This window comes from Mucilaginibacter sp. P5_A6 (assembly GCF_056400585.1).
Window position 1 is genome coordinate 1 of the sequence record NZ_JBFUKZ010000034.1, and the last position, 44798, is coordinate 44798.

Below are 44798 nucleotides of genomic sequence, written 5' to 3' on the forward strand. Positions count from 1 at the left end.
ATATTAATGCGTTAAATATCAAACTGAGAAATTACAGGATATTAAAATCCGAAAGAGAGGTGAAAAATATTTTGCCCGCCAAATTTAAATTTATCTTGGGTATAGGCGATCCTGTCAAAAGAAGATTCGCTTTTAACAAGTTTATTAATTTGGGTGGAGAGTATCTCCCTTTACGCTCCTTAATGTCAACATTTAGTTTGTTTGCAAATGGTTTACATTACGATGTGATGAAAAATTGTTTTATTGGCTCAGGAACTGTTATTGGAAAAGGCTGTTTGATTAATACCGGATCACAAATTCATCATGGGGTTCACATTGGAGAGTTCTCTGAAGTTTCTCCTCGCGCCACGATATTGGGAGATGTAAAAATTGGTTCCAATTGCAGTATTGGTTCTAATGTAACTATTTTACCCAAACTAATTATTGAATCAAACGTAACTATAGGAGCCGGTGCCGTAGTAACTAAAAATATTGCCTGCGACTGCTTAGTTTATGGAAACCCCGCAAGACTAATTACTCATTCTTAGCGCTTTTAAATTTGATTTATTTTAACCCGTATTCTTCGCTGTAATGCGGTATTGCTCGGGCGAGGAGCCGATGTATTTTTTAAATATGCGCGAGAAGTAGTAGGGGTCTTCATAACCCAGACCGGCAGCTACGGTCTTTATTTTATCGCCGCTGGCATATAACAGCTGGCAGGCCTTCTGCATTTTAAGATGGATAAAATAATCAATTGGCGGCATCCCGGTAGCCTTGCGGAAAAGGTTTGAGAAATGCGATATCGATAAATTATGCTTACCTGCCATATCTTCCACACTCAGTTTCTTATTCAGGTTATTACGCATGTTGCGGATGGTTTTGGTGATGATATCGCCATCCTCGTCCTTATCATTAATGATATGCCGCTCGGGCATTAAAAAGGTTGCTATAATATGGTACAGGCAAAAGCAGGCGCTGTTGATGTTCTCCAGGCTGTAGCCCATCTCCAGGGTTTGGTAAATGTTATGCCATATGCTTATGGCATTTTCGTTAAACGGGATCTGTACCGGGCCGCGGGTAATACTTAAATTAAGCGACCTGTTAAAGTCATGAATCTTATCGCCGGTAAAGTGCACCCAGTAAATGGTCCATGGATCATCGTTATCTGCCCAGTAGCGCATGTATTTATCGGTAGCAGGTATCAGGATGAATTGATTGCTGCGCACCTCGTAGCGCTTGTTATCCACAATATAATGGCCTTTGCCCTGCAGGCAATAAATGAGGATATTGTCTTCGCAGCCTTTGCGGCGTTCGCGGTAATGAAATGCAGCTTTAGGGAAATAGCCTATATGTGTAATATAGATGTGGAAAAGTTCGGGATCGCGTTCCCTGGCATCGCGCAATACTTTTTGAGGAATGCTGATAAATTTTTCACCCTCAAAACCCTGCCGTCTTTTAAAGCTGTTACTCATCTAAAATAATATTAGGCGTAATTGGTGTTATAGCAGGATACTACATTAGCGTTAATTTAATATCCGTTTACAGCCTGCTATTATAGATAAAACAATCGGCAAATACAATCATTTATACCCAATTACAAACCCTGCATAGCATTTTGCCAATAAACTATATTTTCTGTCTGTGTTTAATGGAATAATCCATTAAAAAAAATGTTTTGGCTATTATAAACAACAAAGCAGGGGTTTACTTTTGACTTGTTCGTAATAACCAATATAACCAGGTTTGCAGATCTTGCTTTTAAAGTTTTGCCAAAGCCATTAACAGCAGCAAACTTTTTAACAATGAAAAATATACCGTTGGTTTAAACAAAATGTTTAGGCGTTATGCCCTAAATAAATAATAACATCATATGCTACTAAAAAACAAAGTGATTTTTTTAACCGGCGGCACCGAAGGGATAGGTTTTGAGTGCGCTAAAATATATCATACGGCCGGGGCAAAGCTCGGTATAATTTCAAATTCGGAAGCAAGTATCAACCAAGCCCGTTTAAAACTGCAGGCCGAAGATATATTATATATAAAAGCAGATGTAGCCATAGCTGCCGACATGCGGCAGGCCATTATGGAAACGGTAAGCTATTTTGGTAAAATAGATGTTATTCATAATAACGCCGGGATCTCCAATCCATCAAAAGCGCTGCATGAAACTACCGCAGAGGAGTGGGACACACTGTTTAATGTAAATGTAAAAGGGGTTTTTAATACTACCCGTTTTGGTATTGATGAGCTGAAAAAAACACGCGGAAATATCCTGAACACAGGCAGCCTGGTGGGCGAAATTGGCCAGGAGATCCACGCGGCTTACAGTGCCACCAAAGGAGCTATAAGCGCCTTAACCAAGTCAATGGCGCTTGATTACGCGCCTTACGGCATCCGTGTTAACGCGGTAGCACCGGCAGGAGTGTGGACGCCTATGCTGAGGACCTGGAGCCGGCAGCAACCTGATGCAAGTTCTGTTGAGAATTACCTTGATGATATACACGCCCTGGGCTATTGCCCCGAAGGTGATGTGGTTGCCGATGCCTGTTTATTCCTGGTGTCAGAGCAGGCGCGTTTTATAACAGGCTGTATTTTACCGGTATCCGGCGGGGCCGAACTGGGTTACCGCAGGGTTATCCGCCAAACTGTTTAATCAACCCCAAAAAAGGACTCCATATAATATGATTAAAAATATACAAGTTGATGATATAAGGTACGCCCTTGATGGCAGCGCGGGCAGTGATGCCATCCATACCGATCCGGTATATTCCTATGCCGTAACCCGTTTATTTGATGATAACGGCCACACCGGTGTTGGCTTTGCCTTTACTTTGGGCGAGGGCAACGACCTGGTTTGCAAAGCCGCCAAATATTATGCTGATAAAATAAAGGGCAGGGATATTGAAGACACCATGGCCAATTTTGGCGAGCTGTTCAAAAATCTGTCGAACGATCAGCAGTTTCGCTGGCTGGGGCCGCATAAGGGAGTGGTGCACCTGGCGCTGGCTTCGGTTACTAATGCCTGTTATGATCTGTGGGCCAAAAAAAGGGGACTACCACTATGGAAATTGCTTACTGATCTTTCCCCGGAGCAGGTTGTGGCAACGCTTGATCTATCATATCTTGAGGATGAATTAACCTATGAACAGGCGCTGCAAATGTTGCGTTCGCAACAAGCCAGCCGGGCCGCCCGCGAAAGCATTTTGCAACAAGGGTATCCGGGTTATGATACTTCCATCGGCTGGTTCAATTATTCGGACGAGAAAGTGCGCGAAAATTGTAAAATAGCATTGGCCGAAGGTTTTACTGCCATGAAACTGAAAGTAGGCTCAGCAGATCCTGAAAGGGACATCCGCCGTGCACATATTGTAAGGGAAGTTGCGGGCGATAACGTGAAAGTAATGCTTGATGCCAACCAGCAATGGAACCTGCCGCAGGCCATAGCTATTTGCAATAAGCTAAAAAACATGAACCCGTATTGGATTGAAGAACCTACCCACCCGGACGATGTACTGGCCCATAAAACTTTAGCTGATGCCGTATCACCATTAAAGCTGGCCCTTGGCGAGCATGTGCCAAATAAGATCGTCTTTAAAAATTACCTGCAAACTGGTTCGGTATCATTTATTCAGGTTGATGCTGTAAGAGTAGGGGGCGTAAGCGAATTTATTACCGTTAGCCTGCTCTGCAAAAAATATGGCGTACCTGTTGTACCTCATGTGGGCGATATGGGCCAGCTGCATCAGCATTTGGTTTTATTTAACCATATAGCAGTAGGGCATGAAGCTTTGTTTTTGGAGCATATCCCGCATCTGCAAAAGCATTTTGTTAACCCGGTACAGATAAGCAACGGGGTTTACCAAACACCGCAGGTGCCGGGCAGTAGCTGCGATTTGAAGGTTTTGGTTTAGACATCGGGTAACAATACAGAGCGGACTTGCAAGTTCGACCTTTAAATAGGGGATTGCTTCGTACCTCGCAATGACGAAAGAGAGATTATTAAAAAAAACATGATACATACCCCCGATCTGATCATTAGCGCTTTATACATTATTATAATTTTTGTTATCGGCTTATGGACAGGTATCCGCCATCAGCAAAAAACAAAAAATAATAATAACGAGGCCGGCGAATATTTCCTGGCAGGCAAAAAGCTGCACTGGCCCATGATAGGGCTGGCTTTGTTTGCAACCAATATATCATGTGTGCATTTGGTGAGTCTTGCTCAAAGCGGCTTTGATACCGGTTTGCTCAATGGCGATTTTGAATGGATGGCAGCATTTACGCTCATCCTGCTGGCCCTTTTCTTCGCGCCATTCTATATAAAATCGGGGGTATCCACACTGCCCGACTTCCTGGAAAAACGGTACGACCGTGCCAGCCGCGATTGGCTGGCCATCGTATCGGTAGTGTCTGCAGTGTTGATCCATATCGCCTTCTCGTTATTGGCGGGTGGTATTGTATTGCATACTTTGTTTGGTGTGGATATGTATACCAGCGTTATCGTTATCTCTGTTATTACTACAATTTATACCATAGTTGGCGGTTTAACGGCAGTAGTGGTAACCGAATCAATTCAAACAGTGGTGCTGTTGGGTGGCGCTATTATCATGAGCATTGCAGCCTATACCAAAATGGGTGGCTGGGAGCCTATGGTTGAAGTGTTGAAGCATAACAGTCAGCTTAATAAACTCTCGATGCTGCGCCCGCATGGCGATGCAAGTGGGATGCCCTGGTACGCGGTGTTTTTAGGTTACCCTGTGCTGGGTATCTGGTACTGGTGTGCCGATCAAACCATAGTTCAGCGGGTATTAGGTGCTAAGGACGAGAATCATGCCAGGGTTGGTCCGCTGTTTTGCGGATTTATCAAGATCTTGCCTGTTTTTATTTTTGTGATGCCTGGTCTGTTTGCCTATACGCTGGCACAAAGCGGTCATTTGGATCTTTCGGCATTAAAAAGTGTAGTTGATGGTAAGGAGGTGGTGAACAGTAAAGGAATTTATACACTGATGATTACCCAATTGATTCCGCCGGGGCTGATTGGCGTATTGGTTGCAGCTTTATTATCGGGCTTGATGAGCCAGATCTCTGGAGCCCTTAATTCCATATCAACCATAGTAAGTTATGATATTTATAAAAGATATAAGCCCGAAGCAACAGATAGCAAACTTGTAAATGTTGGTAAGGTTGCTGCAGGAGTATCGCTAATTGTATCGTTGCTGCTGCTACCGCTATTGAATAATTACGAAAGTATTTTTAACGGCTTGAATGATATTATTGCACACATAGCACCGCCTATAACCTGTGTGTTTTTATTAGGGGTATTTTGGGCTAAAGCATCGGCTATGTCTGCAAAGTATACCTTATGGATAGGATCGGCAGTTGGGGTATTGGTATTTGTAACAGGAAAACTATATCCATTAAGCGCCATCGGGCAAATACCGTTTATGATGATGGCCTTTTACCTGTTCCTGGTTTGTTTATTTATGCAAATCACGTTATCTTATATATACCCTGTTCAACATACCAAAGAAAGTGCTATATTGTATTGGAAATCTCCCTGGGAGCCATTACGTGGTGCAGCCTGGGGCGGTTTGGGCAATTATAAGGTGCTTTCAGTTTTGTTGACCTGTATAATGGCCGTGCTTTTCTACCTGTTCAGATAATATATAATACATGAATTCATTCAAGATACYTGTCGTCATCTTAATAATGTCAAGCTGGATTGGTTTTGGACTTTATATAAGGAGCCAGCGCAGTAAACCCCAAAATGATAACGATATGCCAAAAGTGGCCACTATAAACGTGCAGCGCTTTGGCATGGTAACGGGCTTAAAGCCCGAGAAAATGGCTTATTATAAAAAGCTGCACGCCCATGCCTGGCCCGGGGTATTAAAAAAGATTGCGGAATGTAATATTCATAATTATTCCATCTATATTCAAAAAATTGAAAGCAAGTACTTTTTGTTTAGCTATTTTGAGTATACCGGCGTCGATTTAAAAGGGGACATGGCTAAAATGGCCGCCGATACCACTACCCAACGCTGGTGGAAAGAAACAGACCCAACACAAAATCCGCTCCCCGAAGCTGTTGCACAGAAAAAGCAATGGCAAAGTATGGAGGAAGTGTTCCATACTGATTAAAATGTCACTTAGTAGTTATTTAAAATACCCGCACATCAAATATTCACATCATTGCTTCGTGCGTCTCAATGGCGGTCTGTTTATTTTAAATATAAATTAAGAAGCATTTTAGAGCTAATATTCCATCCATAGCAAAAGGAAGCGATATTTATCTTAATAGATTTTTGTTTATTTTTAATTGTTTATTTACCATTGCAACAATTACGTTATAAACCTAACGCAGTTTATATTCAGCTTTAATTTTTATTTTATATCATTCTGATTAAAAGGAATGCTTCCGGCATATTTAATATGTTTTTTTAGCTTAAATTATTAAATTGCTGTTAATACGAGTTGAATATGTTGATTGATAGCCTGTTAAATTTAAAATATGAATAAAACTTTACCTTCTAAAATGTCCGTTAATTTTCCTGAATTATCTCCGTTTAATATATCGGTGATAAATATTATGTGCCCAGCCTGCCTTGCAAATCAAACCCTTTAAATGAAAAGGGCGGGCGCTTATGAATAACTACGGCACATACACAGATGAGCAGCTTACAGCCCTGTTGAAAGAGGGCGATCATGCCGCTTATACTGAAATTTACAGAAGGTACTGGAAAAAACTGCTTTTAATAGCGTGGAACCACAGTAAAGATAACCTCGCTGCAAAGGATATTGTGCACGATGTGTTTATATCCCTGTGGGAAAGGTATGCCGAGGTAGATATTAATAACCTGCCAGCTTTTTTAGCAACATCGGTAAAGTTTACCATCTACAAATACTATCAAAAGGAGCAACGCAGGACAGACCTGGCTGCGCAGAATTATCAGTTTGAAACCGTTGCAAACGATGAGGACAAACTGGATGCCCTTTTTCTGCAGGAGTATGTGAACGGTATTGTAGAAAAAATGCCCGAGAAATGCCGCCTGGTATTTGGCTATAGCCGTAATATGGGGATGAAAAATTCGGAAATTGCAACCAAAATACAAATCACCGAAAAGGGGGTAGAGGCAAACCTTACCCGTGCGCTCCGGATAATTCGGGGCGAGCTTAAAAATCACGGCTGGATAGTAATAGCGGCTATCCAGGTTTATAGGATTTTTCGATAAAAAGCTGTAACTATCAGGTTGCTCCAATAAATCAAATTTTTTTTAATAACCATGTAGGGTAACGTTGTTTTCGCGGTACATACCTATACTAAAGCGCAACACCAATTGAACCGCCAAACCATTTATAAGCTAATACGAAAGTATAAAGACAATACTGCAACGGAATCGGAAAAGGAAACTTTAACTGAATGGTACCGCAATGTGGCAAACCAGGATGCTGAATTTCCGGATGCTGAAGATAGCGTGGAAGAAGAAATACTTTTACGCCTCAATAAGGAAACTAAGCCCATCAAAGGAAAGCCATTTACTTTAAAAAGCTGGGCAATTGCTGCATCCATACTTTTTATGCTGGGGTTTGGCGCCGTTTTTTTTATCAAAAAAGCAGGAGATACACAAAAGTTCGGCTTAGCTCATAACCATATCATTGAACCCGGCGGTAACAAAGCTATTTTGACACTGGCCAATGGTAAAAAGATATCATTGACCGACGCCCGTAACGGACAAATTATTCATCAAAAAGGAATCAAAATATCAAAAGCGGCCGATGGCCAGCTGGTTTATGCTGTTGCTGATGTTAGTAAACAAAGCTCAACTACTGCTGCCGAACTGCAATACAATACCATGGAAACGCCAAGAGGCGGACAATTCCAGTTGCTTTTGCCCGATGGCACAAAGGTTTGGCTCAACGCGGCATCGCGTTTAAAATACCCGGTAGATTTTACCGCATTAAACGAGCGCAGGGTTGAACTAAGCGGCGAAGCCTATTTTGAAGTAGCACATAACAAGGCCCATCCATTTAGGGTGGTTACCAACAGGCAGGTGGTTGAGGTTTTAGGCACCCATTTTAATGTGAATGCTTATGCGGATGAACCAAATACCAAAACTACGCTGCTGGAAGGCTCGGTGAAAGTTACCGGCGGAGTTAATAGCGCCATGCTTAAGCCGGGACAGGAAGCAAACCTTACCGATAATTTTAAAGTAGCTGATGTAGATACAGAGGAGGCCATAGCATGGAAAAATGGCTATTTCAGGTTTGATGATGAAAAGTTAGAAACTATTATGCGAAAGGTTTCCCGCTGGTATAATGTAGAAGTTATTTACCGGGATAATGATGTGAAGGATGATTTGTTTGCCGCCGTTACAACCCGTTTTGCCAATATATCAACACTGCTTAAAATAATGGAGCAAACCGGCGATGCAAGTTTCCGCATTGAAGGATCAAAGATTATTATAACTAAAAAGGAAAGAAAATAAACCGCCAACACCAGTATATAACCAATTATCAACACTAAATTAAAAAAAGAGTATGAAAGAAAACACTACCTGAAGAGTAACATGGTGGCTTATAAAAAGTAAGATCAGGAACACTCGCGATGTCCCTGACCTAAAAGCTTATAAGCTAAATGCTATTTGTGACAACACCTTTTAACTTTAACAGCCTTAACAAATGTATAAAAATTTTACTACAAACATTTGTATGCCTTCGGGCTACATCAAGAAATTTCTGCTCATAATGAAGATAACAAGCTTTATACTCATGCTTGCCTTTATGCAGGTGAGCGCAGCGGTCTTTTCACAAAAAATCACTTATGTGAATAAGGATGCTACACTAAAGCAAGTATTTAAACAGATTAATAAGCAAACGGGGTACAATATATTTTGGTCGCCAAAAAGTATTAACGGCAACCATAAATTAAATGTGTCTTTTAAAGATACCCCGATTGACCAGGTACTTGCAACCTGTTTAAAAGACATGCAACTGATTTATGTAATAGATGGTAAATCGGTAATAATTAAGGATGCGCCTACTGTAAACACGGTTGCCGATATGCTTGATATCACCATAACGGGTACCGTAAAAAACGAAAAGGGAGAGGCCCTGGCCGGGGTAACTATAACCGTAACGGGCAATAAAAAATCCGGTACTTTAACCGATAACAACGGTAAGTTTGTATTGGATGTAAAGGACGGTACGGTAATAAGGGTATCAAACATCGGTTTTAAAACGCAAACATTTACCATAACGCCGGATAAAAAGGTTTATAATATTATCCTGGTAGAGGATATTACTACCGCCGAAACGGTTGTTGTAACCGCTTACGGTCGTAAACAGGTGAAAGAAGCTATAGTTGGTTCTGTTACTACCGTAAAACCCGGTAATTTAAAAATACCGGCAAGTAACTTAACCAATGCTTTAGCGGGGCAGGTAGCCGGTGTTATTGCTTACACACCCAGCGGGCAGCCGGGACAAGATAATGCCAAATTTTTTGTGCGTGGGGTTACCACGTTTGGTTACAAGCAGGACCCGCTGATTTTGATTGATAACGTAGAATTAACAACAAATGACCTTGCCCGTTTAAACGTAGATGATATTGAAAGCTTTTCGATATTAAAGGATGCAAGTGCAACTGCCTTGTATGGCGCGAGGGGTGGTAATGGTGTAATTTTGGTTAAAACCAAGGAAGGTAAAGCCGGCAAAGCCCAGATTAATGTAAGGATTGAAAATTCGCAGTCACAATCGGTAAAAACCATAGAACTTGCGGATCCTATCACCTATATGAGGCTTTTTAACGAAGCTACCCGCACACGTTATCCTTTAAACCCCATACCGTACAGCGAAAACAAGATCATTAATACCCAGGCAACCCTTGCGCATGCGCCGGGCAGCAACCAATATGTTTACCCGGCTACCGACTGGCTTGCCATGCTTTTTAAAAAACGCACCAATACCCAGCGTGGTAATTTAAGTTTGCAAGGCGGAGGCGGTGTTGCCCGCTATTACGTAGCAGGTGCATTCACCAATGATAACGGTATACTACGAACCGATATCCGCAACAATAATAATAACAATGTTAATTACAAAACGTACCAGTTGCGTTCAAACGTAAATATTAATGTTACCAGTAAAACCGAATTAATCATCAGGTTATCTGGTACATTTAGCGATTACAATGGTCCGCTTACCAGCGATGGATCCCAGCAAACGCAGCTTTATAACCTGGCATCACATACCAGCCCCGTTGATTTTCCGGCTTTTTATCCGCCAGATTCTGCCAACCTCCGTACCCAGCATATTTTGTTTGGTAATGTGCCTGCTGTTAACAGCAGTGATGGTGCAAGCCAGTATATTAACCCTTATGCCGAATTATTAAAAGGACACCAGAATTCTTCCGAGTCGAGGATGCTTGCGCAGCTGGAGTTAAACCAGAACCTTGATTTTGTTGCATCAGGTTTAAACTTTCATGCAATTATGAGTACCAACAGGTATTCGTTTTTCCGGTCGTATTTATCATATAGCCCCTTTTATTACAATGCTATAAACTATGATAAAACATCAAACACTTACCAGTTAAACTGGATAAATAACCTACCAACAGGCAACAACGTAGCAAGGGAATACCTGGGGTATTCTACATTTGGTAATTCAACCGCAAGTTCATTCCTGTATTTGCAGGGGGTATTGGATTATGCACATACTTTTGGGGTAAATCACAACATAAGCGCTGCTTTAATAGGTACCGAGCAGCAAACGCGCTATGGCAATGCAGGTTCTTTGTTCGATTCGTTGCCATTTCGTAACCAAACTGTTGCGGGCAGGGCAACGTATTCATATAAAGGCAGGTACTACCTGGAGTTTAACTTTGGTTATAACGGTTCCGAACGTTTTTCTGAAAACCACAGGTTTGGGTTTTTCCCAACCGTTGGCGCATCATGGATCGTATCCGACGAGAAATTCTGGGGCGATTTGTATAACGTGTTCGATAGGTTTAAACTTCGCGCAAGCTATGGCTTAGTAGGTAATGATGCTATCAGCAACAGGAGGTTCTTCTATTTATCCGATGTAAACCTTAACGGCGGTAATTTTGCAAGCTTTGGTCAAAACAATGGATATTACCGTAATGGCGTAAGCGTTAACAATTACGAAAATGACGACGTAACCTGGGAAACATCAAAACAAACAAACCTGGGCATGGAGTTTACGTTGCTTAAAAAGATAAATGTAATTGCCGAGGTTTATAAAAACAATAAATACAACATCCTGCAGGACAGGTCGTCCATACCAACTACAATGGGGCTTGAATCAGGTATATCGGCCAATATTGGTAAGGCCGAATCAAAAGGTATCGATATCTCGATAGATGGAAAAGAAAATATAGGTAAAAACTTTTCATTACAGCTGAGGGGAAACTTTACCTATTCGGAAAATAAATACACGCAATATGAAGCGCCTGATTATCCTGAAGCTTACAGGCAGCAGGTAGGCCAGCCCATTAACCGCCAGTATGGCTATGTAGCCGAAAGGTTATTTGTTGACGATAACGAAGCCAGGAACTCGCCTTCACAAATTTTTAGCACCAATGGTTTTGCGCCTATGGGTGGCGATATTAAATACCGTGATCTAAATGGCGACGGCAAGATTGATGGTGCCGATCAAACTTTTATCGGCAACCCAACCATACCGCAGATAGTATATGGGTTTGGTTTGTCGGCAAGTTATAAAAACTTCGATCTTTCGGGGTTTTTCCAGGGCCAGGCAAAAGTATCATTCTTTATCAATCCCGGCACAACCTCGCCATTCATCAAAAGCCCCGAATCGTACTATACAGGCAATACACAGTTGTTAAAGGCTTATGCTGATGACCATTGGAGCGAGGATAACCAAAATTTATATGCTTTATATCCAAGACTTGGCCCTGATGGTGCTGTTATAGAAAACAACAGGCAAAACAGCACATGGTGGCTGCGCGACGGTAGCTTCCTGCGGCTTAAATCTGTAGAGATTGGTTATACCTTGCCTATCCGCACTGCTAAATCATTAGGGGTTAAAAATGCGAGAATATACTTTAACGGCCTAAACCTGTTAACATGGAGCCCTTTCAGGTTATGGGACCCGGAATTAGGAGGCAACGGTTTTGCATACCCGATTCAGAAGGTGTTTAACATCGGTTTAAATGTCAGTTTATAACATTACAATATTAAGTAAATATGAAATCGTATTATAAATATCTGTTCATGGCTATACTCGCAATTTCTTGCGTGTCATGTAAAAAGTACCTTGATGTTACGCCTGATAATGTTGGTACCATAGATTATGCTTTCAGGAACCGGAACGAAGCGGAAAACTATTTGTTTACCTGCTATGCTACCATACAGCAATTAACCTATGTTCAAAATAACCCAGGGTTTACCACTTCAGCTGAAATTATATTTCCGAACGATTTGACCGATTTCCAGGGGATTGACCCAACAGGATTTAACCTTATCAGGGGTACGCAAAATAGCGGCAATCCGGGGCTCAATTATTGGGATGGCGAAAATGGCGGTCAGTCAACCTGGAAAGCTATCAGGAGATGTAACACCATGCTGGAAAACATTGATAAGCCTATTGACCTGGGGGCCGATGAAAAGAAAAGATGGATAGCCGAGGTGAAATTTTTGAAAGCCTATTATCATTTTGTTTTGTTTAGGTTATACGGACCTATCCCCATTGTTGATAAAAATTTGCCCATCAACAGTTCAACCGAAGAGGTAAAAGTAAAAAGAGCGCCTGTTGATTCGGTGGTAAACTATATGGTTAAACTGCTTGATGAGGCTGCGCCCGATTTGCCTGCGGTAATATTTAACCCTGCAAAAGAGCTGGGCCGCATAACACAGCCAATAGCGCTTGCTGTTAAAGCACAAATACTGGCAACGGCCGCAAGCCCGCTTTTTAATGGTAACCCCGATTATATCAGCATTAAAAATAAAGATGGTAAGTCACTTTTTGCCTCGGCTTATGATGCTGCAAAATGGAACAGGGCGGCTACAGCTTGCTTAACTGCAATTAATATTGCCGAAGCAAATGGTGCAGCATTACATAAGTTTATTGCAACAGCAAGCGTTAACGGACTTAACGACTCGTTAAAAACGGTATTAGACCTGCAAACTTCTGTTACCGAAAAATGGGAATTAAATCCGGAAGTTATATGGGCCTTAAATCCTGTTTTCCCGGGCCAGAGTTATTGTATGCCACGGTTAACCGCTAAGGCTGCGGCCAACCCATCATTCCAGGGTACTTTCGCTGTTCCAATTTCAGAGCAGGAATTGTTTTATACCCATCATGGTGTGCCCATAAACGAAGACAAAACGTGGGATTATACCAATCGTTATGACATACGTACCAGCAATGATGCAGACAGGTATTATATAGGTAACGGCTACTCAACTGTAAAAGCGCATTTCGACCGCGAGCCAAGATTTTATGCCGATATAGCGTTTGATGGCGGTGTATGGTTTGGTAACGGGCAGGTAAAACAAGACGCTTTATACTATGTTCAGGGACGTGGCAGCAGTGCGCTGGCCGGTCCTACAGATAATATCAGGATAAATATTACCGGTTATTGGCCCAAAAAGCTGGTGAATTATTTAACTGTGTATGACGACGGTTATACCATTGCCGATTATCGTTTACCCGTAATACGACTGGCCGGCATGTACCTGCTTTACGCCGAAATATTGAATGAGCAAGGTAAAGCAGCCACCGAGGTGCTTCCATGGCTTGATAAAGTAAGGGCAAGGGCCGGGTTAAAAGGCGTTGCCGAATCATGGGCCACTTATTCCAAAGATCCATCAAAATATACTACACAGGTAGGGCTTCGCCAGATCATCCACCAGGAAACCCGCATCGAGCTTGCATTTGAGTGCGAGCCAGGGTGGGATTTGCGCCGCTGGAAAGAGCTGCAGGGAGCTTTAAGTAAGCCGTTACAAGGATGGAATATTTTTGAATCCTCGCCAATAAACTATTACCGCCCACGAAACCTGGCAGCGCCTGTGTTTAACGTACGGAATTATCTATGGCCAATAAAAGATTATGACCTGGTGGTTAACAACAACCTTGTTCAAAATTTAAACTGGTAAGCTAACGGTTATAGTGATCATATAATTAAAATATTAAAAATATGAAGAAATTTAAATACTACTCATTATTGCTTTTTACAGGCTTGATAATGATAGGCATAGCATCGTGCAAAAAAAACGACGGAGAAAGGGTGCCTATCTCTACAGACAAAACAAAACCAGGTGTAATTACCAATATTAAAGTTGCTAATTATAATGGAGGTGCATTCATTACCTATGATTTGCCCAACTCAGATAATATACTTTACGTACTGGCCAAATACCAGATAAGGAAAGGGGTTTCAAGAGAAACCAAATCATCATACTACACCGATACGGTTAATGTGGAAGGTTTTGCCAAAGAAGCCGATTATGATGTTACGCTGTACACGGTAAGCAGGGCCAATGTTTCGTCAGATCCGGTTAAGGTAACCGTGCATCCGCAGATACCCCCTTACCTGTCAATAGAGGGATCATCAAGTATAGCGGCCGATTTTGGCGGCGTTAACGTGAAGGCATTAAACCCTTTAAAAAAAGAAATTGGTTTAATTGTAGTTGCCTATGATAAGTCAACCAATGCAATGGAGGTACGGGATCAGCATTATACAAAATCAGATACTATTGACTATTCGGTTCGGGGCTATGGTACCGATTTAAGGAATTTTGGTGTGTACGTTACAGACAGGTTTGGTAATATTTCGGATACGTTAAAAAAAGCGATATCGCCTTTGTTTGAAACGCTGCTTGATAAAGGAAAATTTAGCCCTTATAATTTATCTTCGGATACAGAGATAGGATATGGCTGGGTGCTTACAAACTTATGGGATGGCAAAACAGACGGCAGCAGTTCCGGCTGGCATACAAATCCAGGGCATACTGCACCTTTTGTGTGCACATTTAACGTAGGTGCAAGCTATAAACTAAGCAGGTTTACGCTATGGGAAAGGCCTGATGACGGATCAAACAAATACGCCTTTGGCCATGGTAACCCTAAAATATTCTCGCTTTGGGGATCAAATGTTTCATCACCAAAAGATGCGCAGCTGCCTGTATCTGCAGCAGTAGGCACCGTTGTTGGCGATTGGACAAACCTGGGTAATTTCCGTTATCCTAACCCACCATCAGGGTTACCGCCTGTGGCCCATAATTCGGCCGATAATGCTTTTGTTTTAGCAGGGGTAAATTTCAATTTCTCATTAGCGGCGCCTCCGGTACACTTTATACGATTTGCTGTAGGTGAATCATGGTCGGGCGGCAATTTTGCACACGCAATGGAAATATCACTTTACGGGCAACCGCAGTAAGTTAATTGTTTAACAAAAACATAAAAAACATGAAAAACCTTATATACATACTACTTGGCTGTGTTTTACTGGCCACCTGGTATGGTTGCTCAAAAAATGGCCTCGCAACCGATTATAAAAAATTTTACGAAGGACACGAATTAACCTATACAGGAGCAGTTGGGAAAGCTATTGTACAGCCTGGTAATTTAGAGATGGGGCTTAAATGGAAAGCAAGCTCCGATCCCAGTATCATAAAATATGTAGTATATTATAACAACCGCGCCGATTCGCAGATAGTGAGCGTTACCGGTAAACCAGATACCATACGTACGGTAATAAAAAATTTGCAGGAGTATACTTACTCATTTACCATTTATTCATACGATGCAAAGGGCAATAAATCGATCCCTTATGAAGTAAATAATGCGAAAGTTTACGGTCCGCTATATTCAGCCACTTTATTAAACCGGGGATACAATGGCACCACACCTTACGTGCTTAACAACGATGGTTCATTATTGCTGAATTTTGCAACGCCGGATACTATTAACATTAAAACAGTTATTAACTACACAAACGCGGCAGGGGTAGCATCAGCGGCAATATTATTACCCTCTCAAAATTCTATTACGTTGCCAAGCTTTAAGATAGGCAGTACAATTACCTATAAATCATACTATATACCCGAACGTACGGCGATAGATACTTTTGCAGTTGCAGAATTTGACACGTTTCCGAAGGTGTATGCATATGTAAAATGCGATAAATCGAAATTTGCGGAGGTTCACCTGCCGCAGGATGTGCAAACCTATTCAGGCGAAACTACTATCAGTAAACTTTGGGATAATAGCGATGGACCACAGGGATATCCTAATATCTTCCACAGCGATGGTTCTTACATTCCGCACGTACTTACCTTTGATATGGGAAAATCATATAGCAACCTGGGGCAGATGGAAGAAGTAGGCAGAAACTGCTGTAATAATCCCGATCAGTTTGAAGTTTGGGGTATTAATGATCTTACAGGGGCAACTACCACTTTAAGGGCCGATAACTCTGGCTGGAAAGCCGAGGCAATTGCCAAAGGGTGGATCCTCCTTAAATCGGTTACACGATCTGATGACGGACAGGCTGCTTTAAAGGTTGATCTGTTAAGCAATCCGCCGCCGGTAAGATATATCCGAATCAGGGTATTGCATACCGTAACCGGTTCAGGATATAGTAACATGAGCGAGATAACCTTCTGGAATAAAGAGTAGCTTAGTATAATATAGAAAGGAAAGTATCCCGGATACCTGCGCCCGGGACTTTCTTTTTTATTGGGATTGAAGATTTGACTTGTGCTTTAGGCACATAATAATTTGCTAAGATTGGTGTATTGTAGCGGCTGTTTTATACTGATATTTAGCCCATCCGATTTAAACTTAAAATGATAAAAAAAATAATTCGCATCAGTTTTATTGCCTTTGTAGCCGTATACTCCGGTAAAGTAAATGCCCAGCGCCACACGGCTAAAATCAGCCCGCAGGACTTAGTTATATGGGACGATAAACCCGCCAAAACCTGGATGACCGAAGCTTACCCCATGGGTAACGGCCGCTTTGGAGGCATGGTTTTTGGCGGCGTGGCCAGGGAACATATCCAGTTCAACGAGATTAGCCTGTGGACGGGAGATGAAGCCGAAACCGGTGCATACCAGGCCTTTGGCGATTTGTTTATTGATTTTAAAGGGAAGGACACCAGCATGGCTGCACCTGCAAACTACCGCAGGCAGCTGGATATCAGTAAAGCCATTCAGCAGGTAGCTTATACCGATGGCGGCATAGCTTACCAGCGCGAATACTTTTGTAGTTTTCCCGATAAAGTAATGGTGCTGCATTTTAGTGCCAATAAAAAGGGCGCTTATTCGGTTATCGTCAGCTTAAAAGATGCGCATGGTACAAAGGTTACCGGCAACGGCATGGCTTTGCAGTTTGAGGGTAAGCTGGATAATGGCCTGGCCTACCAGGCATCCATCGTAGTAAAAACAGAAGGTGGCACTGCCACAGTTGAAAGTGATGGCAATGGCGGCTCGCAGCTTAATATTAACCAGGCTAACGGTTTTACCATATTGCTTTCGGCAGCAACAGATTATAGCAACAAACGCGAACAGCATTGGCGCGGCGAAGCTCCGGGTATTAAAGTAAAGAAAAACCTGGATGCTGCTTCAGCCAAAACATACCTGCAGTTATCAGGCAATCATATAGCCGACTACCAAGGTTTGTTTGGCAGGGTTGCAATAAACCTGGGTACAACATCCCCGCCAATAGCAGCCGAACCAACCTATAAACGCCTCATCAATTATAAAAAAGCAGCCGACCCTCAACTGGAAGCCCTGCTTTACCAATATGGCCGTTATTTGCTGATCAATTCATCAAGAAAAGAGGGCTTACCCGCCAACCTGCAAGGGCTTTGGAACGAAAGTAACAATCCGCCATGGCGAAGTGATTACCACTCTAATATTAACATCCAGATGAATTACTGGCTGGCCGAACCAAGCAATCTTTCTGAATGCCATTTTCCATACCTCGATTATATCAATAGTATGCGCGAGGTAAAAAAGGTAAGTACCCAAAAAGAATATCCAGGCGTACGCGGCTGGACAGTGAAAACCGAGAACGGGGTATACGGGGGAGGAAGCTTTTTATGGAATACGCCCGGCAGCGCCTGGTATGCACAGGGTATTTGGGAGCACTATGCTTTTACAAAAGATAAAGCCTACCTGCAAAGCTTTGCTTATACTATCCTGAAAGAGATTGTTGAATTTTGGGACGATCATTTAAAACGCCGCCCCGATGGCACGCTGGTATCGCCGCTGGGCTGGTCGCCGGAGCACGGGCCTACCGAAGATGGGGTGACTTACGACCAGGAAATAGTTTACGATTTGTTTACCAATTACATTGCCGCTGCTGATGTTTTAAATGCCGATAAAACCTACCGCGACCATGTTGCCGATATGAGGGAGCATTTATTGAAACCTAAAATTGGCAAATGGGGACAGCTGCAGGAGTGGGAAACCGATAGGGATGATCCTAAAGATACGCACCGCCATTCGTCAAACCTTTTTGGTTTGCATCCCGGCAGGCGTATCAGCACCATCAAAACGCCTGAGCTGGCACAGGCTGCTAAAGTAAGTTTACTGGCCCGGGGCGATGTTTCCACAGGATGGTCGATGGCCTGGAAGATGAACTTTTGGGCACGCCTGCAAGATGGTGACCATGCTTACAAGATCCTTAATAATTTTATAACGCTGGCAGGTGGTTCGGGTGTTGATTATAATAACGGTGGTGGGGTATATGCCAACCTTTTCTGTGCGCATCCGCCTTTCCAGATAGACGGTAACTTTGGCTACACCGCAGGTGTTACCGAAATGCTGCTGCAAAGCCAAACAGATGAGATTCAACTATTGCCGGCCTTGCCAAAAGCATGGTTAAAAGGCAGCGTACAAGGCATCCGGGCCCGCGGCGATTTCGAGATCACCGATATGGAATGGAAAGATGGTAAAATAACAAAGCTTGCTATTAAATCACTGGCAGGCGGGGTTTGTAAGCTCAGATCGCCAAATGCTATCAAGATTAATAATGTATCCATATCTGGTCAACAGGCAATCAACGAGTTTAAATACCAGTTTGATACAATTGCAGGCAAAACTTATGTTTTTAAAGGCAACTAATATCATGCAACCTGGGCGCAGATTTTTAATTCCCTTTTTTCTTGTCGCTGCTGTTTATTTTGGTTTGCCTGCCTGCGCTGCAATAAAATACCCGGGCGTTAACGACCGCATCATATCGCCGGGCAATACCGCTTATTATATCGATGCTGAAAAGGGCAGTGATGATAACCGGGGAACTGATCGGCATAACGCCTGGAAAACATTTAGACAGGTAAACAAAAGGATCTTTTCTGCCGGCGACAGGATAACAATCATTGGTCCGGCTGAGTTTAAGGAATCGTTATTCCTGGTGGCGCATGGTAGCAGTAAAAAGCATGTTAAGCTCATCTTTTTAAAAGGGATATATAGTTTTTACCCCGAAGCAAGCTTTAAAAAGCAGTTTTTCATATCGAACACAAACGATGATGCATATACGCCAAAGGCTATCGCAATATATATCGACAGTTCAAGGTATGTAGATATTGAGGCCCGGGATGCAAAAATGGTAATGCGTGGAAAAATGATGGAGACTTGTATAGATCATAGCGAAAATATAAGCATCCATGGCGCTAACTACGATTACCACCGGCCAACGGTATCGGAGTTGAAAGTGCTCAAAACGGGGGATAATTTCGCCGAACTGAAGATTCACGTCGACTCAAAATACAGCATTAAAGATAGCCTGCTTACCTGGGAAGGAGAAGGCTGGCGCCATAATCCTATCTCGCTATGGCAGGTATTTGACCCCGCAACCGGCGACCTGCAACGTGTTAATATTAGCATGGATGGATTGAAGTATGCAGAAACGGGCACGAACCTGCTAAGGGTGTACTTTAAAAAGAACCCTGGCTTTAAAACCGGCCTCACTTATCAAAGCCGGGATATTTTAAGGGATTGTACCGGGATATTTCTGCTGCGAAGTAAAAATCTGCGGTTAAAAAATATCCATATTAATTTTATGCATGGGATGGGTGTGGTGAGCCAGTTTTGCCATGATATTGCCATTGATTCTGTTTTTGTTAAGCCTGCCGCCAATTCCGGTCGTACCTCGGCTGCCTGGGCGGATATTTTGCACTTTTCGGGTTGTAGGGGAAAGATTGTGATCACTAATTCCTATTTATCCGGCGCCAATGACGATGCCATTAATGTACACGGAACTTATTTGCGCATTATAGACAAACCCAGGTCCGATCAGTTACTTGTTAGGTTTATGCACAGCCAGACCTATGGTTTTGAAGCTTTTACCAAAGGAGATAGTATAGCCCTTGTTCATGCCAAAAGCCTGCTGCAGTATGGCATCAATGTTATATCCAAAACCGAAAGGATAAATGATAAGGATGTGCTGTTAACCTTTAAAGAACCTTTGACTCATAATATCGAACCAAATGATGTTGTTGAGAATGTCACCTGGACGCCACAGGTTTATATCAATCATAATACCATCACCCGTATCCCCACAAGAGGTATTTTGGTTACCACGCGCCGCAAGGTAGTAATTGAAAATAATGTTTTTCAAAGAACGCACAACAGCGGTATAACGGTTGCCGATGATGCAGCAAGCTGGTATGAATCGGGCATGGTAAACAACCTGGTAATCAGGAATAATCAATTCAATTTATGCGGCGGTCCTGTTATTTTGATAGCGCCAGAGAATACCGAAAGTGCTGAACAAAAAGTACACAACAATATTTTGATTACGAGCAATGTCTTTACGTTAATATCGCCTGTAGCAGTATCTGCAAAAAGTACAGCGCACATCAGCATTGTGAACAATCAATTCAAATTAGTGGGTACATCTAAAAAAGAAACAGACCTGGTTAAACTCCTGGATTGTGCAGGTACATTGGTGTCCGGGAATAAGATTGTTCATCAAAAAGGAGGTAAGCGATAGGCAATGTAGAATGCATTTTATACGATGATCTATCGGAGTATTATCCATCGTTTTAAAAGGTTTATCCATTTTTTGAAATGCGTTAAGCAAATACATTTACCCTAACCAATAAAACTGATTTAATTAAATGCCGATTTTTTTACGTTGTGTACAAAGCCGTGTTTTGGATCAGTGAAGCGCTATTTAATTTGTACCTATATTAATACATATAAACATTTGATTTAATACAGTAAAGCAGAAAAATCGATGCTAAAACTTAAATATTTAATAATCTTATTACTTTCAACTGTCACTTTTTCGACCTTAAAAGCACAGGATAAAACTAACCTTTGGCAGGGTTTTGAAAAAGTACAACTGGAACTTGCCGGTCGCGATGCCTATTATGTAAAGCCCCCTCATCCGCTGCCGGGCAATCCCTGGGTATGGCGTACCTCTTTTCCCGACTGGCATACCCAAATGGATAGCATCCTGCTGGCTAAAGGCTTTTATATTGCCTTTATTAATGTAGATAACCAGTATGGCAGCCCTGAAGCCATGAAGCTTTATGATGTGTTTTACACATACCTTACCAAACACCAATCTTTTGCTCCAAAGGCAGCTCTTGAAGCCGTAAGCCGGGGAGCATTATATGCTTATGCTTGGGCCAAACGTAACCCTGATAAAGTTACCTGTATTTATGCCGAAACACCGGTATGTGATATTAAAAGCTGGCCCGGTGGAAAGCTTAAAGGTGTTGGCGATGCGGGCTCATGGAATGAGTTAAAACAGGTTTATCATTTTACCGAAGAGCAGGCCATTGCTTATAACGATAACCCTATTGATAACCTCGAAGGTTTGGCATCATTCAGGGTACCTATTTTACATACCATTGGTTTGGATGATAAGCTGGCCCCGCCTGCCGAGAACAGCGATGTTTTGGCAAAACGTTACATTACCTTAGGTGGGCCTGTAAGTATTTACCCGGTAACACAGGGACCAATGGAATTGCAGGGGCATCATTTTAAGGTAGATCGTCCGGAATATTATGCTGATTTCATCTATAATAACTCATATCCCGTACAAAAAATACTGCCTTACACAAATTATGTGAAAACAGGCGGCGGGCTTAATAATTTCTACTATGCGGTAGCTGTTAAGAAAAAAGCTACGGTATCATTCCTCGGTGGTTCAATCACCTTTAATCCCGGTTGGCGCAACAAGGTGTGCAGGTACCTGGAGGAAACTTATCCCGAAACCGATTTTCATTTTATAGCAGCAGGTATTCCCTCATTGGGTAGCTTGCCGCATGCTTTCAGGTTGCAGCGGGATATCCTTGATTCGGGCAAAACCGACTTGCTTTTTGTTGAAGCAGCAGTAAACGACCGGGGAACCGACAGCACCACGCAGGTTCGCTCGTTAGAAGGGATCGTTCGTCACGCAAAACGGGCCAATCCCATGATGGATGTCATTTATATGGCCCTTGCCGACCCTCAAAAAGTAGATAATTACGCTAAAGGCAAGGTATCGCCCGAGTTGTTAAACCATCAGTTGGTTGCCGCTCATTACAACCTGCCGTATGTAAACCTGGCACTTGAGGTTAATGATAAGATTAAGAACAAGGAACTTACCTGGGCCGATGATTTTAAAGATATTCACCCCTGGTACCACGGCCAGGAGATCTACTTTGAAACCATCAAAGCGCTGTTGCAGGAATGTATTAATACGGCGTACAAAACACCTGTTAAGGTTGCGCTGCCAAAGCCGATAGATAAAGCCCGCTATGAAAATGGAAGCTATTACAATATCACTAACGCCAAATTGGATAAAGGATGGGTTATCGATACCAAATGGAACCCTAAAGATGGCCTTTCAACCCGCCCTGGTTTTGTTGATGTGCCGATGCTGATCTCGACCGAACCAGGCAGCGAACTAACATTGCCCTTTAAAGGTACAGCCGTTGGCATTGCGGTAGTAGCAGGGCCCGATGCAGGTACTATATCCTACTCAATTGATAATGGAGCATATAAAGAGCTTGACCTGTTAACCCAGTATTATAGTTGGATACACCTTGGGGTTTACCATATGTTGGGCGACAACCTGGATAATGGCAATCATACTTTAAAAATTAAAATAAGCAATAGCAAGAACAACGCAAGCAAAGGTCATGCCTGCAGGATTGTTAACTTTTTGGTGAACAAGCCTTAGAAGCTGTTTAAAAATAAAAAAACAGATCGTCATTGCGAGTGATAAAATTCGGGGAATTCTGAAGGAGAGAATGACGTTTTTGCATGGCGGATAGTCGACTCACCCCGACATCACCCCGACATCGCTGCGCTCGTCTGCCCCTCTCTCCGCTTCGCGCATAGAGGGGCTAAAAAAATTCTCAACCCTCTTTCCAACGAAGTTGAAGAGAGGGTCGGCCAGCGTAGCATAGCCGGGGTGAGTCGTTGCGAGTATACAGAGGCGATTGCCAGGTTTAAACCTAATACATCGTAGGTAGGTCCGAAGCAATGACAGCCTATTTGTTTTATATAGCCCATTAATTATTAAAACCATATTATGAAAAGAAAAACAGGGCTCATAACAGTCCTTTTATTAAGTACATGCATCGCTATTGCCCAGCAGGCAAAAACAAGCGCACCGCTTAAAACGCCAAAGGCAGTTATAGAGCAGTTTATGGATAAGCGTTTTGGTATGTTTATCCACTTTGGCCCGGTTACCCAGCGTGGTACCGAAATAGGCTGGAGCCGCAACGACCAGGTGCCCGAGGAAGATTACGATAACCTTTACCAGGAATTTAACCCGGTATTATTTAATGCCGATGCCTGGGTAAAGGTTGCTAAGGATGCCGGTATGAAATATCTCACCATCACCGCCAAACATCATGATGGCTTTTTGCTATGGCCAAGCGCTTATTCGGATTATAATGTTTCCAAATCGCCCTTTAAAAGAGATCTCGTTGGGGAGTTAGCAAAAGCCTGTAAAAAACAGGGTATTACCTTTTGCATCTATATGACTGTCCTCGACTGGCATGACCAGGATTACCCGATAGACAACCCTCATCATCCCGAAATAAATGCCAGGAAAGGGGATATGACTGCTTTTAAAACCCGCATGAAAAACGAGTTGAAGGAAGTGATCACCAAATACCACCCTTTTATGCTTTGGTTTGATGGTTATTGGGAAAAACCATGGACAACAGAAGATGGCAAAGAAATTTACAGTTACATTAAAAGCGTTGATGCTAATGTAGTTGTAAACAACAGGCTTGGAAAAATAAGCGATAAGCTTGGCGGTGATGCGGTAGGTGATTTTTTAACCCCCGAGCAAACCATAGGCAAGCTGAATATGGATGAACCATGGGAAAGCTGCATCACCATTTGTAACCAATGGGCCTGGAAACCAAACGATGGCATGAAATCGCTGAAACAATGCATCCAAACTTTGGTAACATCAGCATCCGGTAATGGTAACCTGTTGTTTAATGTTGGTCCGGCGATGGACGGGCATATGGAAGCCAGGCAGGTAATCCGTTTAAAAGAGATGGGTAACTGGTTAAAACAATACGGCGAAGCTGTTTACGGTACAAAAGGCGGTCCATACCTGCCAACTGCCGAATACGGAGCTACCCGTCTTGGAAACAAGATCTATATTAATGTTTTTCAACGGAAAGATAGTACACTGAACATCCCTTTACTACCTAATACCAAGGTCCTGAAATCATATTTCCTTAACGGTAACGCGGTTGCCATCAAATCGGATAACAAAGGGTATAAGATAGAGTTGCCGGCTACTTTGCCCGATGAAAACTGTTCGGTAATAGTTTTGGAACTGGACGTAAACGCGATGGAGATCCCTGTAATAAAATCATAACATGATGAATTTTAAAAAAATTATACCGGCCATAACGGTTGTTTTATTAGTATCGACAGTCTCCTTTGCACAAAAAAAACCGCTTACCCTGCATTATGATAAACCTGCTTCAAGGTGGGAAGAAACACTGGCGCTGGGTAACGGCCGCCTTGGAATGATGCCGTATGGGGGAGTAGATAAGGAAAAGATTGTATTAAACGATATTACCCTATGGTCGGGCTCACCTCAGGATGCAAATAATTATGATGCCTACAAGAAACTGCCGCAAATAAAGGAGCTTTTATTAGCTGGTAAAAACGTGGAGGCACAGGCACTGATAGACAAAGATTTTGTGTGTAAAGGTCCCGGTTCGGGCGGCAAACAATGGGGTTGTTTCCAAACATTGGGCGATTTGAACCTGGAATTTGATTATAAGGGTGCCGATGTTTCAAAATTCACCAATTACAAAAGGGAACTATCTCTTGATAACGCGATAGCTAAAAGTACCTATACCATTAACGGCGTAACCTACAGGCGGGAGTATTTTACCAGCTTTGGCGACGATGTAGACATGATCCGCCTGACTGCCGATAAGCCTGGTCAGCTTAATTTTAGCATCGGGCTCAGTCGCCCGGAACGCTCAGTTACCACAACCATTGGCAATACCCTGCAAATGGCAGGCCGGCTGGATAATGGTACCGATGGTAACGGCATGCAATACATTGCCAATGTGAAAGCTAAATTAATTGGCGGTACTTTAACCAATACGGCCAACAGCCTTGTAATAAAAAACGCTACCGAGGTTATCATTTATATTTCGGCAACTACCGATTTTAAAAGCCCCGGTTTTAAAGCAAAAATGGAGCAGAATTTAACTGCGGCATTAAAAAAACCATACGCTTTGCAAAAGCAGCAGCATATAGCCAAATTCCAAAAGCTGTTTAACAGGGTAAGTATCAGCTTAGGCGATGATAATTCAACCGAAACTACTGATCAGCGCCTCGTCAACTTTCATAAAGCTCCCGCGGGTGATAAGGGCCTGCCGGTTTTGTTTTACCAGTTTGGTCGTTATTTAAGCATTTGCAGCACGCGGATTGGCTTATTGCCGCCAAACCTGCAAGGCCTGTGGGCCAATGAAGTGCATACTCCATGGAATGGAGATTATCATTTAGATGTGAACGTGCAGATGAACCATTTCCCGGTAGAGGTTTCCAATTTATCAGAATTGAACCTGCCACTGGTGGAGTTGGTACGGGGCCTGGTAAAAAACGGTGAGCGCACTGCCAAAGCTTATTACAATGCCGATGGCTGGGTAGCCCATGTAATTACCAATGTGTGGGGGTGGACAGAACCCGGCGAAAGCGCATCCTGGGGTGTTACCAAGGGAGGTTCGGGTTGGTTGTGTAGCAACATTTGGGATCATTATGTATTTACTAATGATAAAAACTTTTTGAAAAGCGTGTATCCAATTTTAAAGGGATCTGCACAGTTTTATAACAGCATCCTGGTAAAAGACCCTAAAAGCGGCTACATGGTTACCGCGCCGTCATCATCGCCCGAAAATAGTTTCGTAATGCCCGATGGCAGCGGCAATCATGCCAGTATTTGCATTGGCGCCACCTTTGATAACCAGATAATGCGTGAGCTGTTTACCAATGTAATTACCGCATCAGAAACATTGGGAGTTGATGCTGACTTTCGCGCCCAGCTGAAAAAGAGACTGAAAGAAATTCCTCCTGCAGGCATCATTAGTAAAGATGGCCGCATCCAGGAATGGCTGGAAGATTACAAAGAGACCGAACCACAGCACAGGCATATTTCACATTTATATGGTATTTACCCGGCATCAGAGATTACCGCGGATGGCACACCCGAACTGGCCGAAGCTGCAAAGAAAACCCTGGATGTACGTGGTGATGATGGCCCAAGCTGGTCTATCGCTTACAAGTTACTATTCTGGGCCAGGCTGCATGATGGTAACCGGGCTTGTAAGCTTTTTACCGAGATCATGAAACCAATCACAAGTACCGGCATTAACTATGGTGCGGGTGGCGGCATTTATCCAAACCTGTTATCCGCCGGTCCGCCATTCCAGATAGATGGAAACTTTGGTACAACTGCCGGTATTGCCGAAATGCTAATCCAGAGCCACGAGGGTTATATCAACCTGATCCCGGCCATCCCCGATAGCTGGAAAGCAGCGGGCGATGTAAAAGGCTTACGTGCCCGCGGCAATTTTACGGTAGATTTTAAATGGAAAGATGGAAAGGTAATTAGTTACCGGGTTACATCAACCGCACCGCGCAAAGTGAAGATCAAGGTTAACGGAGTAATAAAAGAAGTAATGGCTCAAAAAATAAGCTAATCACTCTACTACTCACGCTTTCACCATAGCGATGGGTTTCAAACCCATCGCTATGGTGAAAGTTAATCTATCTAAAAATAAATTCAATGAAAATATTTTATAAACTGATTTTAGCCTTTCAAGTGATCATCCCTCCCATGATTACTTCTGCATCTATCCATAGGCAAACGACAATTATTACCATGCCTTACGGCAAAGGCAATTCCATCGTTTACAACCTTAAAGCCGGTACCTACAATGTGTATCACGGCAAAACGGCCATATTCGCCAATGTCAATGCGGCCTTTAAAATAAAGGATATAACAGTTTCAACTACCGATAATTTAAACCGGAAGTACGCCTCAACTCCCATTACCGACGGCTTTGGCAAAGGCGATAGATACGTGGTTACACTAACCGGCAATAACCTGCCGAAAATTGAGCAGGTGTTTTTTGTTTATCCCGGTAAAGAGTTTTTTTTGACACAGATTGTATTGTCCGGGAAAAGTCTTAGCAGTAATTCCATTACCCCTTTTGCAGGTAATCTGCCTGTTGTTACCGGCGATGCCCGAAGCATTTTTGTTCCTTTTGATAATGATACGTTTATCCGCTATAATGCAAAAGAATTTAAAGCTCCGTTCAGCAATACCAGTGCCGAGGTAGGGGCCGTTTATGACAATACCACCCGCAATGGCTATATAGCCGGTTCTGTGGCGCATGAAGTTTGGAAAACGGGTATCCGCAGCAGCAGTACCCAGGATGAAGGTAACCGGATGGCGGTTTGGAGCGGCTATACCGAAGAGAGCATTACCCGCGACCATATTGATCATGGCCAGGTTAGGGGCGGTGTAGTAAAATCACCAAAGATCTTTATAGGTTACTTTGACGACTGGCGCACAGGCATGGAATATTACGCTAAAGCAAACCGCATTGCCGAGCCTCCCTTTGTTTTTAACTGGACAAAACCTACTCCCGTTGGCTGGAACAGCTGGGGCGTAATACAGGAAAAACTGAACTATGAAAAAGCTACCAAAGTGGCCGATTTTTTTGCCGATAGTCTCTCTGCTTTCCGTACAGGTAATACCGCCTTTATCGACCTGGATTCCTATTGGGATTTTATGCTGAAAGGTGGTTTGGAGGGCGATTACAGCAAGTTGAAAGCCTTTGCCGATTATTGTAAAAGCAAAGGCCTGCAACCCGGTGTGTACTGGGCGCCATTTACCGACTGGGGCTGGAAAGATGGGCCCGACCGCAAAGTAGCCGGAACCAATTATACCTATGGCGAAACCTGGACAAAAGTTGGTGATAAATATCACGAAATAGATGGCGCAAGAGCTGTCGACCCAACCCATCCGGGAACATTGCAACATATCGACCTGGTTATTGGCAAGCTAAAAGAATGTGGTTTTAAAATGATTAAGATAGATTTCCTGGGCCATGCCACGGCAGAATCAACCCATTTTTATGACCCAACAATAACTACCGGGATGCAGGCTTATCGCAAGGGGATGGAGTACCTGATCAGTAAACTCGGCGACCAGATGCTGATTTATGCCGCTATATCGCCAACATTGGCTACCGGCAGGTATGTACACACCCGCCGTATTGCCTGCGATGCTTTTAAAAGCATCGATAATACCCAGTACACTTTAAATAGCGTAAGCTATGGCTGGTGGCAAACCTATTTGTATAATTATGTTGATGCAGATCATGTGGTGTTATCAACAGAAAGTGAGGGTACCAACCGTGCGCGCATGCTTTCGGCGGTAATAACCGGTACTTTTATTACCGGTGATGATTTTTCCATACACGGGCCATGGAGCAACAGGGCCAAAGCATGGTATCAAAACCCCGAAATATTGGCTGTGATAAACAATGGCAAGGCCTTTAAACCAGTTGAAGGTAACACCGGCGAGAATGCCTCGGAGATATTTACCCAAAAAATTGGTAATGCTTATTATGTAGCGGTATTTAATTATTCGGATAAGCCAAAGGAGTTTGCGCTTGATTCAAAAAGATTAGGTCTTCCGGATCAAAAGTACCGGGTTACCGAAATATTGCAGGGTAACAATACAGATATCCCTGCAAAGCTTAATGCTGCCGATGCCGCATTATATAAATTTGAGTTCGGGAAGTAAAATCGAAAAAAATAACCTTATTTGTATCTAATAAATAACCTGTAAATTGAGAAAGAAGTTCCTAAACAAAATAGTACCCTTTAGCGGGGTGCTTATCAGTACCATGTTCCTCGCAGCCGGAAGTTTTGCCCAAACAGTAACTATCCCGGTAGAAACACAAAACAACGCATTAGTGTTGCAAACAGATGCCGATAAGAACCTTAAAATGGTTTATTTCGGCGCCAAACTGAGCAATGCAAAAGAGTATGAGCAGATCCTGAAAATGTACAGGCAGGCAGATGACTCTGGTATCCTCAATGATGCCTATATGCCATCAGGGTCGGCAAGCCTGGCCGAGCCTGCCATTACAGTTACGCATGCCGATGGTAATAAATCACTTAACCTGGCGTATGTAAGCCATACGGTTACAAAAATTGCTGACGATATCAGCTTATTAACCGTAAACCTGAAAGATCCCGCTTATCCTTTTGAGGTAACCCTGTATTACAAAACCTATTTTAAAGACGATGTTACCGAACAATGGTCGGTTATAAAACATGGCGAGAAGGGGATTGTAACACTTAATAAATTCGCGTCGGCAAACCTTAACCTAAAGGGTAACGGCTTTTGGCTGAAACAATACCATGGCAACTGGGCCGTTGAAATGCAGCCCGAAGAAGCAAAGCTTACCCACGGCATCAAAACTATCGATAGTAAATTAGGCACCCGTGCCAATTTGTACGAACCATCCATGTTTATGGTATCTATGGATAAACCGGCTACCGAGGATGAAGGTAAAGTAATGCTGGGCGCGCTGGAATGGTCGGGTAATTTTAAAATCGACCTGGAACTGGATGTTTCTGATAATTTACGGGTAATAGCCGGTATGAACAATGCTGCATCAGAATATCACCTTAAACCTGCTGAGGAATTTATCACCCCGGCATTTGTTTACACTTACTCAGACCATGGTAAAGGTGATGCCAGTCGTAAATTACAGCGCTGGGCACGCAAATATAAAATTGTTAATGGTGAGGGCGACAGACTTACCCTGCTTAATAACTGGGAATCAACTTATTTTGATTTTAATGAAAGTAAACTGGCTCAATTATTAAAGGATACCAAAAAATTAGGCGTCGATTTGTTTTTGCTGGATGATGGCTGGTTTGGTAACAAGTTCCCCCGAAACGGCGATGTTGCAGGATTGGGCGACTGGCAGGAAAATAAGCAAAAATTGCCAAATGGCATCAGTTCGCTGGTTAAGGAAGCACAGGCCAATGGTGTAAAGTTTGGCATTTGGATAGAACCGGAAATGGTTAACCCGGCAAGTGAATTATATACCAAACACCCGGATTGGGTAATTAAACAACCCAACCGTCCCGAAAAATATTTCCGTAACCAACTGGTGCTGGATCTTTCCAATCCAAAGGTGCAGGATTTTGTTTATGGGATAGTTGACGACCTGTTTACCAAAAATCCCGACCTGGCTTACATCAAGTGGGATTGTAACGCGGTGATCTATAATGCCTATTCGGCTTATTTAAAGAAAGATCAATCGCACTTGTATATTGAGTATGTGCGGGGGTTATATAAGGTGCTTGAACGGGTAAGGGCGAAGTATCCAAAGGTTCCGCTGATGTTATGTTCAGGTGGTGGCGGACGTGTGGATTATGGCGCGCTAAAATACTTCACCGAGTTTTGGCCAAGCGATAATACCGAACCGCTGGAAAGGGTTTTCATCCAATGGGAATACTCGTATTTCTATCCGGCTATTACCAGCTCAAATCATGTTACAGATTGGGGCAAACAGCCAATCAAATTCCGTACAGATGTGGCAATGATGGGTAAATTAGGGTTCGACATTGTAGTAAGTAAATTAAGTGAGCAGGATCTTTCATACGTTCATGATGCGCTTAAAAACTATGATAACCTTAAAGATCCCATATGGCATGGTGACCAATACCGCCTGCAAAGCCCATGGGATAATGATGCCGCATCTATCATGTATGTTAATGATACCAAATCAAAGGCAGTAGTGTTTAACTACCTGGTTAACAATCGCTATAATGCAGGCACAAAGGTACCTATCCGTTTAAAAGGCCTCGATCCGCAGAAAAAATACCAGGTTAAAGAGATCAATCTTTATCCCGGCTCCAAATCCTCTTTAGGTGATGATCTTATCTTTACCGGCAATTTTTTAATGACTGTTGGCATCAACCCCGATGTTAACAGCAGCAGAACAAGCGTTGTTTTGCAGCTGGACGAGATCAGGTAACAAGGATGTTATGTAACAAGGCTGCAACAGTTTAAAATAAACCGTTGCAGCCTTGTATTTTAGCAGATGGGTTAAATTAATGTCAAGTTTACAAGTCTTAAGTTCAAAGTCTTAAGTCAGGAAGACTTTTGCCTTGGAACTTAAGATTTAACCCAGTGTATCTGCCTTACCATGAAAAGACCTGTACTCCTGCTAATTATGATTGCGCTTGCCAGCATATCCTATGCCCAAAACCGCCGGGGAGGTGGCAACGGAAATGGTGGTAATTATGACAATTTTCAGCAGCGGCGGTCGAAGGAACAAAAAGGACCTTTACCATTCAGGGAGGTTACCGGTGTAGTGAAAGACACCGCCGATAAAAAGATGGAAGGGGCAACCGTAAAACTGGTATCAGCTACTGATAGTGTGGTTACCATTACCGGCCCAACGGGTAAATTTGTTCTCAGGAAAATTAAATCGGCCATATTTGTAATAACGGTTACCAGTGTTGGTTATCAGTCCGTTATCCGTAAGATGCTGAACAATGATGAATCGCGCAGCTTATCGCTTGATCCCTTTATTTTAAAACCGCAATCGCATATGCTTGGGGAGGTTGTTGTAAACGGAGGGCCCAGTATTACCTACAAAACCGATACGGTTGAATATCGCGCCAGTGATTATAAAGTACGTCCTAATGCTACTGTTGATGAGCTGATTAAAAAAATGGAAGGCGTTGAAGTTGCCAAAGATGGTACAGTAACCCACCAGGGGCAGGCAGTGGTAAAAGCCCGGCTAAATGGTAAGGATTATATAGGTGGCGATGTAGCCCAGGCCATTAAAAACCTGCCTGCTGATATTGTGGAGAAAGTACAGATCATTGATGATTACGGCGACCAGGCTGCCCGCACTGGTGTTAAGGATGGCGACCCGCAAAAGGTGCTCAACATTACTACCAGGGCCGATAAATCTGTAGGTAACACAGGTCGTTTAACCGCCGGCGCTGGTAGTGATGACAGGTACGATACCCGCCTGTTTTTTCAACGGTTGAATGGTAACGAGCAGATAGGGCTCATCGGGAGCTTTGTAAATACGGTGAACGGTGTTACCGGCGGTAGTGGGGGCGGAAGCGGGGGAACAACAAAAACAGGCGGTCCTAATATCAGCTATCGCAGCTATCTAACCAAAAAGATCCAGGTCAATACCAGTTATAATTATAATTTCAGAGATGTAAATTCCATTAACCATAGCGATGGGCAGCAATTCAGCACATTGGGTACAACCAACTTTATCAGGAACTCCAATTCGCAAAATAATAACAAAACCCATAATATAAACCTGGAGCTGGAGTATAATATTGATAGTGCGAATTACTTAAAAGTAACCCCCAGTTTTAGTTACTCGGGTGTAAATTCAACAAACACATCTCAAAGTTTTAAAACCGGCCTTATTCATCAGGATATTTTGGGATTAACCGGCAGCAATAATACCGTGCCCAGTTGGGGGGCTATTGTGTTTTATCAGCATTTGTTTAAAAAACCGAAGCGCAACCTGTCGTTGCAGGTAAGCTACAACAGGTCGGATAATGAAACTGTTAACGAGCAGGACAATAACATTATTTACTACCAGGATTCTACCAATCACGTTTTGAAAGATTCGTTAGTAAATCGCCATATCAGCCGGAGCAACCTGAGCAAAAATTTCAGGACAAGTTTTACCTATGTTGAACCGCTGAATGATGTATCACAACTGGAGTTTAACGCGCAGGTAAATTCGCGCGGCTATGATAACCAGGCCTATACCTTTAATATCGATTCAGTTGGGAACAGGAGCCTGGTTGATTCATTGAGCAATGTTTTTAAATATTCATTCACCGAAACACGCTTGGCCCTCAATTACCGCATAAATCAAAAAAAGTACAGTGTTTCATTAGGTGTTACGGGTGTGCCTACGGTATTGGATGGTACAAAAGTTAGCGGCGGCATTGTAAGCACACACCGCAGCAATTTTAATTTAATCCCAATAGCGCGGTTCCAGTATATATGGTCAAAGCAGGAGCGGTTTTCGGTTAACTATTCTGGCAGTCCGCAGGAACCTTCATTTAACCAGATCCAGCCGGTACGTGATGAATCTAACCCCCAAAACCCGGTTGTAGGTAACCCCGATCTGAAGCCATCATTCAGAAATTCTATAAACCTGCAGTATAATAATTACATAGTTGATTCAAAATTTAACGTTTCGGCAAATGCCAATATAAGCTTTATTAAAAACCAGATAGTTACCAATACCGTGCAGATAGCCGATACCTTAGGCGCTTTAAAAAACGAAACCCACTTTATAAATTTAAATGGCAGTTATACCATTGGTGGCAATTACAATATTTCGAAACAGCTGGACGATAGGAAATATAACCTGTCGCTTAACGGAACCATCAATTATGGTCATGGCATATCAATGAGTAACAACGTGCAAAACTTTACCACAACCTGGCATTTTAATGAGCGCTTTGGCCCGCAAATAAATCCCAGCGAATCGGTAGAAATTAACCCATACGTTTCCTATGATGTGGCCAAATCATATTTCACGCTGCCCCACTCGGTAAATACCAATATCAGTACCACCGCTTTGGCTGTCGATGGTAAATTTTATTTCCTTACCGGGCGTACTGCCACGTTTGGCTACAGCGCCAATAAAAACTTTGTAAAAGGGATATCGCAGAATCTTACCCGCAACCCATTGGTTATTAACGCTTACATTGAACAGCAGTTTTTTAAGCGCCGCAACCTCACCCTTACTTTCCAGGTATTTGATATTTTAAAACAGAATAACTTTGTTAGCCAGGTTACAACCGAAAACTCGGTAACCAACACACTCAGTAATGCGCAAAGCCGTTATTTTATGTTCAGCGCAAAACTAAACCTCCAAAAATGGAGCGGCACTCCAATGCGCCGTGGTCAAAGAATGAAGAGGAGAGGAGACGGGAGTTTTATTGAATAAGCGGTCATGGTTTAAACAACAGAAAAAATCATGCGAAACGAGTTCGGCATGACTTAGGGTTAATTTAAAAAGGCCTCTTATATTTTTATTAAATCCTGCTTTAAAGCCGCTATAACCAGCCCGGTTCTTGATTTTGTTTCAAATTTTTGAAAAAGCGCTTCGCGGTAGTTATCAATAGTATGCGGGCTTAGGTTCATCATATCTGCAATTTGCTTGTACGTAAGGTCGCTGCAGCATAGCTCCAGGAACTTCAACTCGTTGGCATTTACCTCTATTTGTTGTGCATTTACAGGCTGGCTGTTTTGTATGTTGCGTAATAGTTTCCCGCTTACAAGTTCATTAATATAAAACGATTGTTTAGCAATACCGGTAATAGCATCAACCAGATCGGATGCCCTGGATTGTTTAAGCATGTAGCCGCCGGCGCCGCTTTTAAGCATCCCTATGATGGGTTTGTCTTCTTCAAACATACTTAAGGCCAGTACTTTAATTTGGGGATGTTTTTCTTTGATCCATTTGGTGCTTTCATATCCATCCATCTGCGGCATGGTAATATCCATCAGGATCACTTCGGGCAAGGGATGGCGCGGTAGTTTCTGGATCATATCCTGGCCATTCTCGGCATCAAAGATCACGTTAATTTTGCCCGAATCAGTAAGCAGGCTCACCAGGCCCTGTCTGAAAAGGGTATGGTCATCAACAATGGCTATATCTATTTTATCAGCGTACATCAATATTTAGTAGGGTATGGTTACAATAATTTCAGATCCGTTTCCGGCCGCCGAGTTGATGGAGGCTGCACCATTAATCATCGCCGCGCGTTTGGTGATGTTGTGCAGGCCCATCCCGTTTTTTCGTTTCAGCGTTTCTTCAACATCAAAACCCTTTCCGTTATCCCGGATTGTTAACTTAAATGAATTTTCAATCTGCTCTAAAGTTATAAATATTTCGCTTGCTTTGGCATGCTGTATGATGTTATTTATAATCTCCTGGAACAGCCGGAAAAGGATGGTTTCTTTTCCGCTATCGGCATTAAATGTGTTGAAATTTCGCTTATCAAAATTGATCTTAAATTTGTCTGATCGCTGCAGCCATTCCAGTTCAAATTCAATAGCCGCTGCCAGTCCGCGGTTTACCAGTTCTTCGCCGTGTAGCAGGCGCGACAGGGCTTTTACTTCTTTGATAGACCGGGTTGTAAGATCTTCAACAAAAGCCAGTTTTTCGGCCGTTTTGTCCTTATTGTCAAGGTCGATAGAACTTAGGGTGATAGTAGTAATACTCAGCAACTGCCCTATATTATCATGCAAGTCGTAAGCGATGGTTTTAAGGGTTTGCTCCTGCACTTCTATCTGGGTTTTAAGCAACTCATTCTCAAATGTTTTTTGCAGCAGCAATTTCTCCTCCTGGTGTTTCTTTTTTTTACGGTTGTATGAAACTACGTAAATGATGAGGAACAGGGGTGCAATTAAAAAAATTAGGGAAGTTAACCCTATCAGGAAGACGATTTCCTGCGAAGATATCTGCATAAAAAAGCGTATGACCAAAAAGAGTATAGTGTTATGTTTAATAAGATAAAGATATAGTACCGTATGGAAAGCTGGTTATTGATAGGTTTTAAGCTTGAAAGGTAATCAAAAAATATGTTGCAGGTGGTACTGCCGAAGTAAAAAAACAATGCACCGCTTACCCACCAGAAGGGTGCCGAAAATGCAAGCCGCTCAAAGTTTTCGTCCATCAGTTTAAGATAGTAATAATACAGGCTTGCCAATACAAACACAACCGACATAACGGTTGCAGTTATTGAAACAAATGCTTTAAAATGGGTCATCACCAGCTCGGCTAAGTATACGGCTACAAAAATTATATACCAGGTAATAAGCCATTTACCCGTGCTTTTAAATGGCTTATATAAACTGTAAAACATGTAGCCGGTAACCCCGCATTCAAACAGTAAAAACGCGTTATAAAGGTTATGATTAGGCACATGTGCTACTTTGCGCAAGTATACGCCGGTCATTTCAACAAGGCAGGTTAGCAGCAGGTATGGGATAAACAGCTTCCAGGCTGTATCCTTATCTTTTATTAAAAAGATAAGGGCAGCCAGGAAGCATATAAATTCACACCCGGTATTTATGGTGATGAACATCATTTGTTTTACTTTACTAAGGTTGCGCCAATGCTGCTGCATGTTGCAGGAGGCGGGCATTGCTCGCCGCGGTTTTCGGGAGGTGTGCCGATAATAAAGCCTTGCAAGCCGCCATTTTGCCCCGCTGCAGGTTTTTTGTAATAATAATCCTGGTGATATGGTTTTACAACGCTATCTTTTGTTGATACCATTACCAGCGTAGTAAGCCCCCAGAATTGTTTATCGGGCTTGTAGCCGCCCTTAAAGTCTGATCCGTAATTTTTGTCATAACTGGCTAGGTAAAAACGGACGCCATCGCCGCCTTCGCGCCTGGTTTTTTGAACCATGCTGTCCAATCGGGCCAGGGGGAACCAAATGCACCTGGTGTTTGGTTTCTTATGGATGTTCCCGAGGAGGCCTGAATCAATCGTGCCAGCGTGGCTTTCATAGTTTTTTACATACTTCAGTGCCGTTTCATAGCTTAAGGTATCAAAGATAAGTCCGTTTTCTTTAACGGCTACATCGGCCTGGTGGTTTTGTTGACATGAACTAAAACCAATAGCGGCAAACGCCAGGGTAATTAGGGTAATTTTTTTGATCATGATGTTGTTATTTAAGTTTATCGAAAGTGCTTAATTATGCGTAGAAACACAACATCTATATTAAACCTTTTTTTACCCTAAAAAACACCTTTAAAAAAGCTGATTATACCCTATACTACCTTTTAACTATAACAGACATTTGTGATGTAATACAAAAGCAAAGAAAATGAAGTAACGGTTTTGTTACATGTATTAATACTTGTTTAATATAACCTGGCAGTAATAATAATGCTTTGTTATAGTGATAACTAACTGGAATTTGTAATTAAATTAACCAATGGTATATTATTATAAAATATTGATAATTAAGCTGATGTTCATGGCAATTGGTTTTGAACATTAACTACAGATGAAATTTTTCAATTGATATAATGACATATATTTACCAACCGATTAAACCAAAATAAACTAAATCATACCCTAAAACTAACTTATTAATTTAAACTCTAAAACTTATTATTATGGAACCTTACATTGGCGAGATCAGAATGTTTGCAGGCGATTTTGCCCCCCGTGGCTGGGCGCTTTGCGACGGCAGTTTACTAAGAATTGATCAGTGGGATAAATTATTTTCGATTATCCAAACCTATTATGGCGGTGATGGCGCAAGTAACTTTGCCGTGCCCGATTTGCGCGGCCGCGCCCCGGTAAGTGCAGGCGCCAGTACTGGCTATACATCCGGTTATTACCTCGGTCAGAGAAACGGCAGTGAAAATGTGACACTAACTCCTGCACAAATGCCGGCACATAGTCACGTTGTAAACGCGTTCTCGGGCGGCGGCGACTTAATACAACCGTCTGCAGGAGTCCCGGCTTCAACAATTGACCCCGGACCAGGTACGCTTTACAGTTCTTATTCTTCAGCTGATCCTAATCAGCAAATGAGTCCTAAAATGATCCAACCGTCTGGCGATAGTCGACCTTTTAGTGTAATACAACCAGTGCTTGCGGTTACTTACATCATTGCATTGGAAGGCATTTACCCTCCAAGACCATAGTGGTAATGATTTGTACCGGATTTTAATACCATGTATTGAAGAGGGAATCTAAAGTAAATACAACCCCTGACTTATTTTAAGACAGGGGTTGTGTAGTATCGGCTATCATCTATCAATGTCTTTTATTAATGTATCAGAGTGGGTTGCGTATAGTTATTAAAGTGAATTCTGTTATTGTCGACAATAGAACTGCTTATAAAGTGAATTGCAAGAGGCATGGAAGAATCAATAACAATTTTACCAGATAGCTATAACAATATTAATAACTTATTATGAAAAAATTTTTACTTCTTAACAGGAATTTTGGGCGTTATAGCCGATATTTTTTTGCTTTATTTTTGCTTTTGGCATCAATAGCAGGCCGCAGCCAGGCTCAGGTATATTATACTTTTAACGATGGTAGCGGTGCTACCACAACCGCTAATGATGCTCTTTTTAAGATGGATTATAATGGCAGTAATGCTTCAAGTATTTTAGGCTCCATTAGTCCTACACCACTTTTTTTAGCACTCGATTTGCCAAACAACCGGGCATTTGTAAGTGAAGGGTATGCACCTACAGGCTATAGCATTAAAGTTATTAATTTAACTACTAAGGCGGTAATTAAATCAATACCGGTACCGGACAAGATAGCTGGCCTGCGGTATGATGCGACAAGTGGTTATATATATTATATAACGGCAGGTGCAAGTTCAAATAATGTACTTGAGGCAACTGATGCACTTTATAAAGTATTACCTACCGACAACGCCGGAACACTGGTGATGGGCTCGATTACGCCCGGCCCTACATATTTAGCCATCGATATTCCACACGATAGGGTATTTATCTATGATTCATACGGAACCAACAGGAAAATTTATGCCGTTAATGTCAAAACGGGGGCCAAAATAAGTTTCGTGATAACGCTTGCAGCTTACGGCTTAGAATATGATGCGCAAACCAATTTGGTTTATTATATTACCAGTGACGGATCGTACAAAACAAATAAGCCGGATGATGCCATCTGGAGTTTAACGCCGGATCTTGTTACTAATACTAAAGTAGTGGGATCAATTGGTGCAGCGGAAAATGCCTTTGCCATGGATGCCGGCAATAACCGGGCATATGTTTATGATGGTGCCGGTGCGGCGCCGGCCGATAGAAAGGTTACGTCTATAGATCTTACTACAGGTGCGATTACATTAGTCACTAATATTTCAACTTATCCCAATGTGGCGGCGGTTAACTTTATAGCTGTTCCGCAACGTGCAGTATTAAGTAAACCTATATTTGGCAGTATAACGGCCTCGTCGGTAAATGTGACTGATACTGTTAAGCTGAGCGATGTGGCCGTTACAGCGCGCGGTATCGTTTACAGCAGCAGTGCAGCTATGCCGGAAATTGGCGGCGGAGGTGTTACGCAGGTATCAGGTGGTACGGGCAACGGTTTGTTTACTTCAAGTGTTACAGGGCTTAGCTCCTCAACCACGTACAATGTCAGGGCATATGCCACAAGCAGTGCAGGTACGGCTTATAGTGATGTAGTTAGTGTTTCCACCACCTCCAATAATGCCAACCTATCTGCATTTAGCATCGGTTCAGTCACATTAAGCCCAACTTTCGCAAGTGGCACAACAAGCTATACAGCCAACGTCACTTATGATAAAACAACGATAACAGTAACCCCCACGATAGAAGAGTCTCATGCCACTATAAAAGTAAACAACATAGCAGTCACCTCGGGTTCGGCCACAGGCGCAATAAACCTTAACCCCGGCAGCAACACCATTACTACACTGGTTACCGCCCAGGATGGCACAACATCAAAAACCTATACAACCACTATTACAAAAGATAAAAGCCCGCAAACCATTACGTTCAACGCACTAACCGCGAAAACCTACGGCGATGCAGACTTTACCTTGGGCGCGGTATCCGGCAGCACACTGGCAGTAACCTATACCAGCGATAATAATAATGTAGCTACGGTATCAAGCACGGGCCTGGTACATATAGTAGGAACTGGCACGGTGAACATAACGGCGGCACAGGCCGGTAACACCACTTATCTTGTTGCACCAAATGTAAGCCAGCAACTAACTATAAACAAAGCAGTATTAACCTATACCGCTGATGCTGCATCACGCGATTATGGAGTAGCCAACCCAACCTTTACAGGCTCCATATCCGGCTTTGTGAACGGCGATACCCAGGCAACCGCTACAACCGGTACTATGGTTTTTACTTCGGCAGCCCATGCTACATCTCCTGTAACTACCAATAACACAACGGTTATCCAGTATGGGATTAACGGGAATGGGCTTAGCTCGGCCAATTACAGCTTTGCACAGGCTACGGCAAATAACACGGCATTAACGCTTAATAAAATTGTTATTACCTATACCGCGCAACCGGCAACCAAGGTTTACGGTGCGGCAAACCCGGCCTTGAATGTGGTGTTTACCGGTATGGCAAACGGTCAGACGATTGACCAGGTACTTAATTCTTTGTCGTACGCTACCACTGCCACCGTTAGTAGTCCGGTTGGCGCTTATCCCATTACAGTAAGCGGCCTCGATGCGCTCAATTACACGTTTTCTGCATCATCATCCAACACCACCGCGTTTACCGTAACCAAGGCCAATTTAACATTTGCGGCGCAGGCGGCCACCAAACGTTACGGTGAAACTAACCCTACATTAAGTGGCACCATTACCGGCTTCGTAAACAACGAAACTGCCGCAACTGCTTTGACCGGTACCGCGGTTTATAACACAACTGCCGGTATAACCAGCAGCGTTGGCAGTTATCCTATAACGCTAAGCGGTGTATCAGCAACCAACTATAACATAACAGCTGTCGTAGCTAACAATACGGCCTTAACCATCACTAAAAATACATTGAGTTACGTGGCCACGCCGGCAAGCCGGGCATTTAATACGGCCAACCCATCGGTAACAGGTACAATAACCGGCTTTTTAAACGGCGATACCCAGGCATCGGCTACTACCGGTACGCTTAGCTTTAACACAACTGCAACAACAAGTACACCGGTTGGCACATATGCTATTGATGGCGCAGGTTTAAGCTCGGCCAATTATAATATTGTTCAGGATGCTTCAAATGCCTCGGCGTTTTCTATATTCTTATCAACCAATGGCAACCTGAGCAGTTTAGCTATCAGCCAGGGGAGTTTATCACCCTCGTTTGCGTCGGGCACTAATAATTATACCGCAACGGTCGCAACAGGTATTACTTCATTAACCTTAACGCCTACGTTATCAGATGCTAACGCCGGGGTGACGGTTAATGGTAACCAGGTAACATCCGGTACATCATCGGGCAGTATCTCTTTAAATGTTGGCCCCAATGTTATCCCGGTAAACGTAACCGCGCAGGATGGTACCACCACTAACCCGTATACTGTTACAGTAACCCGCCTGCCTTCGTCAGATGCAACATTAAATAGCTTTAACATCAGCACAGGTACGCCCACACCGGATGCATACAATGTATACCGGTCAAACGTAGCTAATACGGTAACCAGTTTTGATGTTACCGCAGTAATTCATGAACCCAATGCCACTATAACAGTCAACGGCAATCCTGCAACGTCAGGTACACCGGTTACACTGCCGCTTAATTTGGGCGATAATGTATACAATTTAATAGTAACCGCGCAAGACGGTACTACGCAAAATTACTATGGCATGGTTATTAACCGCGCCTTCTCATCAAATAACCTGCTGAACAGCCTGGCGGTGAGTGCAGGTTCGCTTAGTCCGGCTTTTGACAACGCTACCCTTAACTATACCGTGCAGGTGAGCAATGCAACCAAATCCATCGATATTACACCCACCTTTGATGCCACTGCTTACGGATCTCATGATGGTTTGCCAGCCCCATCCGGAGCGGCTTTTACCAGCGCACTTGCTATAGGTGATAACCAGATACCAGTAACCGTAACGGCACAAAATGGAACACCAAGAGCCTACAATATAACCGTAACCAGGGCGACATCGACTGATGCAACATTGGCCGGTCTAGGTATAATGACCACCATTTCGGGGCTTGATGTGCCTTTCGATAGCGGTACTTATACCTACAACACTACGGTAACAAGTGATGTAGCTGCCTTTACCCTAAAACCAATAGCTACAAACGATGGCTCGACGATAACCATCAATGGGACGGCTTTAAATACTACCAATGGTAACGCCATCACGCTCCAATACTTTTCGGCAGTTGAACCTATGGTGATAGTAGTTACCGCCGGCGATGGCCTAACCCAAAAAACCTACACCGTAAATGTAACAAGGAATTTCTCGACAAATAATTTGCTGCAAAGCTTAACAATGAACATCAACGGGACAATAACGCCGCTGATCCCTGTATTTGATCCTGCAACTAATGACTATACAATGGTCATTAGTAATCCAAGCGTAACCGGCATCACAATTGCGCCTGTGGCACAGGATGACCATGCCGAACTAAGGGTGGGCGGAGTGTTCGTAGCCAAAGGAACATCAAGGTTTGTAGCCTTACAGGGCGGCGCCAATGTAATCCCGGTAAACGTATTATCTTTTGGCGGGGGGAACAATACCTACAATATCACCATCAACCGGGCCTATTCATCAGATGCCAGTTTGATTAATATTATCCTTTCCGGTAACGCGGGGTATTCGGCTATCATTAACCAAACCGCTAATAACCTTACTGCTACTATTCCTAATAATGTAACGGCTATAAGGCTAATTCCTAACGCCTCAGACCCGGGAGGTACGGTTATTACAGTGAACGGCTATGCTTTAACAAGCGGCTCATTAGACAACCTACCATTAGCCGTTGGCGATAATGTATTTACCATAGCCATAACTGCGGCAGATAACTCTAATACACAATATTATACAGTACATGCCATAAGGCTGCCATTTACCGATGTTACGCTCAGTTCGTTAATGGTAGATAAAGGCACTCTTGCACCCGCGTTTTCACCGGGCACAACAAGTTATACAGTAGTTGTAGCCAGTAGTGATAACGCTATTACTGTTACGCCGGTGGCTTCGGCAGCAGGTGTTAGCGTAAATGCCGGCGGACAAACCATTGATGCTTCAACTCCATCGTACACTAACAGTGCTTTGTTTGTAGGCAACCAACGCATCACTGTTAGGGTAACAGCTCCCGATGGCGTGAACTTTACAAGCTATGCTTTAAATGTCCTCCGTCCGTCGGCAAACCAGGCTTTCCTTGGTAATATTATTTTGAGCAGCGGCGTTATTTCGCCTGCATTTTCCCGAAACACGGTAAATTACATGGCTTCGGTTGCGGGCAATGTATCTTCCGTCAACTTTACCCCGGCAACGGCCGAAGCTAACGCTATTATTACCGTAACCAATGGAGGTAATACAACCACTATTAATGCCAGTACACCATCAGTATTAATACAGTTAAATGCGGGCGCTAACGTAGTAACCACAAACATAACCTCGCAGGATGGCAGTACTACCAAAACATATACAGTAACTATAACCAGGGCAGTTCCGTCTGCCGATGCAACTCTTGCCGGCCTGCGTCTGAGTACTGGTACCCTTAGCCCGGTGTTTAGCAACGGTACAGATACCTACACGGTGGGCGTAAATTATGCAACAGGTTCAGTTAACATAACTCCGGCCACTACCAATGCAAACGCGGTAGTTACGGTAGGAGGGCTGGCCGTTGTTTCGGGAGCTGGTTTGAGTGTGGCTTTAAACCAGGGTGATAATGCTATATCTGTTGTAGTAACTGCCGAAGATGGCAGCACAACCAAAACCTACACGATAACGGTTAACAGGGCTGCAGCATCCACTGATGCAACATTAGCCAGCCTGGGCATAAATACCGGAACGATAAGCCCTGTATTTGCGCCCGGTAAAACCAGCTATACTGCTACAGTAAGTAATACTGTAAGCAGTATTACGCTTTCTCCATTTTCTAATGATCCTAACGCTACTTTGCTGGTAAACGGTGCAGCGCCGGATGGGGTGACCGGAACAATGGATATACCGTTAAATGATGGTGATAATGTAATAACTACCGTGGTTGCCGCGCAGGATGGCATTACCACGCGTACCTACACTATAACTGTCAGCAAAACCGGTGCAGCAAATGCAAACCTCGCATCGTTCAAGATAAGTGGCGTTACATTGAAAAGAATAGGTGCAACAGATAACTACACGGCATCTGTAACGCCTTCTGCAACCAGTGTACAGCAAAGCGCCACGTTAAGTGACAGTCATGCATCTTTTACAGTGAACAATATAGCCGGGACATCRGRCATAGTCAATACAGTGCAGCTCGATGCAGGAGTTACGACCAATATTGTCATTGTTGTAACAGCCGAAGAYGGCATTACCACGCGTACTTACACTATAGCTGTCAGCAAAACCGGTGCAGCAAATGCAACCCTCACATCGCTCAAGATAAATGGCGTTACATTGAAAAGAATAGGTGCAACAGATAACTACACGGCATCTGTAAGTCCTTCTGCAACCAGTGTACAGCAAAGCGCCACGTTAAGTGACAGTCATGCATCTTTTACAGTGAACAATATAGCC

General features: G+C 43.1%; 26 protein-coding genes. 21 read left to right on the forward strand and 5 right to left on the reverse strand.

Features of this window, described 5'->3' with window-relative positions:
* Positions 1 to 527, forward strand: a 527-nt coding sequence (locus tag AC1DO4_RS25615; RefSeq protein WP_477420602.1) for a DapH/DapD/GlmU-related protein, incomplete at its 5' end; no start/stop codon positions are given.
* Positions 528 to 548: 21 nt separating this feature from the next.
* On the opposite strand, the gene AC1DO4_RS25620 is transcribed toward AC1DO4_RS25615, so the two are convergent.
* A complete protein-coding gene (locus AC1DO4_RS25620) occupies positions 549 to 1451 on the reverse strand; it encodes an AraC family transcriptional regulator (RefSeq protein ID WP_477420604.1) in 903 nt (300 codons plus the stop codon).
* Between the two features lie 398 nt (positions 1452 to 1849).
* Between AC1DO4_RS25620 and AC1DO4_RS25625 the strand changes: the two genes are divergently transcribed.
* From AC1DO4_RS25625 to AC1DO4_RS25710, 18 genes are all read left to right on the forward strand, one after another.
* Positions 1850 to 2632 (forward strand): SDR family NAD(P)-dependent oxidoreductase, encoded by a 783-nt coding sequence (locus AC1DO4_RS25625; RefSeq protein ID WP_477420606.1) that lies wholly within the window; start codon positions 1850 to 1852, stop codon positions 2630 to 2632.
* 28 nt (positions 2633 to 2660) lie between these two features.
* Entirely contained in the window at positions 2661 to 3890 is a 1230-nt protein-coding gene (locus AC1DO4_RS25630) for an enolase C-terminal domain-like protein (RefSeq protein ID WP_477420608.1), read from the forward strand.
* A gap of 99 nt (positions 3891 to 3989) precedes the next feature.
* Positions 3990 to 5645 carry a sodium:solute symporter gene (locus tag AC1DO4_RS25635; protein ID WP_477420610.1) on the forward strand — a complete coding sequence of 552 codons (1656 nt, stop codon included), beginning with the start codon at positions 3990 to 3992 and terminating at the stop codon, positions 5643 to 5645.
* Positions 5646 to 5691: 46 nt separating this feature from the next.
* The gene (locus AC1DO4_RS25640; protein WP_477420612.1) at positions 5692 to 6123 is read left to right on the forward strand and encodes an L-rhamnose mutarotase; all 432 of its coding nucleotides are present in this window, start codon (positions 5692 to 5694) and stop codon (positions 6121 to 6123) included.
* 503 nt (positions 6124 to 6626) lie between these two features.
* Positions 6627 to 7214: a sigma-70 family RNA polymerase sigma factor gene (locus tag AC1DO4_RS25645; RefSeq protein WP_477420614.1), complete on the forward strand. Its 588-nt coding sequence runs from the start codon at positions 6627 to 6629 to the stop codon at positions 7212 to 7214.
* Between the two features lie 105 nt (positions 7215 to 7319).
* Positions 7320 to 8468 carry a FecR family protein gene (locus tag AC1DO4_RS25650; protein ID WP_477420616.1) on the forward strand — a complete coding sequence of 383 codons (1149 nt, stop codon included), beginning with the start codon at positions 7320 to 7322 and terminating at the stop codon, positions 8466 to 8468.
* Positions 8469 to 8727: 259 nt separating this feature from the next.
* On the forward strand, positions 8728 to 12180 hold the full coding sequence (locus AC1DO4_RS25655) for a TonB-dependent receptor (RefSeq protein WP_477420618.1): 3453 nt from the start codon (positions 8728 to 8730) through the stop codon (positions 12178 to 12180).
* Between the two features lie 47 nt (positions 12181 to 12227).
* Positions 12228 to 14111 (forward strand): RagB/SusD family nutrient uptake outer membrane protein, encoded by a 1884-nt coding sequence (locus AC1DO4_RS25660; protein ID WP_477420620.1) that lies wholly within the window; start codon positions 12228 to 12230, stop codon positions 14109 to 14111.
* A 41-nt stretch (positions 14112 to 14152) separates the two neighbouring features.
* Complete coding sequence (locus AC1DO4_RS25665) at positions 14153 to 15394, forward strand: DUF5000 domain-containing lipoprotein (protein WP_477420621.1); 1242 nt, start codon at positions 14153 to 14155, stop codon at positions 15392 to 15394.
* Between the two features lie 29 nt (positions 15395 to 15423).
* Positions 15424 to 16635: a DUF4998 domain-containing protein gene (locus tag AC1DO4_RS25670; RefSeq protein WP_477420622.1), complete on the forward strand. Its 1212-nt coding sequence runs from the start codon at positions 15424 to 15426 to the stop codon at positions 16633 to 16635.
* 170 nt (positions 16636 to 16805) lie between these two features.
* Positions 16806 to 19088 carry a glycoside hydrolase family 95 protein gene (locus AC1DO4_RS25675; protein WP_477420623.1) on the forward strand — a complete coding sequence of 761 codons (2283 nt, stop codon included), beginning with the start codon at positions 16806 to 16808 and terminating at the stop codon, positions 19086 to 19088.
* A gap of 4 nt (positions 19089 to 19092) precedes the next feature.
* Positions 19093 to 20958 carry a right-handed parallel beta-helix repeat-containing protein gene (locus AC1DO4_RS25680; RefSeq protein ID WP_477420624.1) on the forward strand — a complete coding sequence of 622 codons (1866 nt, stop codon included), beginning with the start codon at positions 19093 to 19095 and terminating at the stop codon, positions 20956 to 20958.
* Positions 20959 to 21204: 246 nt separating this feature from the next.
* Positions 21205 to 23142, forward strand: a complete 1938-nt coding sequence (locus AC1DO4_RS25685) for an SGNH/GDSL hydrolase family protein (RefSeq protein ID WP_477420625.1) — start codon at positions 21205 to 21207, stop codon at positions 23140 to 23142.
* A 354-nt stretch (positions 23143 to 23496) separates the two neighbouring features.
* Positions 23497 to 24810: an alpha-L-fucosidase gene (locus tag AC1DO4_RS25690; RefSeq protein ID WP_477420626.1), complete on the forward strand. Its 1314-nt coding sequence runs from the start codon at positions 23497 to 23499 to the stop codon at positions 24808 to 24810.
* Between the two features lies 1 nt (position 24811).
* Entirely contained in the window at positions 24812 to 27154 is a 2343-nt protein-coding gene (locus tag AC1DO4_RS25695) for a glycoside hydrolase family 95 protein (protein ID WP_477420627.1), read from the forward strand.
* A gap of 86 nt (positions 27155 to 27240) precedes the next feature.
* Positions 27241 to 29271, forward strand: coding sequence for an alpha-galactosidase (locus tag AC1DO4_RS25700; protein ID WP_477420628.1), 2031 nt, complete (start codon positions 27241 to 27243; stop codon positions 29269 to 29271).
* Positions 29272 to 29317: 46 nt separating this feature from the next.
* A complete protein-coding gene (locus AC1DO4_RS25705) occupies positions 29318 to 31525 on the forward strand; it encodes an alpha-galactosidase (protein WP_477420629.1) in 2208 nt (735 codons plus the stop codon).
* Between the two features lie 171 nt (positions 31526 to 31696).
* The gene (locus tag AC1DO4_RS25710; protein ID WP_477420630.1) at positions 31697 to 34498 is read left to right on the forward strand and encodes an outer membrane beta-barrel family protein; all 2802 of its coding nucleotides are present in this window, start codon (positions 31697 to 31699) and stop codon (positions 34496 to 34498) included.
* Positions 34499 to 34575: 77 nt separating this feature from the next.
* On the opposite strand, the gene AC1DO4_RS25715 is transcribed toward AC1DO4_RS25710, so the two are convergent.
* Genes AC1DO4_RS25715 through AC1DO4_RS25730 form a run of 4 tightly spaced genes read right to left on the reverse strand, consistent with a single transcriptional unit; the run spans position 34576 to position 37225 of the window.
* Positions 34576 to 35229: a response regulator gene (locus AC1DO4_RS25715; RefSeq protein WP_477420631.1), complete on the reverse strand. Its 654-nt coding sequence runs from the start codon at positions 35227 to 35229 to the stop codon at positions 34576 to 34578.
* 6 nt (positions 35230 to 35235) lie between these two features.
* On the reverse strand, positions 35236 to 36024 hold the full coding sequence (locus tag AC1DO4_RS25720) for a sensor histidine kinase (protein WP_477420632.1): 789 nt from the start codon (positions 36022 to 36024) through the stop codon (positions 35236 to 35238).
* Entirely contained in the window at positions 35991 to 36704 is a 714-nt protein-coding gene (locus AC1DO4_RS25725) for a hypothetical protein (protein ID WP_477420633.1), read from the reverse strand. Before AC1DO4_RS25725 ends, AC1DO4_RS25720 begins: the two co-directional genes overlap by 34 nt.
* Entirely contained in the window at positions 36653 to 37225 is a 573-nt protein-coding gene (locus tag AC1DO4_RS25730; protein ID WP_477420634.1) for a hypothetical protein, read from the reverse strand. Before AC1DO4_RS25730 ends, AC1DO4_RS25725 begins: the two co-directional genes overlap by 52 nt.
* Positions 37226 to 37686: 461 nt before the next feature.
* Between AC1DO4_RS25730 and AC1DO4_RS25735 the strand changes: the two genes are divergently transcribed.
* Both AC1DO4_RS25735 and AC1DO4_RS25740 read left to right on the forward strand, forming a co-directional pair.
* Positions 37687 to 38223 (forward strand): phage tail protein, encoded by a 537-nt coding sequence (locus AC1DO4_RS25735; RefSeq protein WP_477420635.1) that lies wholly within the window; start codon positions 37687 to 37689, stop codon positions 38221 to 38223.
* Positions 38224 to 38495: 272 nt separating this feature from the next.
* The coding region (locus tag AC1DO4_RS25740) for a beta strand repeat-containing protein (RefSeq protein ID WP_477420636.1) at positions 38496 to 44798 on the forward strand (6303 nt) is incomplete at its 3' end.

Excerpts from the sequence above, each read along its gene's own strand:
- AC1DO4_RS25640 (WP_477420612.1), top strand. The coding sequence starts at position 5,692 with ATGTCAAGCTGGATTGGTTTTGGACTTTATATAAGGAGCCAGCGCAGT.
- AC1DO4_RS25670 (WP_477420622.1), top strand. The coding sequence starts at position 15,424 with ATGAAAAACCTTATATACATACTACTTGGCTGTGTTTTACTGGCCACC.
- AC1DO4_RS25720 (WP_477420632.1), bottom strand. The coding sequence starts at position 36,024 with ATGCAGATATCTTCGCAGGAAATCGTCTTCCTGATAGGGTTAACTTCC.
- AC1DO4_RS25660 (WP_477420620.1), top strand. The coding sequence starts at position 12,228 with ATGGCTATACTCGCAATTTCTTGCGTGTCATGTAAAAAGTACCTTGAT.
- AC1DO4_RS25735 (WP_477420635.1), top strand. The coding sequence starts at position 37,687 with ATGGAACCTTACATTGGCGAGATCAGAATGTTTGCAGGCGATTTTGCC.
- AC1DO4_RS25635 (WP_477420610.1), top strand. The coding sequence starts at position 3,990 with ATGATACATACCCCCGATCTGATCATTAGCGCTTTATACATTATTATA.
- AC1DO4_RS25685 (WP_477420625.1), top strand. The coding sequence starts at position 21,205 with ATGCTAAAACTTAAATATTTAATAATCTTATTACTTTCAACTGTCACT.
- AC1DO4_RS25630 (WP_477420608.1), top strand. The coding sequence starts at position 2,661 with ATGATTAAAAATATACAAGTTGATGATATAAGGTACGCCCTTGATGGC.
- AC1DO4_RS25620 (WP_477420604.1), bottom strand. The coding sequence starts at position 1,451 with ATGAGTAACAGCTTTAAAAGACGGCAGGGTTTTGAGGGTGAAAAATTT.
- AC1DO4_RS25725 (WP_477420633.1), bottom strand. The coding sequence starts at position 36,704 with ATGCCCGCCTCCTGCAACATGCAGCAGCATTGGCGCAACCTTAGTAAA.
- AC1DO4_RS25625 (WP_477420606.1), top strand. The coding sequence starts at position 1,850 with ATGCTACTAAAAAACAAAGTGATTTTTTTAACCGGCGGCACCGAAGGG.
- AC1DO4_RS25710 (WP_477420630.1), top strand. The coding sequence starts at position 31,697 with ATGAAAAGACCTGTACTCCTGCTAATTATGATTGCGCTTGCCAGCATA.
- AC1DO4_RS25695 (WP_477420627.1), top strand. The coding sequence starts at position 24,812 with ATGATGAATTTTAAAAAAATTATACCGGCCATAACGGTTGTTTTATTA.
- AC1DO4_RS25730 (WP_477420634.1), bottom strand. The coding sequence starts at position 37,225 with ATGATCAAAAAAATTACCCTAATTACCCTGGCGTTTGCCGCTATTGGT.
- AC1DO4_RS25645 (WP_477420614.1), top strand. The coding sequence starts at position 6,627 with ATGAATAACTACGGCACATACACAGATGAGCAGCTTACAGCCCTGTTG.
- AC1DO4_RS25675 (WP_477420623.1), top strand. The coding sequence starts at position 16,806 with ATGATAAAAAAAATAATTCGCATCAGTTTTATTGCCTTTGTAGCCGTA.
- AC1DO4_RS25655 (WP_477420618.1), top strand. The coding sequence starts at position 8,728 with ATGAAGATAACAAGCTTTATACTCATGCTTGCCTTTATGCAGGTGAGC.
- AC1DO4_RS25700 (WP_477420628.1), top strand. The coding sequence starts at position 27,241 with ATGAAAATATTTTATAAACTGATTTTAGCCTTTCAAGTGATCATCCCT.
- AC1DO4_RS25680 (WP_477420624.1), top strand. The coding sequence starts at position 19,093 with ATGCAACCTGGGCGCAGATTTTTAATTCCCTTTTTTCTTGTCGCTGCT.
- AC1DO4_RS25665 (WP_477420621.1), top strand. The coding sequence starts at position 14,153 with ATGAAGAAATTTAAATACTACTCATTATTGCTTTTTACAGGCTTGATA.
- AC1DO4_RS25690 (WP_477420626.1), top strand. The coding sequence starts at position 23,497 with ATGAAAAGAAAAACAGGGCTCATAACAGTCCTTTTATTAAGTACATGC.
- AC1DO4_RS25715 (WP_477420631.1), bottom strand. The coding sequence starts at position 35,229 with ATGTACGCTGATAAAATAGATATAGCCATTGTTGATGACCATACCCTT.